Origin of the sequence: Stackebrandtia sp. (genome assembly GCF_035643755.1) — a bacterium.
GTDB lineage: Bacteria > Actinomycetota > Actinomycetes > Mycobacteriales > Micromonosporaceae > Stackebrandtia.
Window position 1 is genome coordinate 1 of sequence record NZ_DASQPW010000224.1, and the last position, 55,804, is coordinate 55,804.

At 68.9% G+C, this 55,804-nt stretch carries 57 protein-coding genes and 2 pseudogenes; 25 read left to right on the forward strand and 34 right to left on the reverse strand.

What is annotated here, in order from left to right; translation table 11 throughout:
* Together VE172_RS17335 and VE172_RS17340 are read right to left on the reverse strand one after the other, a co-directional pair.
* On the reverse strand, positions 1-700 hold a 700-nt coding region (locus VE172_RS17335; RefSeq protein WP_324803201.1), incomplete at its 3' end, for a glycosyltransferase family 2 protein.
* Entirely contained in the window at positions 693-1,745 is a 1,053-nt protein-coding gene (locus VE172_RS17340; protein ID WP_324803202.1) for a sulfotransferase, read from the reverse strand. The genes VE172_RS17340 and VE172_RS17335, both read right to left, overlap by 8 nt.
* A gap of 122 nt (positions 1,746-1,867) precedes the next feature.
* Here VE172_RS17340 and VE172_RS17345 point away from each other — a divergent pair, with 122 nt between their 5' ends.
* Positions 1,868-2,665: a WecB/TagA/CpsF family glycosyltransferase gene (locus tag VE172_RS17345; RefSeq protein ID WP_324803203.1), complete on the forward strand. Its 798-nt coding sequence runs from the start codon at positions 1,868-1,870 to the stop codon at positions 2,663-2,665.
* A gap of 43 nt (positions 2,666-2,708) precedes the next feature.
* Here the strand turns inward: VE172_RS17345 and VE172_RS17350 are convergent, their stop codons facing one another.
* Positions 2,709-3,533, reverse strand: a complete 825-nt coding sequence (locus tag VE172_RS17350) for an aminoglycoside phosphotransferase family protein (RefSeq protein WP_324803204.1) — start codon at positions 3,531-3,533, stop codon at positions 2,709-2,711.
* Between the two features lie 89 nt (positions 3,534-3,622).
* Between VE172_RS17350 and VE172_RS17355 the strand changes: the two genes are divergently transcribed.
* Positions 3,623-3,823, forward strand: coding sequence for a hypothetical protein (locus VE172_RS17355; protein WP_324803205.1), 201 nt, complete (start codon positions 3,623-3,625; stop codon positions 3,821-3,823).
* 9 nt (positions 3,824-3,832) lie between these two features.
* Here the strand turns inward: VE172_RS17355 and VE172_RS17360 are convergent, their stop codons facing one another.
* The 6 genes from VE172_RS17360 to VE172_RS17385 form a co-directional block, all read right to left on the reverse strand.
* A complete protein-coding gene (locus tag VE172_RS17360) occupies positions 3,833-4,780 on the reverse strand; it encodes an NADP-dependent oxidoreductase (RefSeq protein WP_324803206.1) in 948 nt (315 codons plus the stop codon).
* Between the two features lie 102 nt (positions 4,781-4,882).
* Entirely contained in the window at positions 4,883-5,407 is a 525-nt protein-coding gene (locus VE172_RS17365) for a hypothetical protein (RefSeq protein ID WP_324803207.1), read from the reverse strand.
* A gap of 10 nt (positions 5,408-5,417) precedes the next feature.
* Complete coding sequence (locus tag VE172_RS17370; protein ID WP_324803208.1) at positions 5,418-6,419, reverse strand: hypothetical protein; 1,002 nt, start codon at positions 6,417-6,419, stop codon at positions 5,418-5,420.
* 52 nt (positions 6,420-6,471) lie between these two features.
* Positions 6,472-6,819, reverse strand: coding sequence for a hypothetical protein (locus tag VE172_RS17375; RefSeq protein WP_324803209.1), 348 nt, complete (start codon positions 6,817-6,819; stop codon positions 6,472-6,474).
* 125 nt (positions 6,820-6,944) lie between these two features.
* Entirely contained in the window at positions 6,945-7,496 is a 552-nt protein-coding gene (locus VE172_RS17380) for an AAA family ATPase (protein ID WP_324803210.1), read from the reverse strand.
* Between the two features lie 80 nt (positions 7,497-7,576).
* Positions 7,577-7,837 (reverse strand): hypothetical protein, encoded by a 261-nt coding sequence (locus VE172_RS17385; RefSeq protein WP_324803211.1) that lies wholly within the window; start codon positions 7,835-7,837, stop codon positions 7,577-7,579.
* Between the two features lie 178 nt (positions 7,838-8,015).
* Here VE172_RS17385 and VE172_RS17390 point away from each other — a divergent pair, with 178 nt between their 5' ends.
* Together VE172_RS17390 and VE172_RS25735 are read left to right on the forward strand one after the other, a co-directional pair.
* Complete coding sequence (locus tag VE172_RS17390) at positions 8,016-8,588, forward strand: type IV toxin-antitoxin system AbiEi family antitoxin domain-containing protein (protein WP_324803212.1); 573 nt, start codon at positions 8,016-8,018, stop codon at positions 8,586-8,588.
* Positions 8,566-9,354: pseudogene (locus tag VE172_RS25735) on the forward strand (nucleotidyl transferase AbiEii/AbiGii toxin family protein); the annotation flags it as partial. The gene VE172_RS17390 and the pseudogene VE172_RS25735, both read left to right, overlap by 23 nt.
* 153 nt (positions 9,355-9,507) lie before the next feature.
* Here the strand turns inward: VE172_RS25735 and VE172_RS17400 are convergent.
* From VE172_RS17400 to VE172_RS17445, 10 genes are all read right to left on the reverse strand, one after another.
* On the reverse strand, positions 9,508-10,203 hold the full coding sequence (locus tag VE172_RS17400; RefSeq protein WP_324803214.1) for a response regulator transcription factor: 696 nt from the start codon (positions 10,201-10,203) through the stop codon (positions 9,508-9,510).
* Entirely contained in the window at positions 10,200-11,288 is a 1,089-nt protein-coding gene (locus VE172_RS17405; protein WP_324803215.1) for a sensor histidine kinase, read from the reverse strand. The genes VE172_RS17400 and VE172_RS17405 overlap by 4 nt, the downstream gene beginning before the upstream one ends.
* Positions 11,285-11,776, reverse strand: a complete 492-nt coding sequence (locus VE172_RS17410; protein ID WP_324803217.1) for a hypothetical protein — start codon at positions 11,774-11,776, stop codon at positions 11,285-11,287. Before VE172_RS17410 ends, VE172_RS17405 begins: the two co-directional genes overlap by 4 nt.
* Before the next feature lie 57 nt (positions 11,777-11,833).
* Positions 11,834-12,106: a hypothetical protein gene (locus tag VE172_RS17415; protein ID WP_324803219.1), complete on the reverse strand. Its 273-nt coding sequence runs from the start codon at positions 12,104-12,106 to the stop codon at positions 11,834-11,836.
* Positions 12,103-12,306, reverse strand: coding sequence for a hypothetical protein (locus VE172_RS17420; protein WP_324803220.1), 204 nt, complete (start codon positions 12,304-12,306; stop codon positions 12,103-12,105). The genes VE172_RS17415 and VE172_RS17420 overlap by 4 nt, the downstream gene beginning before the upstream one ends.
* Positions 12,303-13,463, reverse strand: a complete 1,161-nt coding sequence (locus VE172_RS17425; RefSeq protein ID WP_324803221.1) for an alpha/beta hydrolase — start codon at positions 13,461-13,463, stop codon at positions 12,303-12,305. Before VE172_RS17425 ends, VE172_RS17420 begins: the two co-directional genes overlap by 4 nt.
* Positions 13,464-13,511: 48 nt before the next feature.
* Positions 13,512-14,480, reverse strand: a complete 969-nt coding sequence (locus tag VE172_RS17430; RefSeq protein ID WP_324803222.1) for a LacI family DNA-binding transcriptional regulator — start codon at positions 14,478-14,480, stop codon at positions 13,512-13,514.
* Between the two features lie 125 nt (positions 14,481-14,605).
* Positions 14,606-17,341 (reverse strand): GH92 family glycosyl hydrolase, encoded by a 2,736-nt coding sequence (locus VE172_RS17435; RefSeq protein ID WP_349258435.1) that lies wholly within the window; start codon positions 17,339-17,341, stop codon positions 14,606-14,608.
* Positions 17,342-17,493: 152 nt separating this feature from the next.
* On the reverse strand, positions 17,494-19,086 hold the full coding sequence (locus VE172_RS17440; protein WP_324803224.1) for an ABC transporter permease: 1,593 nt from the start codon (positions 19,084-19,086) through the stop codon (positions 17,494-17,496).
* Positions 19,083-19,985 (reverse strand): ABC transporter ATP-binding protein, encoded by a 903-nt coding sequence (locus VE172_RS17445; protein ID WP_324803225.1) that lies wholly within the window; start codon positions 19,983-19,985, stop codon positions 19,083-19,085. The genes VE172_RS17440 and VE172_RS17445 overlap by 4 nt, the downstream gene beginning before the upstream one ends.
* Before the next feature lie 95 nt (positions 19,986-20,080).
* Between VE172_RS17445 and VE172_RS17450 the strand changes: the two genes are divergently transcribed.
* Together VE172_RS17450 and VE172_RS17455 are read left to right on the forward strand one after the other, a co-directional pair.
* On the forward strand, positions 20,081-20,611 hold the full coding sequence (locus tag VE172_RS17450; protein ID WP_324803226.1) for a GbsR/MarR family transcriptional regulator: 531 nt from the start codon (positions 20,081-20,083) through the stop codon (positions 20,609-20,611).
* Positions 20,612-20,624: 13 nt separating this feature from the next.
* Positions 20,625-21,497: a TatD family hydrolase gene (locus VE172_RS17455; protein ID WP_324803228.1), complete on the forward strand. Its 873-nt coding sequence runs from the start codon at positions 20,625-20,627 to the stop codon at positions 21,495-21,497.
* Between the two features lie 4 nt (positions 21,498-21,501).
* Here VE172_RS17455 and VE172_RS17460 read toward each other — a convergent pair whose 3' ends face one another.
* On the reverse strand, positions 21,502-23,523 hold the full coding sequence (locus VE172_RS17460) for a glycosyltransferase family 4 protein (protein WP_324803229.1): 2,022 nt from the start codon (positions 23,521-23,523) through the stop codon (positions 21,502-21,504).
* 320 nt (positions 23,524-23,843) lie between these two features.
* Positions 23,844-24,740: a TetR/AcrR family transcriptional regulator C-terminal domain-containing protein gene (locus VE172_RS17465; RefSeq protein WP_324803230.1), complete on the reverse strand. Its 897-nt coding sequence runs from the start codon at positions 24,738-24,740 to the stop codon at positions 23,844-23,846.
* 180 nt (positions 24,741-24,920) lie between these two features.
* On the opposite strand from VE172_RS17465, the gene VE172_RS17470 reads away from it, so the two are divergent.
* Entirely contained in the window at positions 24,921-26,147 is a 1,227-nt protein-coding gene (locus VE172_RS17470; protein WP_324803231.1) for an FAD-dependent monooxygenase, read from the forward strand.
* Here VE172_RS17470 and VE172_RS17475 read toward each other — a convergent pair.
* The gene (locus VE172_RS17475) at positions 26,117-26,608 is read right to left on the reverse strand and encodes a type III secretion system chaperone family protein (protein WP_324803232.1); all 492 of its coding nucleotides are present in this window, start codon (positions 26,606-26,608) and stop codon (positions 26,117-26,119) included. The genes VE172_RS17470 and VE172_RS17475 overlap by 31 nt on opposite strands.
* A 9-nt stretch (positions 26,609-26,617) precedes the next feature.
* A complete protein-coding gene (gene mshA, locus VE172_RS17480) occupies positions 26,618-27,916 on the reverse strand; it encodes a D-inositol-3-phosphate glycosyltransferase (RefSeq protein WP_349258437.1) in 1,299 nt (432 codons plus the stop codon).
* Between the two features lie 369 nt (positions 27,917-28,285).
* Between mshA and VE172_RS17485 the strand changes: the two genes are divergently transcribed.
* The 4 genes and pseudogenes from VE172_RS17485 to VE172_RS17500 all read left to right on the forward strand — a co-directional run bounded on the left by VE172_RS17485 (position 28,286) and on the right by VE172_RS17500 (position 31,953).
* Complete coding sequence (locus VE172_RS17485; protein ID WP_324803234.1) at positions 28,286-29,035, forward strand: SDR family oxidoreductase; 750 nt, start codon at positions 28,286-28,288, stop codon at positions 29,033-29,035.
* A gap of 248 nt (positions 29,036-29,283) precedes the next feature.
* A complete protein-coding gene (locus VE172_RS17490) occupies positions 29,284-30,885 on the forward strand; it encodes an ABC-F family ATP-binding cassette domain-containing protein (protein ID WP_324803235.1) in 1,602 nt (533 codons plus the stop codon).
* A 61-nt stretch (positions 30,886-30,946) separates the two neighbouring features.
* Positions 30,947-31,447: pseudogene (locus VE172_RS17495) on the forward strand (NuoI/complex I 23 kDa subunit family protein); the annotation flags it as partial.
* A gap of 2 nt (positions 31,448-31,449) precedes the next feature.
* Complete coding sequence (locus VE172_RS17500) at positions 31,450-31,953, forward strand: NADH-quinone oxidoreductase subunit J family protein (RefSeq protein ID WP_324803237.1); 504 nt, start codon at positions 31,450-31,452, stop codon at positions 31,951-31,953.
* On the opposite strand, the gene VE172_RS17505 is transcribed toward VE172_RS17500, so the two are convergent.
* Entirely contained in the window at positions 31,950-32,549 is a 600-nt protein-coding gene (locus tag VE172_RS17505; RefSeq protein ID WP_324803238.1) for a TetR/AcrR family transcriptional regulator, read from the reverse strand. The genes VE172_RS17500 and VE172_RS17505 overlap by 4 nt on opposite strands.
* A 97-nt stretch (positions 32,550-32,646) precedes the next feature.
* Here VE172_RS17505 and VE172_RS17510 point away from each other — a divergent pair, with 97 nt between their 5' ends.
* Positions 32,647-33,753, forward strand: a complete 1,107-nt coding sequence (locus VE172_RS17510; RefSeq protein ID WP_324803239.1) for a Gfo/Idh/MocA family protein — start codon at positions 32,647-32,649, stop codon at positions 33,751-33,753.
* On the opposite strand, the gene VE172_RS17515 is transcribed toward VE172_RS17510, so the two are convergent.
* Together VE172_RS17515 and VE172_RS17520 are read right to left on the reverse strand one after the other, a co-directional pair.
* Positions 33,750-34,748 (reverse strand): polyprenyl synthetase family protein, encoded by a 999-nt coding sequence (locus VE172_RS17515; protein ID WP_324803240.1) that lies wholly within the window; start codon positions 34,746-34,748, stop codon positions 33,750-33,752. The two genes, VE172_RS17510 and VE172_RS17515, sit on opposite strands and share 4 nt — an antisense overlap.
* Positions 34,749-34,797: 49 nt before the next feature.
* Positions 34,798-35,946, reverse strand: coding sequence for an MFS transporter (locus tag VE172_RS17520; RefSeq protein ID WP_324803241.1), 1,149 nt, complete (start codon positions 35,944-35,946; stop codon positions 34,798-34,800).
* A gap of 370 nt (positions 35,947-36,316) precedes the next feature.
* On the opposite strand from VE172_RS17520, the gene VE172_RS17525 reads away from it, so the two are divergent.
* Positions 36,317-37,132: an IclR family transcriptional regulator gene (locus VE172_RS17525; RefSeq protein WP_324803242.1), complete on the forward strand. Its 816-nt coding sequence runs from the start codon at positions 36,317-36,319 to the stop codon at positions 37,130-37,132.
* Here VE172_RS17525 and VE172_RS17530 read toward each other — a convergent pair.
* From VE172_RS17530 to VE172_RS17555, 6 genes are all read right to left on the reverse strand, one after another.
* Positions 37,115-37,837: a hypothetical protein gene (locus VE172_RS17530; RefSeq protein WP_324803243.1), complete on the reverse strand. Its 723-nt coding sequence runs from the start codon at positions 37,835-37,837 to the stop codon at positions 37,115-37,117. The genes VE172_RS17525 and VE172_RS17530 overlap by 18 nt on opposite strands.
* A 4-nt stretch (positions 37,838-37,841) precedes the next feature.
* Positions 37,842-38,879, reverse strand: a complete 1,038-nt coding sequence (locus tag VE172_RS17535; protein ID WP_324803244.1) for a hypothetical protein — start codon at positions 38,877-38,879, stop codon at positions 37,842-37,844.
* Positions 38,880-38,915: 36 nt separating this feature from the next.
* On the reverse strand, positions 38,916-39,935 hold the full coding sequence (locus tag VE172_RS17540) for a hypothetical protein (RefSeq protein ID WP_324803245.1): 1,020 nt from the start codon (positions 39,933-39,935) through the stop codon (positions 38,916-38,918).
* Between the two features lie 77 nt (positions 39,936-40,012).
* Positions 40,013-42,091, reverse strand: a complete 2,079-nt coding sequence (locus VE172_RS17545) for a PhoX family protein (RefSeq protein WP_324803246.1) — start codon at positions 42,089-42,091, stop codon at positions 40,013-40,015.
* A 149-nt stretch (positions 42,092-42,240) separates the two neighbouring features.
* On the reverse strand, positions 42,241-42,654 hold the full coding sequence (locus VE172_RS17550) for a phage holin family protein (protein ID WP_324803247.1): 414 nt from the start codon (positions 42,652-42,654) through the stop codon (positions 42,241-42,243).
* A 98-nt stretch (positions 42,655-42,752) separates the two neighbouring features.
* Positions 42,753-43,313 carry a hypothetical protein gene (locus tag VE172_RS17555; protein ID WP_324803248.1) on the reverse strand — a complete coding sequence of 187 codons (561 nt, stop codon included), beginning with the start codon at positions 43,311-43,313 and terminating at the stop codon, positions 42,753-42,755.
* A gap of 401 nt (positions 43,314-43,714) precedes the next feature.
* Between VE172_RS17555 and VE172_RS17560 the strand changes: the two genes are divergently transcribed.
* The 8 genes from VE172_RS17560 (at position 43,715) to nuoH (ending at position 50,729) form a co-directional block, all read left to right on the forward strand.
* Positions 43,715-44,239 (forward strand): RNA polymerase sigma factor, encoded by a 525-nt coding sequence (locus tag VE172_RS17560; RefSeq protein ID WP_324803249.1) that lies wholly within the window; start codon positions 43,715-43,717, stop codon positions 44,237-44,239.
* On the forward strand, positions 44,232-45,209 hold the full coding sequence (locus VE172_RS17565; RefSeq protein ID WP_324803250.1) for a hypothetical protein: 978 nt from the start codon (positions 44,232-44,234) through the stop codon (positions 45,207-45,209). Before VE172_RS17560 ends, VE172_RS17565 begins: the two co-directional genes overlap by 8 nt.
* Before the next feature lie 164 nt (positions 45,210-45,373).
* Positions 45,374-47,227 (forward strand): 2-oxoacid:acceptor oxidoreductase subunit alpha, encoded by a 1,854-nt coding sequence (locus VE172_RS17570; protein WP_324803251.1) that lies wholly within the window; start codon positions 45,374-45,376, stop codon positions 47,225-47,227.
* Positions 47,220-48,245, forward strand: a complete 1,026-nt coding sequence (locus VE172_RS17575; RefSeq protein ID WP_324803252.1) for a 2-oxoacid:ferredoxin oxidoreductase subunit beta — start codon at positions 47,220-47,222, stop codon at positions 48,243-48,245. Before VE172_RS17570 ends, VE172_RS17575 begins: the two co-directional genes overlap by 8 nt.
* Before the next feature lie 48 nt (positions 48,246-48,293).
* Complete coding sequence (locus VE172_RS17580; protein ID WP_324803253.1) at positions 48,294-48,668, forward strand: NADH-quinone oxidoreductase subunit A; 375 nt, start codon at positions 48,294-48,296, stop codon at positions 48,666-48,668.
* Positions 48,669-48,676: 8 nt separating this feature from the next.
* Positions 48,677-49,225 carry an NADH-quinone oxidoreductase subunit B gene (locus tag VE172_RS17585; RefSeq protein WP_349258438.1) on the forward strand — a complete coding sequence of 183 codons (549 nt, stop codon included), beginning with the start codon at positions 48,677-48,679 and terminating at the stop codon, positions 49,223-49,225.
* The gene (locus VE172_RS17590; protein ID WP_324803255.1) at positions 49,215-49,763 is read left to right on the forward strand and encodes an NADH-quinone oxidoreductase subunit C; all 549 of its coding nucleotides are present in this window, start codon (positions 49,215-49,217) and stop codon (positions 49,761-49,763) included. The genes VE172_RS17585 and VE172_RS17590 overlap by 11 nt, the downstream gene beginning before the upstream one ends.
* Before the next feature lie 3 nt (positions 49,764-49,766).
* Positions 49,767-50,729 carry an NADH-quinone oxidoreductase subunit NuoH gene (nuoH, locus tag VE172_RS17595; protein ID WP_324803256.1) on the forward strand — a complete coding sequence of 321 codons (963 nt, stop codon included), beginning with the start codon at positions 49,767-49,769 and terminating at the stop codon, positions 50,727-50,729.
* On the opposite strand, the gene VE172_RS17600 is transcribed toward nuoH, so the two are convergent.
* Positions 50,713-51,459 (reverse strand): TetR/AcrR family transcriptional regulator, encoded by a 747-nt coding sequence (locus VE172_RS17600; protein WP_324803257.1) that lies wholly within the window; start codon positions 51,457-51,459, stop codon positions 50,713-50,715. The two genes, nuoH and VE172_RS17600, sit on opposite strands and share 17 nt — an antisense overlap.
* Before the next feature lie 94 nt (positions 51,460-51,553).
* Between VE172_RS17600 and VE172_RS17605 the strand changes: the two genes are divergently transcribed.
* On the forward strand, positions 51,554-52,996 hold the full coding sequence (locus VE172_RS17605; RefSeq protein ID WP_324803259.1) for a DHA2 family efflux MFS transporter permease subunit: 1,443 nt from the start codon (positions 51,554-51,556) through the stop codon (positions 52,994-52,996).
* 65 nt (positions 52,997-53,061) lie between these two features.
* On the opposite strand, the gene VE172_RS17610 is transcribed toward VE172_RS17605, so the two are convergent.
* Complete coding sequence (locus VE172_RS17610; RefSeq protein WP_324803260.1) at positions 53,062-53,580, reverse strand: hypothetical protein; 519 nt, start codon at positions 53,578-53,580, stop codon at positions 53,062-53,064.
* Positions 53,581-53,920: 340 nt separating this feature from the next.
* On the opposite strand from VE172_RS17610, the gene secE reads away from it, so the two are divergent.
* The 3 genes from secE (at position 53,921) to rplK (ending at position 55,802) form a co-directional block, all read left to right on the forward strand.
* Complete coding sequence (secE, locus tag VE172_RS17615) at positions 53,921-54,376, forward strand: preprotein translocase subunit SecE (protein ID WP_324803261.1); 456 nt, start codon at positions 53,921-53,923, stop codon at positions 54,374-54,376.
* Positions 54,377-54,530: 154 nt separating this feature from the next.
* Positions 54,531-55,250: a transcription termination/antitermination protein NusG gene (gene nusG, locus VE172_RS17620; protein WP_324803270.1), complete on the forward strand. Its 720-nt coding sequence runs from the start codon at positions 54,531-54,533 to the stop codon at positions 55,248-55,250.
* Between the two features lie 120 nt (positions 55,251-55,370).
* A complete protein-coding gene (gene rplK / locus VE172_RS17625) occupies positions 55,371-55,802 on the forward strand; it encodes a 50S ribosomal protein L11 (protein WP_324803262.1) in 432 nt (143 codons plus the stop codon).
* Positions 55,803-55,804: the final 2 nt, after the last annotated feature.

Sequence of the window (55,804 nt, forward strand, 5' to 3'; positions counted from 1 at the left end):
GGCTGCCGTGCAGCTCGGGGTGGCGGGCCAGCATCCACCGCAGCGACGAGATCTTGGTGTCGTAGCGGGTCTCGAAGTGGGACTCCCCCCACAGGATGTTCACGTACGGCGTGTCCACATGGGTGATCGGGCCGCGCCTTGCCGCGCGCAGCAACAGATCCCAGTCCTCGTTCTGGCTGCCGGGGGCGTCCTCGGCGACCATGCCGAGCCCGCCCAGCATCGCCGAGCGCCGCAGCAGGAACGTCGACGAGTGCAGCATCATCATGCGCGAGCGCAGCAGGTCCGCCTGCTTCACCAGCGACGTGCCCGCCTGGCGCGGGGTGGAGGCGCCGCGGTACACCACGTTGATGGCGCACGTCGCCATCTCGGTGCGCGGCTCCATGGCCGAGACCTGCGCGGTGAGCTTGCCGGGCAGCCAAGCGTCGTCGTCGTCGCAAAACGCCACCAGATCGGTGTCCAGAGCGGAGATCCCCGTGTTGCGGGCCCCCGACAGCCCCGGGGTGCGGCTGTTCTTCATGACCCGCACGGGACGGTCGCCGTCCTGCTCAAGGGACTCGTCGGGCTTGGCGCGGTCGAAGACCACGACGGCGCCGAGCCGTCCCGGATACCGTTGCGCCAGAACCGAGGCCAGGGCGCGGCGCATCAGCTCCGGTCGGGCGTGGGTGGGGATGACGACCCCAATGGACGGCCAATCACTCATCGGAGGCTCCCGCCGTGACGCTCTCGGTTGCGGTCTCGTCGGCGTCGCTGGGACGCCGTGGTTGCACGGTCACCGTGCCCGTGGGCTGCGGCGCGGGCTCGGTGTAGCCGTAGCGGCTCAGCAGCGGCCGGGTCAAAGTGGACACCAGCGTCTTGCGGGTGGGCGACAGCCCGACCGTCCACGCGTCGTCGTAGCGCAGCGGCACCCGCCCCACGGTGAACCGCATCGGGTTGCCCGCCGCCGAATGGCTCGGGCCCAGATCGGCGTAGTCGCCGCCGATGTAGCGCAGCTGGTGCTCGGTGACGGGGATCTCGGCCCACTCCGCCAGCCGCCGCACCACGCCGCGCGGGTCGGCCATCAGCTTCTCGTACCGCACCCGCCGCACGGGAACCCCGCGCCGCCGCAGCAGGCCGAACGCGGCGTTCTGCGCGTTCCACAGCATGGCCGCGCGCGTGGGGGAGTAGCGGGTCATCTCGTCGCCGCGCGGCGATTCGGGCCGCGACACCTCCTTGGCCCACGAATAGGCCACCCCGCGCGAATCCCGCACCACGTGCAGCACCCGCAGGTCGATGCCCTCGCACCAGCGCAGGCAGTACGCCAGAGAGGCATGTTTCGATGAATCGATGATGACCCTGGCGCGCGAGTCCGACCGCGCCGCGTCGTAGATCTTGCGATAGTGCGACACGTACTCCGACACCAGCTCCAGCTGCGGCCCCTTCAGCCGCCGCGAGGCCAGCGTCGGAATGTGCCGGGTGCGGTCCACGGTGTTCTTCAACGCCACCACCCGATCCACGTCGACCGAGTGCCAACCCCCGAACGCGGCCTCGCCCACCCGCTGCCAGAACTCGCATGCCGAAAACGCCGACCCGCACGCGCAGGCCTCGTCGTCCCTGACGTCCCGCTCCCACACGTGCGCCACCTCGCCCAGGGGCAGAGTGTCGGGGAGTTGCCCCAGCAGTCTCTCCAACAGCGTGGTGCCGCTGCGCCCCAAACCTCCGATGAACAACACCTTGGTCGGTTGGTTGTCGTCGGTCTTCGCGTCCATTTCGCCCCCGATGGTCCGATACAAGGGATTAACCGCACGAGGTACCCCAAAGGACACGCCCTGGGCCGAAAAAACCCGCCGCGACTTCGTGACCTGCGAAGGCTCAGGCTCGTTTACTCTGTGTGAGCACGCCTGAGACCCGCCCGCGCTACGTCCACCTCGGTGAGATCCGCTTCGACGCCCTGCAGGCCGACGAGGTGGTGGAGCGCGTCCGCGAATCCGCCGTCCTCGGCCGCGGCGGCCGCATCGTGACGCCCAACGTGGACATCGTCCGCCAGATCCGCCGCGACCCCGACGCCCACCAGCACCTGCGCGCCGCCGACCTGGTGGTCGCCGACGGCGCCCCCCTGGTGTGGGCCTCCCGCCTGTCGGGCGATCCGCTGCCCGAGCGCGTCGCCGGCAGCGACCTGGTGTGGAGCCTGAGCCGCACCGCCGCCGAGCACGGCCTGCGGCTCTTCCTGCTCGGCGGTTCCCCACTGGCCGTGGAGAACACCGCCTCGGTGGCCGCCGATCGCCTGCGCGAGGCGTACCCCACCCTCACGGTGGCGGGAACCTGCTGCCCACCCATCGGCTTCGACACCAACCCCGACCTGCTGGAGGAGCTCAGCTCCCGCCTGAACGCCTGCCGCCCCGACATCGTCTTCGTCGGGCTCGGCTTCCCCAAACAGGAACAGGTGATCTCCTACCTCGCCGACCGCCACCCCACCGCCTGGTACCTGGGCTGCGGCGCGGGCATCGACTTCGTGGCGGGCCTGCGCAGGCGCGCACCGCACTGGATGCGGCGGACGGGCCTGGAATGGCTGCACCGCTTGGCATCCGAGCCGCGCCGCCTGTTCGTCAGGTACGTGGTGCACGACGTCCCCGCCGCCTGTGGACTGCTGTGGCGCAGCGCGGCGCGGCGCTGGAAGCGGGGGTTGTGATCCGCTGGCCGCCACCACGTGGTGGCGCATGGGTAAGAGCCGGTCAGGCGGACTCCGCGGTGCGGATGAGGTCCTGCGCGGTGGGCGTGGCGTCGACGCCGTGCGACTCCAGCCACCACAGGGTGCCGAGCTGCCGTGTCACACGGTGTGCCGTGTGCGTGCGCTCCACGTAGGAGCGAAACGCGCTGTCAGCGCCGTAACCGTCCAGCACCACGGGCAGCCGATCGCGGTTCCATTCGGTCAACACCGCCAGATCGACGACGGGGTCGCCCACGCCCGCGTTGGCCAGGTCGATGACCGCGCCGACGTGGCCGTGACGCAGCAGCCAATGGTAGGTCGCGTTGTCCCCGTGGATCACCGTTCGCCGTGGCTCGTCGGGCAGGCCGGACTCCACAATGTCTATCAGGATCGGGCGCACCCGATCGGGCAGCATCCGCCGCGATATCTCGTTGTCGATCTCACGTGCCACGTCGTGGCGCATGGTGGGCCAAAACGGCTCGAAGCCGTCGGCGGGAACCTTGTCGTGAATCTCCCGCACCGCCGCGGCCACCGCCCGCCAGTGCGCGTCGGGCGAAGTGCCGGACAGCTCCTCGCCGACCTCCAGCGTCATGACGGTGATGTCGTCGAAGCAGTCCAGGAGCTGGGGCACGGGGATGCCATGTGCGGCGAAGGCGCGCATCGCGTGACGCTCGTTCGCGGTCTGGGGCGCGTTGAGGTCCGCCTTCACCACGATCGGGGTGTCGTCCCCGCGTTCCCGCCGCGCGGAGAACACCAGTCGATCGAAGTGGTCGTCGAACACCCGATCCACCAGAATCGGGCAGCCCCAACGCTTCTCCAGGCTCGCGCTCACGTCATCGAGTGTCCACACGGGCTCCATTGTGCCCCACATGGGCCCCGTTATCGCGACGTGATCCCCGCGACCCGTCCGTCGGGGCCGAAAGCTGACAGGATGAGGTCATGAACATGAAATCGTTGTGGTTCATCGTTCCTGGCGTGTTGCTTGCCGGGTTCGGGACCGTATTCACGTTGCAGGGCCTCGGCTACGTCACGGGCAGCCCGATGACGAGCGTGACGCTGTGGGCGATCGTGGGCCCGATCATCGCGCTGATCGGCCTGGCGTTGATCGTCGTCGGCGGGCGGCGCCTGAGGGCCAAGTAGCCCGCGGCCTCAGTCCACGATCCCGATCACCATCTTGCCGACGGTGCGCCGCGTCGCGATCGCCTCGTGGGCCGCGACGAAGTCCTCCAGCCCGAACACCCGCGACACGTGCGCCTTGAGCCGCCCCTCGCCGACCAGCCGCGACAACGCCCGCATGCCACCCAGATCGGGCTCCACCAGCATGAACGGGACGCGAATGCCCCGCGCCGCCGCCTCGGGGCGCGCGACGCCCGCGTTGCCGATGTACAGCTCGACCAGGACCCCGCCGTCGCGGATCACCGACACCGAGCGGGCCGCGATGTCGCCGGGCATCGCGTTGAGCGCCACGTCGACGTCGGCGACCACCGTGGTGAAGTCGACACTGGAGTAGTCGATCACCTCGTCGGCGCCGAGGCCGCGGACGAACGCGTGATTCACCGCCCGCGTCGTCCCGATGACATACGCCCCAAGGGATTTGGCGATCTGAACGGCCAGGTGACCGATACCGCCCGCCGCCGCGTGGATCAGCACCGACTGCCCCGCCTCCACCCGCGCGATGTCCACCAGCGCCTGCCACGCCGTCAACCCCGTCAACGGCAGCGCCGCCGCCTCCACATGCGACAGCCCCGCGGGCTTCAGGTCGAGGTGCCGCGACGGCGCGACCAGGTACTCCGCGTGCGCGCCCGCCTCGTGCGGGAAGCACGGCATCCCGTACACCTCGTCCCCGACTGACAGCCGAGCCACGCCCGTCCCGACGGCCTCCACCACGCCCGACACGTCCCAGCCCACGGTGAACGGCGGCTGCCCAATGTAGAGCCCGCTGCGGCGGGCGGCGGCGTCCACGGGGTTCACCCCCGCCGCGTGCACCCGCACCAGCACCTCCCCGTACCCGGGTTCGGGCCGCGCGGTCTCCACCAGCCGCAACACCTCTGGCCCACCGAACTCCGATTGGGTAACGGCACGCATCCTCGCCGACATGGCGACCCTCCTTCTCGCGGGCAACGCCGTAGAGTGTCCCCTCCACACCCCACGGCGCCCAGCCGCCAGCGCGCCAACATCCACACGATTCGGGCCAGGTGCCTACAGCTCGACCCGATCCAGGCGGTCGGGATAGGCGGCGCGCAGCTTGTCGAGCTTGACGCGGTTGGCCCGAATGACGGCGCGGAAGGCGTCGGCCAGCTCCCGGGTGAAACGGTCCTCGTCCACCTGATCGGGGACCACCTCGTGAACCCGCGCCCTCCAGCGCATCATTCCTTTGGCGCCCAACCTGATCCACCCGTTCGGCGATTCGGCGTCGGCGGTGATGTTCTGCCGCAGCTCGCCGAACTTGATGCGATCGGGATCGGTCGTGGGGACGAACCTGGCGCCGTTGCCCTCCATCGATTCGCGGTAGACGCGCGAGTGGGCTCGGTCGTAACCCGTCCACATCAACGTGCCCAAGCCTTCGATCTGGCGGCCAAGGGAATCGGCGTGGTAGTTGTCGTACGCGTTGTCGCGGAACGAGAAGTCCATCTCGAGTCCATGGTGGATGCGCACCATGATGTTCTTATCGGGGGAGACCACCCGAATCACCAGGTCGGCCACGGTGTCTACGTAGTCGGTCATGTCAACCTCGCTAGTGGTAAGGCTTGTCGAAGTTGTCGAGGTAGTTCTTGTCGACCGTGGTGGTCCCGTTGGCGTCGGTGTGGGTCGGGGACTTTCCGTCGAAGGTCACGGCGGGCCCCGTGATCAGCTTCCACGCGGCGGCCCCGGTCACCTGGGCGACGTTGTGGTGGATGACCGACTTGACGTCCTTCTCCTTGGTCGTGATGGTGGAGCCGAGCGTGGAGATGAAGCTCAGCGCGGAGGTGTAGATCGAGTACGCGCCGGAGTCGTCGACCGCGACGTCGGGGTTGTCGCCCGAGGGCTTGAAGAATTTTTCGAGCTTGGTGCCCTCGGCGGCGCCCGTGGCGGCCTCGCCGATCGCCGCGATCCCCTTCAGCGGAATCGATTCGATGCCGAGACCATCGGCGATACCGCTGACCGCGGTGAGGATCGTGATGGTGGCGGCCAGATTCTCGCCGAAGTGCGGGCACCAGTCGTCCTGGGCGTTGGCCGCGTTGATCGCGGAGTCCAGGAACTTGTTGGCGTCCTTTCGTGCCGTCTCGTGGATCGCCTTGTGCGCGCCCGCCGCCAGCTTCAACGTGTTGACGAACCAGCGCTGGGCCAGCAAGGTCTCGGTGTTGCGTCCCTTGCTGGTGTCGAGCGCGTACGCGTTGGCGAAGTTGTACCGGAAGCTGTGAGCGGCCTTGCCGTTCCACCCAGGCAGCCCGCCGCCCGCCTGGCCGCCGATGATGGTGTTGATGACGTCGTTCATCGAGTCGCTGACGGTGGGGCTGGCGCTGCCGTCGGAGTGCCAGTCGTTTTCGTCGAAGCCGCTGCCGCCCAGGCTTTGAATGATCGTGTCGTAGGTCTGGATCACGGGATCGAACTTGTCGGGTTCGGGATCGAGCACCTTGACGAAGCGTTGTTTCAGGGTGCCGCCCGAGTTACCCATGGAGGCGAGGTAATCCTCTTGGTCCTTGATAACGGACTCCCTGCCGTCCTCCTTGGCCTCGAACTTGTACAGCAACTTCATGAGTTTATCCACTTTGGATGAAAGCTCGTGCGATATGGCCATGACCGCTCCCTCACACCCACTTGCCGTTTTTTAGGGACGGCAGGTGATCGAGATGGTCGTCCTTTTTCAGGGCCGTCGCCGCCGCCTGATCATGCTCGGCGTAGGAGTAAGCGATCAGCAGCAGCAGGTTCCCCGCGTCGGTCATGTGTTGGGAGGACGCGTCAAACAGACGCTTGAGCGTCGAGTTCGCCGACGACCAGAACGCGACGTGCCCCGACTCGGAGCTGACCGCGCCGAGTTCGGTTTGGGCCGTCGACCCGTCCGCCGCGAGCTTGCCGTAAGTCTTGGCCGCTTCGGGAAGCAGGTTCTTGCCGGCGTTGTGGAGTTGCATGAGGTCGGCTACCAGTGGATCGGGCATGGGCTCTCCGTGAGTCGATCGAGTTTCCCCAAGACTCGCCGCCGCTGGTTGGCAACCGGTTTGCTATCGGTTGGCTCGGAGTCGGTCTCGGTCAACAAACCCGACACCGCCGTGCGAAAGGGGCATCACGCGGCGGAATCCAACCGCAACACACCCGCCGAGAACAACCGCGCCACCTCGTCCACGGTGTTGTCCGCGTCCAGCCGACTCGAATCCAGCACGTGCGACTCGTAGCAGTCCAGGTCCGCGAACTCCGCGTACATCGACCGTAGAGGCTCGGGATCGGTCAACGCCTCGGGTCCGCGCGCCGTGGCCCGCGCCAGCGTCGTGGGCTCGTCGGGCCGCAACACCACGTAATGCAGCGGAACCCCGGCGGCATGGGCGCCGTCGACAAAGCGATCGATGAACCACGGCCCCACCACGCCGTCCACGACGACCTCATACCCGCCCCTCGCATACCCCAACGCCGCCCCCACGAGCACGTCCACCACGATCTCGTTCTGGCGATGCGACTGCGGCAGGTACGGCGGGATCACCCCGCGGCGGATGTTGGCCCAGAAATCGTCGGTGTGCAGGTGAACGCTCAGCGACAGGCGATCGGCATACATGCGCGCCACCGTCGACTTCCCCGCCCCAGGCGGGCCGGAAACGACCAATACGGGGGCGGGCTGCGTCATGACGTCCTTCGGGAATACTCGGTGGGCCTTGTCGTGAGGCAATAATGCCTCAAGCCCCGAGATTGTGAAGGACGCGCCGATCACGCCGGGCGAACGCCCACGGCGTCCTTGATCTGAGCCCCCGCGGCCACATCGGAGGAGCGGGCACAGTGCCCGCAACAGAAGAAGCTGCCCGACGCCTCGACCCCGTGCCCCACGACCTTGCACCCGCAGTGCTCGCACACGGGAGCCAACTTCTGGATCGCGCACTCGAACGAGTCGAACGTGTGGGTCTCGCCGCCGATGGTGCGCACCTCAAAGGACAACCAGTAGTCGTTGCCGCAGGTGTCACAGATCGCCATGGTCCTACCTCCGATTCGGGTCCCACGCATCATGACGGGCGCGGGCGGCGATGGCGTCCGAATCGGGAAAATCGGATTTGCGGTGTTGCTATTCGTAGCATACGCTTCACTCACCGCGATCGAGTGTCACAAGTAAGCCAAATTGGTATACTTGTGACAGTCGATGGGGGTATGGAACATGGCGAAGTACTGGAGAAAGCTCCTCGACACGGCACTGGATCAGCATGGGTACGTCACTTCGCGCGACGCGCGACAGCTTGACATACCGGTGGCAGAGCTCGGGAGGCTGGCTCGCCGCGATCAACTCGTCAAGGTCGGCCACGGGATTTATCGCTTTGAGGAACTCGTAGGGGATTCCTTGAGCGACTACATGCTCGCGACCCTGTGGCCCGATGGCCGCGGAGTGCTCAGTCACGACACCATGCTCGACTTGTACCAGTTGTGCGACGTGAATCCCGACAAGATCCACATAACTGTCCCTAATGGATATCGTGCGCGTGCCACGGGAGGTGAGATGTTCACCGTGCATCACGCCAATCTGAGCGACATGCAGCTCGGGTGGTTTGAGGGGATACGCGCGGTAACTCCACGAACTGCGATTTATCAATGTGTTGCGGGTGGTACCCCCAACTATTTGCTGAGGCAGGCGATTGAGTCTGCCCGAAACCTTGGCCACATTACGGCCGCTGACAAGGCCGAGCTTGAAGCTCGGCTCGAGGGGGATTCTCATGAACGACCGCTTGTTGAGTGACCTTCGACCGCGGGGAAAAGAACCACGATCGAAGCGCCATTTGGATGTCTGGATAGTCCAGGCCGCGGAGCGGAACAACATCGCGCAAGGAAGGTTGGCGTGGCTAGTCGCGTCGAGCGTCCTGATTGCCGTGTTGCAGCGGGCGCGCCATGACGATGGCGCACCCAAACTGTTGTTGAAGGGTGGGACCTATCTGGAGCTGTGCCTTGGCTTTCGCTCGCGGTCCACCGCGGATGTCGACATGCTGTTTCGTGGCGAGTTCGAGCGCTTCGCCGACGAACTCGACGCGGCCATCGCGGAACCGTGGGGCGTCATCTCGTTGGCACGCACCGAGATTCGAGAGATCGCGGGCGTTCCGCGACGCGTCAAGCCCCGCCGTTTCGACTTGAAGCTTCAGGTGGCGGGTGCCACGTGGCGCAGCATTCAGGTTGAGGTGTCCGCCGACGAGGCGGGCGCGGGGGACAAGGCGAGGATGATCGTTGCCCCAGTCCTGGACCATTTCGGACTTCCCTCGCCCGTGGAGTTCGCGGGGATCGCGATGGACTACCAAGTCGCCCAGAAGATCCACGCCTGTACCGCCCCGCACGACCCGCCCCTGCACGTCAACGAGCGGGTGCGCGACATTGTGGATCTTCTGCTGATTCGCGACGCCTTCTACCGCGATGCCGATGACCTTGGCGATCTACGCGAGGCGTGCCGCAGACTGTTCGCCTCGCGCGCCGCCGAAGCCGAGGCGCTGCGACGCTTGGCCCGACCCTGGCCGCCCGAGTTTCGGATCCCCTCTCCCTGGAGGAAGGGCTGGGACGATCTGGCCGCTTCCGTTTCGCTTGACCTCGGGATCGAGGAGGCCGTGGGCCAGGTGCGAGCCTGGGTCGCCGATGTCGCCGCGAGTTTACCAATGTGGTGTAGTCGTGACAGGCTACTGTGGACGCGCCAGGCCGTGGCGGTAGGCGTAGGTGACCGCCTGGGTGCGGCTGCGCAGGCCCGCCTTGGTGTAGGCGTTGTTGATGTGGGTCTTGACCGTGGCCTCGCTGACGAAGAGCTTCGCGGCTATGTCCGCATTGGACATTCCCGAGGCGATGAGGCGCAACACCTCCGCCTCGCGGGCGGTGAGGCCGTCGGGGAGCCTGCGCGGCGGGGACGGGTCGGCGCCGACGGGGGAGCGCGGCGCGGCGGGCGCGGGCTCGGGCGGGGGAGCGGTGACGCTTTCCAGCAACCGCCGCTGCACCGACGGGTCGAGCTGGGCCTCCCCCTCCATCACCGTGGCGATCGCCGCCGCGATCTCCTCGGCGCCAGCGCTCTTGGTGAGGAAGCCGCGGGCCCCCGCGCGCAGCGCGCCGAACACGGACTTGTCGTCGGCGTAGGTCGTCAGGACGATGACCTGGGTGTCGGGGAAGTCGGCGCGGACGCGGCGGGTGGCGTTGACGCCGTCCATGCGCGGCATCCGCAGATCCATCAGCACCACGTCGGGGCGGTGCTCGGCCACCATGGCGATCGCGGCCTCGCCGTCGCCCGCCGAACCCACCACCTCGATGTCGGGCATCAGACCCAGCAACAGGACCATGCCGTCGCGCACCACCGCCTGGTCGTCGACCACCAGCACCCGGACACTCACGTCGGAATCCTCACATGCACCCGAAAACCATCCTCCACGGCACCCGCCTCCAGGCTGCCGCCCAGCAGCTCGGCCCGCTCTCGCATCCCCATCAGCCCGTAGCCGCCGCCCGGGGCGGCGGGCGCGTCGGAGGCGGGGTTGGAGATGTCCAGTTCCACCGCGTCGGGCATGAAGCCGACGTGCAGCTTCGCGCCCACGCCCGCGGCGTGCCTGCGGACATTGGTGAGCGCCTCCTGGGCGGTGCGGATCAGGGTCAGGGTGATCTCGGGCGACAGAAAGCGCTCGTTGCCGAAGGCGTCCAGGGCGCAGGGCTGCTCGGTGTCGGCGGCGAACTCCTCGACCAGCTCCTTCAGCGCCACCAGCAGCGGCGGCTGGTCCTCCCGCAGGGCCGACACCGCGCGCCGCGCCTCCTCCAGGCCCCGCTTGGCCATCTCGCGGGCCAGATCGACGCGCTGCTCGGCCTCTTCGGCCCTCTCGTTGCGCAGCAACAGCTTCGCCGACTCCAGGTGGACGATCTGGGCCGACAGCGAGTGGGCCAGGACGTCGTGGATCTCGCGGGCGATGCGGGTGCGTTCGGCCAGCACCGCCTCGTGGGTGGCGGCGGTGCGGGCGAGCTTGCGCTGCCGCCCCGCGTACCCGGCCAGGAACACCCCGCACACCGCCAGGCACAGGCCCGCCCCCCGATTCAGGTCGCCCTCGACGCGACCCGACACCACCAGGCTGAGCAGCGCCACGAACCCCACGGGCAGCGACTGCTGGATCGGGTGTCGGATGGCGATCATCGCGACCGACCACAGCACCGCCCCCAGCGCGGGCCCGGCCGGCGAGTACCCGTCCAGCATCACCCCCAGGATGATGGTGACGATCGCGACCGCGAGCCGCAGCCGCGCCTTGTCCTTCGGTCTCGAATCGGGGTACAGGAAGCCGCCCACGTTGATCGCGGCCATGGCGACGGTCAACGCCGCCACCACCAGATGAGCGCCGTGCCAACCGAACCGCGGCGGCGAGAGGTACTGGGCCACCACGAAAACGGCGACCGCCCCCAGGCGAAGCGCCTTGGGGGCGGAGGTGCGCCAGGAGATCACGCAACCACGCTATAGGGCGACGCGGGCTCGCGCGAGGCCAAGGCGGAACGACGGGCGACCACCAGGCCCTGGACGCCGATGGTGAGGCCCACGAAGATCAACACCGACTGGCTGGAGGTGTGCACGTGCCACACGAACTCGCCCGTCAGCAGCATCACGATCCGCGTGGCCATCGACACCAGCCACATCACCGCGGTGCGCCAGGTGCCGCGGCTCCACGCCACGCCCTTGTCGTCGGTCCACAGCTTCACGCTGGCGGCGCGCGCCATACCCAGGGCCGCGGCCATCACCAGTTCGATGACCAACAGGACGATGCTGAGCCCCAGGTGGTGAGGGTCGACGAGGCCGCCGCTGGTGATGCCGAGCAGGATCATGAAGCCCGCGATGTAGTACATGGTGGGGTTGTTGACGCGGCGCGGCTGCAACTGGCGGTAGATGATGAGGCCGACGACGATGAGTCCGATGAGTCCGTACTGGATTTCTGTCATGCCAACGACATTAGGAAGCGGACGACGAATCCGTATCGGCGTCAAGATGGAGAAGCGTCAATCTCCACCCTGAGGTGGAGGACGCTGTTCGTCGGCGATTCCCGTCGTGTTGTACTCCAGGTCGCGGTCCATCCGGACGTAGAAGATCGATTGGGCGGCCACGCCGAGCACGCCGCTGACCAGCAGCACCACCCCGGCGATCCAGGACATGTGCCAAAAGGACGCCACCACGCCGATGATCGCCGCACCCACCGCGACGCCCTTGGCGACGGTGACGTACGTCGGCACACCCATGTACTCGTGCGCCGCCGCCAGGCGGTTGATCGTCATGAGGAAGCCCAGCAGCGGCAGGGCGAGCGCGAACGCGACGATGGCGACCGTCGAGGCGAGGTCGCGGTGAGCTGGGGCTGCGCCAGCACCACGCTGATGCCGATGAGCCCGGCGTAGATCAGGTTGTCCTGTTCCAGCCAGCCGTGCTTCTGACGGGAGTCCATCTTGTCGAAGAAGTCGCGTTTCTCGCCGTCGCTCACGACTCCGCCGGGAGGAACTCCTCCAGCGCGGCGGCGACCGTGTCGGGGGATTGCAGGGACATCATGTGCGGGGCACCCGCGAGTTCCTTGTAGACGGACCCGGGGATGCGCTCGGCGATGGCGCGCATCAGTTCGGGCGGGCAGGAGACGTCGTTTTCGCCCGCCGCCACCAGGACGGGGACGGCGAGGTCGGCGAGCCTGTCGCGCACGTCGAGGGTCTGGAAGGCCCGCCAGGCACCAGCGAAGTCGGTCGGCAGGGCGCGGCGGAGGTGTTCGCGGGCGTAGCGGACGGGGAATTCGTTGAGCGCCAGCGCGTCGGTCGTGAACCAGCGGGGGAGGGTGGTGGCGACGCGGGTGTCGGTGGTCTCGGTCTCGGCCGCCGCCGCGCGGGCGGCGAAGGCGTCGAAGACGGTGTCGGTGGTGCCCAACAGGGCCAGCGAGGCGAGGCGGTCGCGGTGGCCGACGGCCAGCGCCTGGGCGATGCCGCCCCCGTAGGACAGCCCGACGACGTGCGCGGTGTCGATGTCAAGGGCGTCAAGGATTCGCGTCGCGTCATCGGCGAGTTCGTCCATGGTGGATACCTTGGTGTCGGACGCGGCGCCGTGGCCGCGCACGTCGTAGGCGTACACCCGCCGCCCGCGCGACAGCGGCTCCATCACCGCGTCCCACATCCGCCAGTCCAGGCCGATGGCGTGGATCAACAGCACGGGAGGGCCCGACTCCCCGCGCGAGGCCACCTGCGTGTCGTGGGTGGGCAGGCGGACGGCGCGTCGCCCGGCGGGGGCGGGGAGGTCGGCGGCCGTGATGGCCTCGTCGATGACCCGCAGCGCGTTGAGGCCTCGGGGGAAGCCCGCGTAGCCCGTGACGTGTTCGGCGAGGGCGCGCAGCTCGTCGGGGGAGACGCCATTGCGCAGCGCCGCGTGGACGTGGGTGGCCAGCTGGGGTTCGGCGCCGCCGATGGCCGCCAGCATCGCCACGGTGGCCAGCTCGCGCCACTGGCGGCTCAGCTCGGCGCGGGTCATCTGGCCCGCGAAGCCCGTCTCGATCAGGGTCTGGAACATCTCGGGCGACTGCCGCCGGATCGCGGCCAGGGCCGTGGCGGGGTCGCCGCCCACCAGCTCGCGAAACTCGTGGCTGCCGCGCGCGTAACGATCCATTGAGAACTCCTGAGACTCGGTGTCGACCCTGGCGACGATAGCCCGCGATCAGCGCAGCCCGCGCCGCTCCAGCCGAGTCGGCAGTGTGATGATGTGCGGAGCCGAGCGGTCACCACCGATGCGGTCGAACAGCAGCTCGACCGCCCGCCGGGCCAGCTCGCGGGCGTCGTACGCCACCACCTTGAACTCGCGCGGCATCAGGTTCGACAGCTCGAAGTCGTCGAAGCCGCTGAGTGCCGCGTCGTTTCCCATCCGCCACAACTGATGCACGGCGCCGACCGTGATGCGGTTGTTGACCGCGAAAAACGCCGTGGGCGGGCGCGGCGACTCCAGCAGCTCGGCGACCGCCGCCGCGGCGGTCGCGGGGTCGCGGACGCCGCCGCGCACGCTGAGGCCATCGCCCAGCCCGGCCTCGACGGCCGCCTGGCGGGCGCCGCGCAGCCGCTCGCGCATCGTGTAGACGTCGGTGCGATCCAGCAGCACCGCGGTGTCGCGATGGCCGCGCGCGATCAGGTCCGACACCGCGCGGTGGGCGCCGCCGTAGTTGTCCAGCAGGACCGTGTCGGCCTCCACGCCGCCCGCCGGGCGGTCCAGGAACACCACGGGCAGGCCCAGCTCCACCTCCTCGCGCAGGAACGCGTGGTCGCGGCTGGCGGGCACCACCACCAGGCCGTCCACCCGCCGCGAACACAGATCCCGCAGCAGGCGCTGCTCGTCGTTCGGGTTCTCCTCGGGGCTGGCGGTGATCAGCAGGGTGTCGCGGGCGGCGGCGTAGTCGGCGATCACCGCGGTGATCGAGGCATAGAAGGGGTTGGCTATCTCCTCAATGGTCAGCCCGATGGTGGCGGTGCTGCGGCCCGAGCGCAGCGAGCTGGCCAGCCGATTGTGCCGGTACCCCAGCTCCTTCACGGCATCGCGCACGCGCGTCGCCAGCTCGGGGGCCACGGAGGGTTCCTGGTTGACTACGCGCGAAACGGTTTTCAGGCTCACCCCGGCGCGCCCGGCGACATCGTTCATCGTGGGACGTTTGGGGCGCTGGGCCGTCACGGGCTGACACTCCTGTCTAGACGGTGGGGGCAAGTGTAATGCCCGGTGGCAAGCCGGTCGGGGTAGCTCGCCACCGGGCGTGGGGATGGGAAAGGCTAGCCGTACACCTCGAACTCGTAGATCCGCGCCGCCGCGTCGCCGTTGTTGCTCGGCCCGGAGATGTCGAGGCGGACGTAACGCGCCGAGGTGGCGTCGATCTTGTGATAGGTGCGGCTGGCGTTGTTGCCCGCCACCTTGACCGCCTGCGACCAGTTCTGGCCGTCGGTGCTGGTCGAGATCGTGAAGTCGCCGGTGTTCCAGCCGGTGGTCTCGCCGCCGAGACCGGCGTGCTTCACCACGAAGGACGTCACGTCGTGCTCGGCGCCCAGATCCAGCTGCAACCACTTGTCGGACTCCTTGGAGCACCACTTCGAGTTGTCCGCCAGGCTCCCGTCGATCGCCTTGTCGGCGCTCTCGGCGTCGGCGCAGGGCGCCGAGCCGGTGGCCTTGGCGTCGCGGGCCAGGTTGTCGCCCAGCTCCGGCGCGGCCGGGGGCTGGTCGGCGCCGTCGGTGAAGGACGGCGGCACCTTGTCGGGGTTGGTGCCCCAGTCGCCGGCCTCGCCGCCCATCGTGTAGTCCAATGTGCCACCGTCGGCGATGTCGCGGTAGGTCAACCAGGACTGATCGGTGCTGGTTCCGTTGACGGACAAGGACTGCACGTACGGGCTGTCGTCGCCCACGCCGGAGCCGTTGATGGTGAGCTTGCCGCCGGGGCGATCGATCGCGATCGAGGCGAACGACGGGCCGTGCAGCGCCAGCGTGTCGGCGCCCGGCGTCGGGGGGTACATCCCGAGCGCCGCCCACACGTACCACGCCGAGGTGGCGCCCAGATCGTCGTTGCCGGGCAGGCCGCCGGGACCGGTGGTGAAGGACTCGGACATGATCCGGTCCACCGCCTTCATGGTCCCCTGTGGATGCGCTGCGAAGTGGTACGCCCACGGCACGCCGTGCTCGGGCTCGTTTCCAATGTAGAAGTACGGGTGCGACAGGCCGCCGTTCAGCTCCGAGAAGTGGTGATCCAGTCGCTGGACCGCGGTCTGGCGCCCGCCCATCAGGTCGATGAGTCCCTGGTAGTCGTACGGGATCATCCACGTGTACTGCGAGGCGTTGCCCTCGGTGTAACCGTCCGGATTGGCCGGATCCAGCGGCCACGGCCAGGAACCGTCGGCGTTGTGCGGGTGCACGTAACCGGAGGTGGAGTTGAAGACGTTCTGCCACCACTGGGCCCGCTCCATGTGCGTGTTGTAGGAGTCGTTGTCGCCCAGCGATTTGGCGAAGGTCGCCACCGCGAAATCGGAGGCGTTGTACTCCAAGGAGTCCGATGGGTCCTCGGCGATGTACTTGTTCTTCTCGTACTCGTCCTGGCGGCCCCGGATCGGGTCGCCCTGTGTGGTGCCGCCGTCGGAGGCCTTCTCCATCAGCTTCAACGCCGCGTCGGTGTCGAAGTCCTTGGCGCCGAACGCATACGCCTCCGACACGATGATCGGTCCCGGGTCGCCGTTCATGACGAAGTGCTCGTTGTAGTTGTGCGACCACTTGGGAAGCAGGCCGCCCTGCTGACCGTCCAGCACCATCGACTTCATGATGTCGCTGGCGGTGTCGTGGTCCAGCAGCGCGATCAGCGCCGACCAGGATCGGTAGATGTCCCAACCGGAGTAGTTCTGGTACACCGGGCGGTCCGAGCCGTGGTCCTGGCCGTCGAAGCCGTGATACCTGCCGTCGACGTCGCTGGCGACGTTCGGGTTCTGCATCACGTGGTACAGCGCGGTGTAGAACTTCTGCCTGTCGTCGTCGCTGCCGCCGGTCACCGCCACCTTGCCGAGCCGGTCGTTCCAGGCGGCGTCGGCGCCCGAGCGCACCGCGTCGAAGTCGAAGCCGCTCTGCTCCTTGTCCAGGTTGGCCTTCGCGCCGTCGGTGCTGACAAAGGACAGGCCGATCTTGGCCTGCACCTTCTGATCGCCGGAGGTATCGAAGCTGACGTATCCGCCGGACTGCTTGCCGCTGGTGGACGCCGAACCGGCGTTGACGCTCCCGCCGCTCCAGGTGCCGAAGTCGCTGGGCGCGCGGTCGAACTCGATGACGTAGTGGATCGCGTAGTTCTTCGACGAGCCGCAGAAACCGCCGCCCGAGAAGGTGCCGGTCACGGTCTTGCCGTCGATGGACAGCTTGCCGTCGCGCTCGCCCGTGGCGGACTTGCTGCCGTTGATCAGCAGCCGCGCGGGTTGGCCCGACGGGTAGGTCAGGCGCATCGCGCCGGTGCGGGTGGTGGCCGACAGCTCCACGTCGGTGCCGCCGTAGGTGTCCAATTTGGTGTGGTAGTAACCGGGCTTGGCGCTCTCGTTGTCCTTTGAGTACTTGGACTTGTAGTCGGTCCAATTAGTGCCGGGGGAGGACTTGATGTCGCCGGTGATCGGGAGCAGGCCGATGTCCTCGTTGTTGGGACAGCCGGCGCCGTTGAAGTGGGTGAGGCTGAACTCCTCGATGGAGTCGTCGCTGTAGCGGTACCCCGAGGGGGAACCGGTGGGGGTGTCGGGGCTGAACTGCGTCATTCCGAAGGGGATGGTGGCGCCGGGGTAGGTGCTACCGCCGGCACCGCCGGGAACCGGGTTGGGGGAGTTGCTGTCGTCGGTGCCGATGAAGGGATTGACGTATTGCGTGACGTCGCTGGCCTGTTCAGCGAAGGCGGGTGCCGCCAGCGCGGCGCCGCCGAGCGCGGCGCAGGCCACCGTCACCGACAGGGTTCTCCATATGGGACGTCGGACGGGAATGTGATCGGGGGGAGGGGCATTCATAGACGTTGCCCTTTCGGGTCGGGGCGTGTGACAACGTTGTCCAGAGCTGGCTGGGGGGATCGTATCGATACCGATACATCCCAGTCAATACGTCGATACAAAAAACCTCGGCGCCACCGCGACGCGGCGACGCCGAGGCCGGCGAATGTTCCTTATGCGGTGATGTCGCGGCGCCGGAAGGCGCCCAGCCCCACCACCGTGGCCACGATGGCGATCGCCCCCAGCCACAGAAGCGGTTGGGCCGTGATGTCGTGGCCCGGCACCTTGGGCAGGTGCGTGAACGGCGAGATGTCAAGCGCCCACTGCGGAAGCTGGAACGCCGATCCCAGCTGCCCGAACACCAGGCACAGCACCAGCGCCACCCACACCAGGCTCAACACCCGGGGCAGCACGCCGTACAGCAGCACCGCCAGCGCGGTCAGCACCCACACGGCGGGCAGCTGCACCGCGGCCCCGCGCATCACGTCGCCGAAGGCGCCGCTGGGGTCGTCGATCACCGCGGCGTACGACGCCACCATGGCCAGCCCCCCCAGGGCCAGCACCACGGCCGGCCCGATGAACGCGAAAACCAGGTGGCTGAGCTGCCAGGACAGACGCGAAACCCCGGTGGCCAGGAGGTTCTCGGCGTGGGTGGCGTTCTCCTCGGCGCGCGGCTTCACCGCGGCCTGGAGGCTGTAACCGGTGACGGCCAGGCCCATCAGCCCGATCATCGAGGCGATGAACGCGCTGGTCAGCTGGTGCGATCCGCCCATCTGCGCGACGATCTGCGTCATCATCTTGTTGTCCCGCAACATGTCCTGCACGCCCTTGCCCATCGAGCCCAGCATGTATCCGATGAGGATGAACGCGATCGCCCAGCCGATGAAGGCGCCGCGCTGCAGCCGCCAGGCCAGCCCGAAGGAGTTGCTCAACATGGGCGACGCCTGCGGCCGACCCAGCCGGGTGGGCAGCACGCCCGCCTCGATGTCGCGGTGCGATTGCAGGACGAAGGCCAGTGCCACCAGGACGACGCACACGGCGGCCACGATCCACAGCACCCACCACTTGTTGTCGGCGAAGGGCCTGAGCTCCTGGGCCCAGCCCGCCGGCGAGATCCACAGCATCCACTTCATGTCCTTGTTCAGGTTGCCGCCCATGCGAAGCAGGAACGACGCGCCCAGCACCACGAACATGATGGCCCGCGCGCTGCCCGCGCCGCGGGTGAGCTGGGCGCACACCGCCGCCACGCAGGCGAACACCACTCCGGTGGCTCCATACTGGAGTCCCAGTGCGAGGGAGTCGGCGCCGTCGAGGTTCTGGGAGATCAGCCCGGCGGTGAGCAGTCCGGTTCCCACGGCGGTGGCCGCGATCGTGACGATCAAGGTGGACGCCAGGTTGGCGTGCCGCCCGACCACGGCCGAGCCGATCAGCTCGCGGCGCCCGGCCTCCTCGTCGGTGCGGGTGTGCCGGATGACGGTCAGGCCCGTGATGATGCCCAGGATGAGCGTCACCAGGCTGCCGCGCCAGGCCACCAGCCCGCCCAGGCTCGGGTCGTACACCGGCCCCATCAGCGCGGTGAACGCCGGCGTGGCGCCGATCGAGTGCGCGATCTGTTCGCGCGCCGCCTGGGTGGGGTACAGCTCCTTGATTCCCGGAACCAGCCCGGCGGGCACGTAGGCGAAGACGAGCACCCACACGGGCAGCAGCACCCGGTCGCGCCGCAGCATGAACCGGATGAGCTTTCCGGTGCCGGTCAGGGTGTTCATGACGCCGCCTTGCTGATGTCGTCGGAGTAGTGGCGCATGAACAGCTCCTCCAGCGTGGGCGGCTGGCTCACCAGGCTCTCCACGCCGGACTTCGTCAGCTGGGTCAGCACCTCGTTGACCCGGTGGGAATCCACCTCGCACTTGACCGTGTTGCCCTCGATGGCCAGGTCGTGGACGCCCTCGATGGCCGACAGCCCGTTGGGCGGGCCGGACAGCTCGGCGCGGATCGTGGTGCGCGTCAGGTGCCGCATCTCGGCCAGGGTCCCCGACTCCACGACGCGCCCGCCGCGGATGATGCTGACCCGGTCGCACAGGGCCTCCACCTCGGACAGGATGTGGCTGGACAGCAGGACGGTGCGTCCGTCGTGGTGTTCCTCGGCGATGCATTCGCGGAAGACCTGCTCCATCAACGGATCCAGCCCGGAGGTCGGCTCGTCCAGCAGCAGCAGCTCCACATCGGAGGCCAGCGCGGCGATCAGCGCGACCTTCTGCCGGTTCCCCTTGGAGTAGGTGCGGCCCTTCTTGCGCGGGTCGAGATCGAAGCGCTCCAGCAGATCGGCCCGGCGCTTGGGGTCGAGGCCGCCGCGCAGCCGCCCCATCAGGTCGATGACCTCGCCTCCCGACAGGCTGGGCCACAGGTTGACGTCGCCGGGCACGTAGGCGAGGCGGCGGTGCAGCTTGGTGGCGTCCTTCCAGGGGTCGCCGCCCAGCAGCGAGGCGGTGCCGCTGTCGGCCCGCAGCAGGCCCAGCAGGACCCGGATGGTGGTGGATTTCCCGGCGCCGTTGGGGCCAAGGAAACCGTGGACTTCGCCGGTGCGAACCGAAAGGTCCAGGCCGTCGAGGGCACGAGTCTGACCAAAGGTCTTGGTGAGGCTCTCGGTGTTTATGGCGTTTTCCATGTTTCAGACACTACACTAGCTTCACAACCTTGTGAAGACTCATAACCAAGTACACTCGCGCCGTTGGGGCGTATTGGAAACCAGGAGGTGGGAGCGTGTACCGCGACATCGAGCCCAAGCGGGACGAGCTCACGATCAGGGCATTTGTCGAGAATTATTCGCTGATGCTCTCCGAGCGCGGCGTGCCGCGCATGGCCGGACGCGTGGTGATGACGATCATGACCGCCGAGGAGGAATCGCTCACCGCCGCCGATCTGGCCGACAGACTCGGCGTCAGCGCCGCCGCCGTGTCGGGAGCGCTGAAATTCCTGTTGCACACCGGTCTGATCTTCCGGGACTCCATCCCCAACTCCCGCCGCGACCGTTACCGGCTCACCAACGACAACTGGCTCACCGCCTCGGCCATCAAGATGGACTTCCTCGGCGGCCTCATCGAGGAGGTGGACAAGGTGATGGACGCCCTGGGCGGCACCGGGACCATCGCGGGCGCCCGGATGTTCGAGGTCCGCGAGTTCTACAAGTTCGTGGTGGCGGAGATGGATCGCCTCGGCGAACGCTGGGACGCCTACCGCGCCGAGCACGGCATCGGCAACGAATATCTCGGTGATCGCGCCGCGGACCTGTGACATTCTTGCCGTGATGTCGAAACGCAGCAACTACGAGGACCGCCCGGCCGCCCCCGAACCGCTGCCGGTTCCGGTCCCCGACAACCACACCCACCTGGACTTCGTGGCCGGTTGGAACCCCGGGACCGGCGCGTACACCGCCACCGACCCGGCCTCCGCCGCCGTGACGTCCGAACTGGACGCCGCCGCGGCCGTCGGCGTCGACCGCGTCGTCCAGGTCGGCACCGACGTGGCGTCCTCGCGCTGGGCCGTGGAACTGGCCGAGTCCGACGACCGGGTGCGGGCCGCGGTAGCCCTGCACCCCAACGAGGCCCCGAAGCTCGACGACCTGGACGCCCAGCTCGCCGAGATCGACAAGCTGGCCCAGCACCCGCTGGTGGTGGCGCTCGGCGAGACCGGCATGGACTCCTTCCGCACCGGCCCCGAGGGCACGCGCGCGCAGGAACACTCGCTGCGGCAACACATCGCGCTGGCCAAGACCCACCGTCGGGCCCTGATGATCCACGACCGCGAGTCCCACGACGACGTGCTGCGGGTCCTGGACGACGAGGGCGCGCCCGACACCGTCGTGATGCACTGCTTCTCCGGCGACGCCGCCTTCGCCGCCGAATGCGCCCGCCGCGGTTACCACATGAGCTTCGCCGGCAACGTCAGCTTCAAGAACGCCCCCGGGCTGCGCGAGGCGGCCGCGGCCTGCCCGCCGGATCTGATGCTGGTCGAGACCGACGCGCCGTTCATGGCGCCGGTGCCCCACCGGGGCCGCCGCAACGGCCCGTACCTGATGCCGACCACGGTGCGCTTCCTGGCCGCGCATCTGGAGCGCGACCTCGAGGCGTTCTGCTCGGTGATCGCCGCCAACACCCGCAGGGTCTACGGCTCCTGGTGAGCGCCTACTTCGGCGGCACCGGATCCACCATGACGGACAGTTCGTTGTCGATGGTGAAGTAGGGCCGCACCCGCAGGGTGGCGCCGAGGTGGTCCCGGTCCAGGACGCTGAAGCGCTGCACCGCCTTGCGCTGCGCGATGTCGTCGAAGAACCGCGCCAGCCGCACCGGGCTGCCGCCCGCGGCGTCCTCCAGCCACAGGTCCCACAGGTCGCGGGGCCGGGGGAGCTCGTCGCGCAGCAGCACGTCGGCGGCGATCCGCGCGGTGAAGCGACCCGCCGCGTCCGTCTCGACGGGGAAGTGGCGCGCCACGTCGTGATGCCGCAGCCGGGCCGCCAGTCGGGTGAGCCGCTCGGGCACGCAGGCGCCGTGCAGCCGCCCGGTGACCACGACGGCGTCGGCCTCCCAGGTCACGGAGCCGACCTCGGCGTAGCGGTCGCGCCGCCACACCCGCAGGTGCAGTCTGCCCTCGGCGGCGTACGGCACCACCACGGTGGACGGCAGCGTCTCGGGCGCCCGCAGCAGCGCGCGCGAGTCGACGCGGCCGGCGCGGGCGGGGGTGCCGTCGTGGTGCAGGGTCCAGATGCCCTCCGACAGCCCCCGCACCATGGTGGCGTCGAGCCGGACGGCCGATCCGTTGCCCAGCGGCAGGTTCACGGCGTCGCCGTTCTCGTTGACCAGGCTCATTCGCGAGGTCCGGTTGTCGTGCACGTCCAGCATTACGTCCTCAAAGGACAGCGGGCGGCAGTCGACGCTCTCCTCCACCAGCGGCGAGGCGGCCGTGGCCAGGTGACCGGCCGAGGCCCTCACGGTGGAAAGCCCCCGCCACCGCGAGACGGTGCGCCCGGCGGGGACCGGTAGGCCCTGCGGCGGCGTCGCCTCCTTGGTGGCGACCAGCCTCGTGAACAGCTCCGCGTACTGGGTGGCCACCGCGGCGGGGAAGTAGCGGCGCGACTTGTCCAGCGCGGCGGCGGCCATCCGCCGCCGCTTCGGCTCGTCCTCGATGAGCTCGCACAGGGCGTCGGCGAAGCGCTTCACGGAGTTCAGGGGGGTGAGCAGGCCGTCCACGCCGTCGTCGATGATCTCCGGCGGGCCGTAGTCGCAGGCGGTCGACACCACGGGAAGCCCGCAGTTCATCGCCTCCACGATGGTGAGCCCGAACGACTCGAACTTCGACGTCATCGCCGCGATCGAGCCCTTCACCCACTCCGTGTCCAGCGGGGTCGCCCGGCCCATCAGCGACACCGAGTCGTCCAGCCCCAGCTTGATGACCAGATTGCGGATCTGCGCGGCCTTCTTGCCGCCGCCGTAGATCCGCAGCGCCCAGTCCGGGTGACGGCGCCGCACCTCGACGAACGCCTTCACCATCATGTCGAAGCGCTTCGACCCGGCCATCCGCCCGGCCGCGATGACGATCTTGTTGTCCCCGTTCGACGGCTCCAGCGGCGTCGGCACGATCGAGTTGGGGATGAAGTGCACCCGGTCGCCCAGCTGCGGCAGGTTGCGCCGGTAGTCCTCGGCGTCGGCGGCGCTCACGGTCACCAACGCGTCGAGCCGCCCGTAGTCGCGGCGCAGCGCGTCCTTCAGCTCCGGCTTGTGCTTGGCGAGGAAGAGGTGCTCCTGGCCGACGGTGACGGCGCGGCGCGGCGCGAACCGCGACACGTAGACGTTCAGCCCGGGCCGGGTGCCGACGATCACGTCGGCGTCGCAGTCGCGCAGGAACTCCGCGACCTTGCGGTCGGTGAGCCGGTTGAACTCGGCCGAGCGGCTGTCGGCGGCGGGGTAGACCTGCGAGGACATCCGTCGCCGGACCCGGTCGCCGATGCCCATGGTCGGCCGCTTCCGGTTGACAAGGTAGGTGACGCGGATCCGGGGATCCACGCTGAACTGCGGCACCTCGCGGAAGCGGAAGACCGCGGCGATCTCGACGTCGTGCCCCTGATTGACCAGGGCCTGGGCGGTGTTGAGCGTCGCCCTAATGGTCCCGCCGACATGGCAGATGTCGTGCGCCAGAAACGTGATTCTCATGCCTTGCCTTCGTTTTTGGGCAGCATCAATTTCCGCCACTGCGTCCGGTGACGGAAAAGGCTGGTGCTCACCGTTGTGGTCGGCTGTCGAAGGGCGGCCCCCAATGGCCGTCGCAGCCGACCCTACTACTTGTAGGGTGGAATTGTCTATCCAACCCATACGACGTTTCACCCACCGGGTCCGGTTGCCCAATTTTCACTGCGGTTTCTGGCGCGTAAACGTCACGACGGTGACGCATACGTGAACTTGTGCGAATTCACGGTAGGTACCTGCCCCGTTGATGCGCGGTAAGTCGGGCCTCACGCTCCGTGAGATGTATATCACAAGCCGAAATGAGCGGCGACGCCGTCCAAAAGCCTCGCCAGGCCGTACTCGAAGACCGCGTCCAGGTCGTAGTCGAACTCCCGCGTGATGACGTGCTCGAAGGTCGGGTAACGGCCGTCGGCGATCAGCTCGAGCAGCGCGTCCTCCTGGGTCTCGATCCACTCGTCGGCGGACAGACCGGTGTCCTGCTCGGCCTGGGCCTCGGGCTGGAGATTCATGGCCATCCCGCGGACGTGGCCGAACAGGCTGAGGTGGACGAACATCAGGTCGTTGTCGTCGAGGCCCATGGACGTCAGGGTCGCCAGGGACCACTCGGCGTAGGCCATCTGGTTGGGGATCACCCGGGGGCGGGTCATCGAGACCTGGTCGGCGACCCACGGGTGACGGCGCATCACCGTCCACATGAGGCGGGCGGCCAGCTCCAGGCGGGGGCGCCAGCCGGTGGGGCCCGGGTCGGGGAAGCCGACCTCGCCGAAGACCCGGTCGGACATCTCGGCGACGAGCTCGTCCTTGCTGGACACGTGGCGGTACAGCGACATCGTCGCGGCGCCGAGGTCGGTGGCGATGCGGCGCATCGACAGCTGGGCCAGGCCCTCGGCGTCGGCCAGGGCGACGGCGGCGGCGACGACGCGGTCGCGGCTCAGCTCGGGCTCGCGGGCGCGACCGGCGGGGCGCGCCGGGTCGCGGACGATCGTGCCCGCCCCCGGCCGGGTCTCCACCAGGCCCTCGTCGCGCAGGACGGCGATCACCTTGGTGGCGGTGGCCATGGCCACGCCGAAGTCGCGGGTGATGCCGCGGGTGGAGGGGACGCGGTCGCCCGGGCGCAGGCGGCCGGAGGTGATGTGGCCGCGGATGACGGCGGCGATCTCGAGATAGGGCGGGCGGCGGGGCATCGGTGCTCCTAGTGCACTAGTGCGCTCTGATCTTTATCTCTCGAAGGCTCGAAAGGAATCCCTGTGTAGCAAGAACACTCATCATAGAGCGCTTCACAATGGACGGGCTAAGCGCGCAGCGTACACCGCACTGTCCTACCGTGTACGAGGCATAGACATTCATCGTTGGAAGGACCCCTCATGTCACACCGACACATCCTGATCTCGGGCGCCGGAATCGCCGGACTGGGACTGGCCCACTGGTTGCGCCGTTACGGCATCAACGTCACCGTGGTGGAACGGGCGCCAGGCCTGCGCGGCGGCGGCCAGGCCATCGACATCCGCGGCACCGCCCGCGAGGTGATCACCCGCATGGGCCTCATGGACGCGATCCGCGCCCACCACACCGGAACCCGCGGCATCGCCATCGTCGACACCGACAACCGGCGCCGCGCCGCCATGGACGCCGAGTCCTTCGGCGACTCGGGCGGGATCGTCGCCGACATCGAGATCCTGCGGGGCGACCTGGTGCGCATCCTGCACGACAGCGCCGGGGACTCCGTCGAGTACCTCTTCGACGACCTCATCACCGCGATGAGCCACACCGGCGCAGGCGTCGAGGTGGACTTCGCGCGATCGCCGACGCGGCGCTTCGACGCGGTGGTGGGCGCCGACGGGCTGCGCTCGGGGGTGCGGCGGTTGGCGTTCGGCGACGACGCCAACGTCGTCCACGACCTCGGCCACTACATGTCCTATTTCCCCGCGCACAGCGAGCTGGACTTCGACGGCTGGGAACTGATGTGCAACATTCCCGCCGGCAACGGGGTGAACGGGCGCGTCGGCGTCCTCTACCCGATCCGCGACACCGGAGAGGTGCGGGCGCTGCTGGGTTTCGTCTGCCCGCCAATGGATCCCGAGCCGCGCGACGTCGCGTCCCAGAAGGAGCTGCTGCTGCGGGTGTTCGCGGGGGCGGGCTGGGAGTTCCCGTCGCTCATGGAGCAGCTGCGGCACACCGACGACGTGTACTTCGCCCGGGTCGGCGAGGTGAGGGTCGACGGCTGGTCCCGGGGCCGCGCGGTGTTGTTGGGGGACGCCTGCTGCGGCGGCTCGCTGGGGATGGGCACCAGCATGGCGCTGGTGGGCGCCTACGTGCTGGCCGGCGAGATCGCCATCCGCGGCGACCTGCCGGCGGCGTTCGCGTCCTATCAGGAGGAAATGCGGGAGTACGCCGCCGCCAACATGAAGCGGCCGCCCGGCGGGGCCAACGGCTTCGCTCCCCGTACCCGGCGCGGGATCTGGGCGCGCACCACGTTCATGCGCGTGCTGCCCCACCTGCCGGGCGCGGCCAGGATGTTCGGCAGCATCCAGAAGAACGCGAACCTCATCACCTTGAAGGACTACGAATCCCGCTCCACCGTGGCGTCCTGAGCATCGGGCCGCAGGTGCTCGAAGGCGGCCAGGTTGCGGGTCGACTCGCCGCGATCCAGCCGCCAGGCCCACTCGCGGCGGATCGCCGACGCGAAGCCGATCTCCAGGGCCAGGTCGAAGATCTCGTCGGAGTACGTCAGGACGGAACCCAGCAGGCGATCCAGCTCCTCGGCGTCCACACCGGACAGCGGCACCCGCCCGGTGAGGTAGACGTCGCCGTTGTCGTCGACGCTGAACGCCACACCGTACAGGGAGGCGTTGCGGTGCAACAACAAGCGCCACAGGCGTTCGTGGTTTTCCTCGGGGCAGCGCACCACGAACGCCTCCAGTCGCAGCGCGTGCTTCTCCACGATCAGATTGCACAGCGTCTTGAGCTTGTGGACGCCCGGCAGGATCACCACAAAGGACGATTCCGAGGTGGCCTCCCACTCGACGCCGAGGCCGTCCAACAGCTGCTTCATGCCGCGAGGTTACCGACCCGAGGCCGCCGCGCGCATCCGCGACACCTGGCGGCGCCGCGCGGCGCCGCCGTAGGTGTCCAGCAGGCTGGCGGCGGTGCGCTGCCACGTGAAGGACTCGGCGTGGCGCAGGGCCCCGCGCGCCAACGCCTCCCGGCGCGGCGCGTCGGTGAGCAGGCGGTCCAGGGCGTGCGCCCAGTCGGTCTCGTCGTGCCCGTTGACCAGGATGCCGCTGTAGCCGTCGCGCACCGCCGTCTTCAGCCCGCCGACGTCGGCGGCCACCACGGGGGTGCCGCACGCCTGGGCCTCCAGCGCCACCAGGCCGAAGGTCTCGTTGTGGCTCGGGACGCACACCACGTCGCTGGCCCGAAACACCCGGGCCAGGCCGACGCCGGCGCGCGGCGGCAGGAACCGGACGCTGTCGCCGACGCCCTCGCTGGCCGCCAGCTCCTTGAGCCAGTGGGGCCGGGCGACGCCGTTGCCGGACAGCCCGCCCACGATGAGCAGCTTCACCTTGTCGGCGATGCCGGGATTGAGGCGGCGCAGCCGCGCCACCGCGCGCACCAGCACGTCGGGGGCCTTCAGGGGCTGGATGCGGCCGACGAAGCCCAGCACCAGATCGTCGGCCGCCAGACCCAGCTCGGCGCGGGCGGCGGCGACGTCGCCGGGGCGGAAGATCTCGGGGTCGACGCCGGGCGGCGCCACCGCCACCTTCTTCGGGTCGGCGTCGTACAGGTCCACCAGGTCGGCGGCCTCGGCGGCGGTGTTGGTGATCAGGGCGTCGGACTCGGCGACCACGAGCTCCTCGCCCAGCACCCGGTTCACCGGCTCCGGCGCGTCGCCGACCGCCAGGTCGCGGTTCTTCACCTTGGCCAGCGTGTGGGCCGAATGCACCAGCGGCACCCCCCAGCGCTCGCTGGCCAGCCAGCCCGCCTGGCCGGACAGCCAGTAGTGCGAGTGGACGATGTCGTACCAGCCCGGCGGGTGCGCGGCCTCGGCGCGCAGCACGCCGTTGGTGAAGGCGCACAACTGACCCGGAAGGTCGTTTTTGGACAGCCCCTCGAAGGGACCGGCGGGCACCTGGTGCACGGTGATGCCGTCCGACACCCGCACCGTGGGCGGCTGCTCGCTGGAGGTGGCGCGGGTGAAGATCTCCACGGCCACGTTGACGTCGGCCAGCCGCCGCGCCGTCTGCATAATGTAGACGTTCATCCCCCCGGCGTCCCCGATGCCCGGCTGCGCCAGCGGCGAGGTGTGCATCGACAGCATCGCCACCCTGCGGGGCCGCGACTGATCGGTACAGGAGCGAATCGTGCGATCCAGATGGTGCTGGCAATCTCTTCGCATGGCAGAGGCTCTTCTCTCGCGGGATGTGACCGGGGCGACCGCCACGTTGTAACCGTCTATCCGGTTGGCATCTTCCCGACATGACGTTCGCGCAGGCAAGCCACGTTGCCCAAACGTGAGGCGATATACAGTCGAGCCGACCGCCCGCGACCCTAAAGGTCGTCTCGTTGCCCAGCAACTTGGCTGCGACGGACTGATGACGGCGTCTGCGGCGTTGTCGGCACGCCCGCATCCAACACCGGGATGCGGCCGCACCTCCGCCTTGCATCCACTCGCCATCAGCCTCGTCTCGCCTAACCTGAGACAACGAGACAACCTTTAGGAGCCAGCAGCATGAGCCGACCGCTCGCCGTCGTCACCGGCGCCTCGTCCGGCATCGGACACGCCACCGCGCGCCGCCTCGCCGCCGAGGGCTTCCACGTGGTGGCCGCCGCCCGCCGCGCCGAGCGGCTGGCCGGCCTCGTCGCCGACATCGACGGCACCGCCGTGGCCTGCGACATCACCGACCAGGCAGACGTCGACGAGCTGGTCGAACAGGCGGGGCGGATCGGCGAGGTGCGGCTGCTGGTCAACAACGCCGGTGGCGCCTTCGGCTTCGAGACCGTCGCGAAGTCCGACCCCGCCGACTGGCAGCGGATGTACGAGGTCAACGTGATCGGCACGCTGCGCGTCACCAAGGGGCTCTTGCCATCCCTGATCGCCTCGGGCGCGGGGACCGTCGTGGTGATGTCGTCCACGGCGGGGCTCGTCACGTACGAGGGCGGCGGCGGATACACCGCGGCCAAGCACGGCGAGACCGCCCTGGCCGAGACGCTGCGGCTCGAGCTGTGCGGCGAACCGGTGCGGGTCGTCGAGATCGACCCGGGCATGGTGCGCACCGAGGAGTTCGCGCTGGTGCGCAACCGCGGCGACGCCGCCGCGGCCGCCAAGACGTACGCGGGCGTGGCCGAACCGCTGGTGGCCGACGACATCGCCGAGTGCGTGGCCTGGGCGGTCACCCTGCCGCATCACATCAATGTGGACCGTCTGGTGGTGCGCCCGCTGGCCCAGGCCGCCCAGCACAAGGTGCACCGGGTGCTGTGAGCCGCGTCCCCGGCGCTTGCGCGCGTCGGCGGATCATGCTTATAATTTCGGCCGTCTTATTCGCCGTCGGAAGGCCGCCATGTACATCTCCTAGTTCGCGAGATACCGCGCGCGACGCTGTGCCGTCCGCCTGCGCGAGCGACCTGGGAGAGGGCCTGTGTACGGCACCTCAATTCTTCGCTTTGCCGCGACAGCGCGGTGTCTCCATTCGCAACCAACGTCAACCGTGATTGTGAAGGAGCCGCCCTATGTCTACATTTCTTACCGTCAACGACCTCGCCTTCGCCTGGCCGGACGGCACACCCGTGTTCGACGGACTGGAGTTCGTCGCCTCCGACGGGCACACCGCCCTGGTCGGCGACAACGGCGCGGGAAAGTCCACTCTGCTGCGCCTGGTCGTCGGCGAGCTGACGCCCTCCCGAGGATCGATCACCGTGGAGGGACACCTGGAGTACCTGCCCCAGGAGCTGCCGCTGCGCCTCGACGATCGGGTCGACGGCCTGCTGGGCATCGCGAAACAACGCGAAGCCTTGCGCGCCATCGAATCGGGAGACGCGTCCGAGGCCAACTTCGCCGTCGTCGGCGAGGACTGGGATCTGGAGGAGCGCGCCCGCGCCCATCTGGACCGCCTCGGGCTGTCCACCCTGGATCTCGACCGCACGGTGGGCAGCCTGTCGGGCGGAGAGTCCATGCTGGTCGGTCTGGCGGGTCGGCTGCTGCGGCAGCCGAAGGTGCTGGTGCTGGACGAGCCCACCAACAACCTGGACATCGACGCGCGAGCGTCGCTGTACCGGGCGGTGGACGAGTTCGGCGGGACCCTGCTGATCATCAGCCACGACCGCCAACTGCTGGAGCGGGTCGGCGCCGTCGCCGAACTGCGCGGCGGCAGGATCCGCACCTTCGAGGGCAACTATTCGTCCTATGAGGAGGCGATCGCCGTCGAGCAGGAGGCCGCGCAGCGGATGGTGCGGGTCGCCAAGGCCGACATGAACAAGCAGAAACAGGAGCTGATCGAAACTCAGGTGAAGCTGGCGCGACGCAAGCGCTACGCGCAGAAGATGTGGGACAACACCCGCGAGCCACGCGCGGTGATGAAACTTCGGAAGCGCTCGGCGCAGGTGAGCGCGGGCAAGTTGAAGATCGACAAACAGACGGACCTGGCCGACGCCAAGGACCGCCTGGACGAGGCCGAGGACAGGTTGCGCGATGACGCCGAGATTCGCGTCGACCTGCCCGAGACCGAGGTGCCCGCGGGACGCGACGTCCTGTCGGCCCGTGGTCTCGGCTTCGGCGACATCATTCGCGATGTCGATCTGTTGGTGCGCGGCCCCGAACGCATCGCGATCACGGGCCCCAACGGCGCGGGCAAGACCACGCTGTTGCGGCTGATCGCGGGGCAATTGGGACCGGACGCGGGAATCATGAAACTCACGGTGCCCGCGCACTACCTGCCGCAGCGCCTGGAGATCCTGAAGCCCGAGCTCAGTGTGTTCGACAACGTGCGCCGCTTCGCGCCCGAGGCCGACGACACGCTGATCCGCACCCGACTGGCGCGGTTCCTGTTTCGCACCACCAAGGTCCACCAGGTGGTGTCCACCTTGTCCGGTGGGGAACGCCTGCGGGCGGCGCTGGCGGCGGTGCTGTCGGCCGAACCCGCGCCACAACTGCTCATGCTGGACGAACCGACGAACAACCTGGACATGACCAGCGTTCGGCAGCTGCGGCAGGCCCTGTCGGGCTATCGCGGTGCGCTCATCGTGGTCAGCCACGACACCGCGTTCCTGGACGCCATCGGCGTCACCCGCCGCCTGCGGGTGGAGCGGGGTCGGGGCGTCGTCGAGACGCCGTGAGTGTGCGGTGGTGGGGCGGACGGATCGCCGTCCCGCCACCGTTTCATGCCAAGATGGCCACATGAGCATTCCGGGCAGTGGGCTGGCCAAGGGGCTGGCGGTCACGTTGCGGACCATGACCAAGCGGTCGCACACCCACCAGTACCCGGACGAGTCCCCCGAGCTTCCGCCGCGTTCGCGGGGCGTGATCGCGTTGCAGGAAGCCAATTGCACGGTGTGCATGCTGTGCGCCCGCGAGTGTCCCGACTGGTGCATCTACATCGACTCGCACAAGGAGACCGTCGAGGTGCCCGGGGCGGCCCGCGCGCGCCAGCGCAACGTGCTGGACCGCTTCGACATCGACTTCTCGCTGTGCATGTACTGCGGGATCTGCATCGAGGTGTGCCCGTTCGACGCGCTGTTCTGGTCGCCCGAGTTCGAGTACGCCGAGTACGACATTCGGGACATGTTGCACGACAAGGAGAGGCTGGGGGAGTGGATGCCGACGGTGCCCGCCCCTCCCGCCCACGATCCGATGGGTGAACCGTCCAAAGAGGAGACGACGGTGGCGAGGAAGGCGGCGACATGACCGTCACCGACGTCCTTGTCGTCGTCTTCGGCGCCGCGACCCTGGCCGCGGCGGTGCGGGTGGTGACCACGGGCCACCTGGTGCGCGCGGGCCTGTGGCTGGTCGTCGCGCTGGGTGGGCTGGCGGCCTGCTTCCTGGTGCTGACGGCCGAGCTCGTCGCCTGGGTGCAGGTGCTGATCTACGTGGGGGCGGTGGTCGTGCTGCTGCTGTTCGCGGTGATGCTCACCCGCGCCCCGATCGGGGCCGTGCCCGACCTGGACCGCAACCGCTGGCCGGGCGCCGTCGTCGGCGGGCTGTTCGGGGTGGGGCTGGCGGTGCTGCTGGCCGACGCCTTCGGGTGGCGCGCCATCGACATGACCAGGGTGGACGTCGGCACCCCCAAGAGCCTCGGCTCGGAGATCTTCGCCTCGTGGGTGCTGCCGTTCGAGCTGCTGTCCGTCCTGCTGCTGGCCGCGCTGATCGGCGCGATCGTCGCGTCGTCCAAGGGCGCGAAGAGCTAGCCGAGGTCCGCGTCGGTGACGCGTGGCTTTCCGTTGGGGCGCAGGCCGTCCAGCAATATTCTCAGGTTGTGGCGCCACTGTCGCTTGTCGGCGGTGAGCCCGATGGTGTGGTCGACCGACACCACGGCGGCCAGGGCGAAGGCGACGTCGGTCCAGTCGAGGTCGGCGCGCAGTTCCCCCGCGTCCCGGGCGCGGCGGGTCAGGGTCTGGATGGCGTCGCGCAGCCGCGACAGCTCGGGGGAGATGTCGAGGCCGGTCTTGTCCGCGATCACCGCGTTGACGCCGCAGATCACCGCCCGCAACCGCACATAGGAGCGCGCGAAGCGCAGGAAGCCAGCCCAGGGATCGTCGTCGTCGGTCGCCTCGGCGGCCAGGGCCAGCACCTCGTCGAGCAGCTGCCGCAGCGCCAGGGACAGCAGCTCGTCGAGCGAGCCGACGCGGCGGTAGAAGGTGCCGATGCCGACGCCCGCGCGGCGGGCCAGGTCGTGGGCGGTGATGGGGCCGTCGTTGTCGATCACGGCGGCCTTGGCCGCGGCCACCAGGAGCTCGGTGTTGCGGCGGGCGTCGGCGCGCGGGGGCTTGACGGTGGTGCTCATGTGTGAAGCCTAACAGCAAGTGGACGCGACGCGTCCGTTTACGTAGGCTGCGAGAAAACGGACCACTCGCGTCCGCTTAATCTCGAGGAGAGAACCCATGTCGGACAACACCATCGGCGTCGGCATCGTCGGCGGCAGCCTCGGCGCGGGCTGGGCCAACCGCGCCCACGTGCCCGCGCTGCGCGCCCTCGGCGACCGCTACCGCATCACCGCCGTGTCCACCACGAAGGAGGAATCGGCGCGGGCCGCCGCGCGGGAATGGGGTGTGCCGCATCACTTCGCCGACGCCGCGGAGCTGGCCGCGCATCCCGACGTCGACCTGGTCGTGGTGACCGTCAAGGTGCCCGCACACGACGTCCTGGTGCGCGCCGCCGTCGAGGCGGGAAAGCACGTGTACTGCGAATGGCCGCTGGCGCGGAACACCGAGGAGGCCACCAGGCTGCGGGACCTCGCCGCCGACGCCGACGTGCGGCACGCGGTCGGGCTCCAGGCGCGCTTCGCGCCGCCGATCCGACGGGCGCGGGAGCTGATCGCCGAGGGATACGTCGGCGAGGTGGACTCGGTGACGGTGAACTCCTCGCTCGCCAAGGGCGCGGGCGGCCGCACCCCCGTCCACAATGCCTACACGTACGACTCCTCCAGCGGCGCGGGCATCCTCGAGGTGGCGGGCGGGCACACGCTCGACGCCCTGGAATTCATTCTGGGCGAGCTGTCCGAGATCTCGGCGCGCACCGCCGTGCGCCACGGCGACGTCGTCGTCAACGAGACGGGGCGGCACCTCGTCGTGACCAGCCCCGACCACTTCCAGGCGCACGCGCGCTTCGCCTCGGGCGCCCTGGCCTCGGTGCACCTCGCCGCGGCGAAGGCGTCGCGTCCCCGCGTCCGCATCGAGATCTCGGGCAGCCGAGGCGATCTGGCCATCGAGTCGATCGCGGGGGAGCTGTCGGGATACGGCGTCCAGATCAGCCCGCTGCGGCTGCGCGGCACCGATCGCGTCGGCGGCGACTGGAGGATTTTGTCCACAAGCGAGGGCGAGGGCCTGCCGGGGCAGGCGCTGCACGTCGCGGAGTTCTACCGCCGACTCGCCGAGCACATCGACGGCGGGCACCCCGACATCCCCGACTTCGCCGCGGCGGTGCGCACCCACCGCGTCCTCGACGCCGCCCGCGCCTCCGCCGCGAGCGGCACGACGCGCCCGATCTAGCTGCCGCGCTCCATCATGTAGTCGCACATGCCCGCCAGGGCGTCGCGCGGCGAACCCTTCGGCAGGCGGGCGGCGACCTCCTTGGCGCGCTTGGCATAGGAGCCCAGGGTCTGGCGCGCCTTGTCCATCGCGGAAGATTCACGCAGCAGCCGCAGGGTCTCGGCCAGGTCCTCGGGCGCCACGGGCTTCGACACCAGCTCGCGCAGCCGCGGCGAGGTGTCGTCGCTGGTCTGGGCGTACAGCACGGGAAGCGTGGGCACGCCCTCCAACAGGTCGGTCCCCGGGGTCTTGCCCGAGGTCTTGGGGTCGGAGTCGATGTCCAGGAGGTCGTCCGACAGCTGGAACGCCACGCCGACGATTTCGCCGAACTCGGCCGCCGCCTCCACCACCTCGGGCGACGCGCCCGCGAACTGCGACCCCAGTCGGGCCGCGGTGGCGATCAGGGAGCCCGTCTTCTCGGCCAGAACGCCCAGGTACCAGTCGATCGGCTCAGTGCCGGCGGGCGGGCCGACCGTCTCGGAGATCTGGCCATGCACCAGGCGCGAGAAGGTCCTGGCCTGGGTGCGCACGGTGTCGGAGCCGAGGCCCGCGACCAGCTCGGACGCGACCGAGAACAGGTAGTCGCCCGCGAGGATCGCGATCGAGTTGGACCACCGCGAGTTGGCGCTGGGCGCGCCGTGCCTGGTGGGCGCCTCGTCCATGACGTCGTCGTGATACAGCGTCGCCAGGTGGGTCAGCTCCACCACCAGCGCCGAATCCAGCACCCCCGGCGCCCCGGGGTCGCCGAAGTGCGCCGCCGTCAGGGTCAACATGGGACGGAAACGCTTGCCCCCCGACCTGAACACGTGCGAGGCGGTCTCGGTCAGGAAGGAGTCCCCCGAGTCCACCACGGCGTGCAGTCGGTCCTCGATGACGGCCAGCTTCTCAACGACCGAGGCCTCGAGCTTCGGGTCGACGAATACCACTGGCGTCGCGCGCTGCGCCAAACTCACCACGAGACCACGATACTTTCTCGACCATCGATGCCTTACACGCAGGTAACGCCTATGACGTTGCCCGCAGCAGCATGCGACGCCCCCACACCATCGTGACCGCGCCCGCGGCCATCAGAATCGCCATGATCCACCAGGCCGTGGCGTAGCTCCAGCCGTCGACCATCGCGCCGAAAGCCAAGGGCCCCAAGGCTCCCCCGAGATACACCCCGATCTGGGTGACGCCCGTGGCGGCGGCGGGGGCCTCGGCGAACTTCAGGGTCACCGCGAAGTTCAACAGACCCGGCCACGCCCAGCCCAGCGCGAAGCCCGCCACCGTGCCGATCGGGATCGCCCACACCGTGGGCGCGTTCAACAGCGCCAGGCCCGCCGCGCCGACGCCCAGCATGATCGACACCATGGTGAGCCGCCCGCCGTCGCGGCGGTCGGCCAGCCAACCCACGCCGACCCGCGCCGTCAGGCCCGCGAAGCCGCCCAGGGTGAGGTTCAGGCCCGCCGCCGACTCCGACATGCCTTGGTGCACCGCGTAATCCGCGATGAACGAGCCGATCGGGTTGGCCGCGGTGGCTCCCAGCGCGGCGGCGATCGTCACCACGACCAGCGCCGCCTGTGGGCGCCGCGCCACGGGCCGGGGGCGGGGCGCCGCGTCCTCGGGGCCGGGCAGCACGAACCACGCCAGCGCGGCCAGCACCGCCGCGGCCACGAATCCCCAGCGCCACCCGACGGTCAGGGCGATCACGGGCACCGCGAGCCCCGCCAGCGTCGTCGACAGTGGAATCGCGGCCTGCTTCACCCCGAACATCAGGCCCTGGCGCCGCGCGGGCACCTTCCTGGCCAACAGCGCGTTGGACGACAGCTGCCCGAGGCTGTTGGCGGGCCCCGCGATCGCCATCAGCAGCACCAGGGACCAGTAGCTGTGGGCGGCGATCGCGATCATCGCCAGCGACCCCGCGGCCAGGCCGATCGCGATCCGCCCGACGAAGCGCGAGCCCACCCGCTCCACCAGCAGACCGCTCGAGAAACTCGCCAGCGCGCTGGCCGTGAAGTACGCGGCCACCGCCAGTCCCAGTCCCGAGGTGGAGAAGCGCAGCTCGTGTTCGATCTGGACACTCAGCCCGCCCACCAGGAACACGGGGCAGACCGTCGCCACGGTGGTGATGACGGCGGCGGTACCCGCGCGCAGGGGAGTGGAGGAACGCACGGGCGCGACGCTACAGGCCAGGCCGCGAGCGGTAAGGAGGGGAAGCCTTCGTTGTGAGGCAATGATTTAAGCCGCGGTGGAGAGACTGGTGGGGTCAGGGTGCCCCTCCACCGCGGCCGTGAAGCGAATCGTTGGTGGGAACAATTCGCAAGCGGCGCGATAACTGCAGGTGGGGCAGTGCCCGCACCGCTCTGAGTCCGCATCACATGGACAAGCACTACCTTCCCTCGCAACCACCCGTCGCTGCCAGGCGTGAAATTTCAAATGACGAAAGCTCCTGAAACATGGACATGCCCTATGCGCATGCGGTAAGACAGTCTCGAAGAGCATGCATCGCGCAGCGGGGGGTGAGGACGGAAGGTGGGATCGAATGACCGAGCGTGGCCGTCGGGATTCGGTACAGGATCCAAGCCCCGAACCGAGAAGTAGACCCGAACCGACGGATCTGATTCGCAGTGTCCAAAGAGCCCTACGCGTCATGGAGACCGTCGGTAGCACCCCGGACGGCATGACCGCCAAGCAGATCGCGCGGCGCTGCCAACTCAACCTGCCCACCGCGTACCACCTGGTTCGCACCCTGGTCTACGAGGGCTACCTGATCCGCGGCGACGCGGGCCGCTACCAGGTGGGTCTGGCGGTGTCGGACCGCTACGCCGACCTGGCCAACACCATGCGGGGACCGTCCACGGTGGCCGAGGTGCTGCGGCGCACGGTGGGCGACACGGGATACAGCCACTTCCTGGGCCGCATCGTCGACGGCCGCGCCGCCGTCACCGCCGTGTCGGAGGGCGCCCGCTCGCCCCACGTGGAGGACCTGATCGTCGGCTTCGACGACGGCGCCCACGCCCACGCGCTCGGCAAGGCCCTGCTGGCCACCATGTCCCCGCAGGAGCGCAGCGGCTACATCAGGGAATCGGGGATGCGCCGCTACACCGACTTCACCGTGACCGAGCTGGACGCGCTGGAACACGACCTGGCGAACCTCACCACCCGCGGCGTCTACACCGAGGTGGGCCAGTTCTATCCCGGGGTCGGCTGCGCGGCGACGGTGGTGCGCGACGACCCCGATCCGCGCCACCGCACCGTGATCGCCTGCACCATGCCGATCCACGAGCTGCGCTGGAACGGCAAACTCATGAAGACCCGCCTGCGTCGCGCCGCCGAGGAGCTAAAGGCCCTGCTGTGACTCGACCGCCTGTCCCGCCTCGATCGACGCGAGAACGTCGCGGCGGGCCAGGGCGACGATGACGCCCGCGGCGACGATGCCCTGGACCAGGGACAGCCCGACCTCGACGTAAACGGTGTCGTGCGTCCACAGCCCGACGTTCGACAGTGGAGCGCCGAGGCGGAGGAGCGCGGAGAGGCAGAAGAATCCACAAAGGCCGATCGACGCGGCGCGGCCCACCTCGCCGCCCAGCATGGTGGCCACCGCCGTGAGCACCGTCACGCCGATCACGGCCACCTGGCTGACCGCGTCGGGGACGATCCACCGCGCGGGATCCCCGCCCGCCGACGCGGCCAGACCGTCCAGCACGCCCAGGCCCGTTCGCGCGGCCTCGGCGATGGACAGGCCGAGCAGCGCCAGGCCCGCGACCAGCACCTGACGGTCGGGCTTCGCCGCCTCGGCGTCGTCGGGGGACGGCGGCGGCCCCGCGTTGAAGGCCCCGCGCCAGGCCGCCCACCCGAGCGGGACGGCCGCGAACGCCAGCATGACCAGTCCCACGGCCAGCCCGGCGACGGCATGAGGATTGATCTGACCGGGTTGGGGGAAGGCGATCAGGTCGGTGGCGGACGCGGCGAACATCGACAGGCCGTTGACGCCGATGGCTCCCACCACCGCGGCGACGGCGATGAGCGCGACGGTCGCGGCGACGGAGCGGGTACGGAACATGGCCCTAGGGTATGCGGTTCGGGCCAGTCGGCGGTGTCGACAACTGTTGGGGCGGAGGCGGTGCGGGGACGCCCACGCGGCGATGGTGGTACCAGTCGGCGGTGGTGCGCCCCGACAGCATCAGGATCACGCCGACGCCGATGACGCCCTGGACGACGGAGATCGACAGGGAGATGAGCTGGTACATGTTGACGTACTCGGGAAAGCGCAGCGCGACGTAGACGAAGCTGATGAACGTGAAGATCGTGGATCCGATGAAGAAGCCGCCCAGACCGACGCCGACATGGCGGCCGACGTCGCTGCCGATGCCGACCATGACGGCGGCGGCCGTCACGACGACGATCGTGATCAGGTCGGCGACCCCGGTGGGGAGGAGGTAGCTCATGCGGCTCCCCGGTGCCGCCAGGACCACGGCGACCACGAAGTAGAGGATCGTCGTGAGCACCAGGGTTCCCAGCAGGACCGCCACGACGATGGAGGTGGCCGGCCGCTGGTACGGCGGGGCGGACGCCCGGGGACGGCGCGAGGCGCGCCGCTCATGGAACCACACGGATGCCTTGGTGCCCATGAGGAGTGCCATGGTGACGGCGCCGAAGGCCCCCAGCACCAACGGGATGAGCGTGGCGATGATGGTGCCGCCGTCCAACGGGGACTCGTACGGGCCGTCGTAGACGACGGCGGCCAGGATGGTTCGCACCGCCGTCAGCAGGCCGTACATGGTGAGCGCGCCGAACAGCGCGAAGGCGGTGACGCGGGCGCCGTCGAAGCCGCCGCGGATGAACGGCATGAGGACGACCGAGGCGATGGCGAACAGCGGGGCGAGCACGGTCGGCGTGACCGCGTACGAACCCGAGCTGAGCTGGTTCGCCATGTTGATGAACGTGAACACGGCGACGGCGAGGGCCAGGACCATCGCGGCGAGCAGCATCCAGCTGGCGGCGGTCACCGTGGCGGGGCGGGCGGAGGCGGGAGGCAGCGCGCGCGGATCGACCGTGAACCCCGACATCGGTTCGGATGGCGGGTGGGGCGGGGTGTCGGACATGGGCGCCACCTTACTGGGAACCGCCCGCCGATGCGGCTATGTCGCCGCGCCTTCGGGTGTCGGGAAGCGTCGCGAGTGGAACCAGTGCGCGGCGGCGGGGCGCGACAGCAGGACGGCGGCGATGGCGCCGAGGACGCCGAGGGCGGTGTACACCAGGCAGATCAGCACACCGGCGAAGGTCAGCGTGATGTGGTACTTGACGGCGACATCCAACAAGGTGACCAGATTGAGGACCCCGAAGAACACGAAGTATCCCCCGAAAGCCACGGCGCAGTAGCGTGCGATGTCGTTGCCGAAGAGGAGCAGCACACAGGCGACGGCGAAGATCAGCAGAATGATGCCCGAACTGACCAAGGCGGGAGCGATGAGTCCCAGGGCTTGAGGGCGGTAGCTCGGGATGTGCTGGACCCTGCGGATCGCCCACCAAACCTCGAAACCGCCGTTCGTCAATAGGATGACCACCGACAGGAACCATGCTGCCGTCGCGCTACCAGGTCGGCGCGGGCTGGTGCTCGACGAAGACCAACGTGGACGATCGCTGCGGTGAAACCAGCCTGAGGCCGTGGGCCCAACCAGCAGGCCGATGGTCGCCACGAGGAACGCCACCGCGAGCGCTTGCAGCCCCGTTCCCGCGAGGTCCACACGGGACGAGGGATTCGCGGAGCTGTGGCCAAATGGAAGTCGAGCCACGGCATAGATCGCGTCGTGGGCCACCTTCAGGGCGCTGCCACCGAGGTACGCCAGTGTCAGGAGTCGGATGCCCCTGTGCCCTCGACGGATCAAGGGGATCGCCAGGATGCTGACCGTCAGCAGGCCGAGCATCCACAGTAGGTTGACGACGGCGTCAGGGGGAAGCCTGAGAGCGTAGACGGAGTAGCGCTCGTGCAGCAGATCCCTGATGGCCCTGACGGCGAACAGGCCCAACACCACAGCGCTGACGATCGCCACGACCAGCAGCATCCAGCTCGCCGCCGTCACCGTGTCGGGGCGCTTCGATGGCCGTGTATCGGCGATCGGTCCCTCGGGCGCCGCGAATTCGGAGTCTGGCTCGGTCACGGTGCCATCGTATCCACTACGCACAAACGGGTCGGGCCAGCGCGAACTGGCCCGACCCTACCCTCCAATATGGTGGATTACTTGCCCACGTCCTCGCCGTCGGGGCGCCACACGCAGATCACGGCGGGCTTGCCGTAATCGCCGTGGGGCCAACGAGAGGCGGGCTTGTCTACCGTGGCGCCGTCGACCTCGCCGGGGTGCTGCACCGCGGCGAAGACGGTCTTGTTGTCCTCCGCGACGAAGGGTCCGCAGGTCTCGGCGCCCACGGGGAGGCTGAGGAACTGGCGGAGGTAGCCGCGCTCGGGGCCCGACAGCGGGACGACGTGCATGGCGTCGTTGGAGCCGATCACCTCGGGCGCGCCGTCGGTGGAGATCCACAGGTTCTTGCCGCTGGAGTCGAAGGCGACGTTGTCGGGGCACGAGATCGGCGAGACCTTGGACTTGTCGAAGCCCGCGAAGAACGTCGAGGCGTCGTCGGGGTCGCCGCACACCAGCAGCAGGTCCCAGCCGAACCTGGTGGAACAGTGGTCGCCGCCGCGCTCGGTGATCTCGATGACGTGGCCGCTCTTGTTGGTGTTGCGCGGGTTGGCCTCGTCGGCGGCGAAGCCGCTGGTGCCTCGGGTGACGTTGTTGGTGAGGGCGGCGTAGATCTTGCCCGTCACCTTGTTGGGCTCGATGTCCTCGGGACGGTCCATCTTGGTGGCGCCCACCTTGTCCGCGGCGAAGCGGGTGTGCACCAGCACCTCGGCGACGCTCATGCCGTCCACGAGCGACTCGTCGCCCCGCACCAGCGGAATCCACTCGCCCTTGCCGTTGAACTCGCCGTCGGACGGCAGCTTGCCCGAGCCGTCGATCTCGTCGGCGGACGTGAACGACAGCTTCGACACGTACAGCGTCCCCGACTCCAGCAGCCGCAGGTTGTGCCTGCGGTCGCCCTCGCGGTACTTGCGGTCGCTGACGAACTTGTAGATGTACTCGAACGCGGTGTCGTCTCCCATGTAGACGACGGCGTGTCCGTTGTCGGCGATGATCGGGTTGGCCGATTCGTGCTTGAAGCGCCCCAGCGCGGTGTGCTTGCGCGGCGTGGAGTGCGGGTCCTGCGGGTCGACCTCGATGACCCAGCCGAAGCGGTTGGCCTCGTTGTTGTGCTTGGTCAGGTCGAAGCGCTCGTCGGCGCGGTCGAAGCGGCGGTTCTCGGGCTTGTGGTGTTCCTTGACGTCGATGCCGTAGCGCGACAGGAACGGCTTCTGGTCCTCGGGAACCCCGTCGCCGCCGGTGAAGTACTGGTCGATGTTCTCCTCGCCCGACAGCACGGTGCCCCACGGGGTGAGGCCGCCCGAGCAGTTGTTCATGGTGCCGATCGGGGTGGTGCCGTGCGGGTCGGCCTCGGTGACCAGCAGCTTGTCGCCCTTGGCGGGGCCCGTGAAGGCGAACTCGGTGCGCAGGTGGACGCGGCGGTTGTGCCCGCTGAAGCGCCTCTTGGCGTCCATGATGGTGCGCCATTGCCCGCTGTGCTTGTCGCGCACCACCTCCACGACGGTCATGCCGTGCGCGGCCATCGCGATCTCGAGCTGCTCGATGGTGGCGTGGTCGCCGTCGGTGTAGTCGCGGAACATCAGGACTTCGTCGGTGTACTCGTGGTTGACGACCATGAGCGCCCGGTGTCCGGAGTGGTCCAGCGGGATCAGGCCCACGTAGTCGTTGTTGTAACCGAACTGGCCCCGTTGCGCCTTGGCGGTCTGCTTGTCGATGTCGAAGTCGGGGACGCCGGGCAGCAGCGGGGTGCCCCACTCGATGACGACGGACTGCTTGTACCCGTGCGGAACCGTCACCTTGTCGTCGTTGTTGGGCGTGACGGGCGTGAACGACAGCTCGCCCGAGGGCCGGTGTCCGTGATGGTGGGTGCCGTCGGCGAGGGCGGTCTGGGCGGTGGCGACCCCGGCGACACCCGCGCCGATCACCAGCGCGCCGACGCCGCCGGCGCGCAGCAGCCCGCGGCGGGAGGCGACGAGGTCGCCGAAGTACGTGTTGTCGGAGGGGTTTTCCACGGGGTGGTCGCAGGCGTTTCCGCACTTGTAGCGACAGGTCATATAGCTGCGGTTGCCGTGCCGCTTGCCGGTGTTCAGCAACGGCAACAAACGGCGGGAAGACTTCACGTTCATCGCTCCTGGTCAGAAGAGAACTGCGATTTCTGACCAGGACGCTAAGGTCCGCCGGGAAGCATCCGGCGGACCTTAGATGACGTATTGGTTAACTCGCGGTCTCGATGCTTCGCGATCACCGCGGAGTCATCGGGCGGTGACGGTCAGTTCTTCTGCTTCTCATCGTACTTGTCGGGGATGACCAGGTGCAGAACCCAGCTCACGACGGTGATGACGATGGCGGCCAGGAACGCGATCCAGAACTGGTGCAGGCCGTCGCCCTTGATGGCGAACGGGATGTTCAGCTTGTCGGCGACGAACAGCACCAACAGGAACAGCACCGCGTTGAGGACCAGACCCAGCAGACCCAGCGAGAGGTAGTAGACGCACCCGACCTTCAGGATGCCCTTGACGATCGGTTTGATGATCGCGTTGACCAGGCCGAAGATCAGGGCGATCAGCACGATGGTGCCGATCTTGCCCGCGGTGGTGTCGGCGTTGACCTGGATGTCATGGAACAGCAGGGTGGTGACCCACAACGCCACGGCGGTGACGGCGATTTTGAGGATGTGTCTCATCGGCGACATCGTGCCAGATCTTCACCGCAAACGCCAAACGCGGCTTTCCTTGTCCCCCAAGGAAAGCCGCGAAAGCCGCAAATAGGACTATTCGTCCGCTAACTGCTGGCGATGAGCGCGATGCAGCAGATGAGAACCAGCAGCACCAGCGGCGCCGCCAGCAGGCCGATCATCACGCCGAGGCCGTTGTACTTCTGCGGCGGCGGGCCCAGCGAGCCCGGCACGAACAGCGCGAACAGCGGGCTCTTGTACTCCAGCGGCAGATTCTGCCCCGGGGACACGTTGACCTGCATTTCCGCGGGCCCGAACTCCCACAGATACGGCGAGACGACCTTGACGTGGTGCACCCCGGGGACCACCGGGAAGGTGTTGGGCTTCCACTCGGTGTTGGGCATCAGCTGCCCGTCGATGAAGATCTTCGGCTTGAAGAAGAACAGAATCCAGTTCAGGACGAAGAACTGCGCGTCGACCGTGATCCACGCCTGTCCGCCGCCGCCCGGCTGCTGCGGGGGCTGCCCGTAGTCCGGCGACGAGTAGCCCTGCTGGCCGTAGTTGGTCTGGTCGTACCCGGGCTGCTGGCCATAACCCGGCTGCTGTTGGCCGTAGCCCTGCTGCCCGTAGTTGGGCTGGCCGTAGCCCGGCTGCTGTGGGTAAGTCATGCTCGTCCATGTGTACTCGGTTTCGCGAGGTCGCCCTCGCTCAGGAAAGTACATGTTGACGTATTCTCGATCGCTCGATGACGGCAGGGGCGTTCGCGGGCGCGTCGCGCCACACCGGCAGTTGGGTAAATCACGTGGATCTCGCCGCGTGGCGCGGGCAATGATCGCCCCACGGATGCAACCCGTCGCTCGGCGGGGGCGTGTCCATTGCGAGGAAGGCGCGTTAGGCACACTGTGAGGAGTAATCGATGGCGAGCTCGATGGCGCTCGGCGCTCGGCCGCTCGGCATCGGCCACCCCCCGGGTCAGGGCATGAACCGGCCAACCGGAAAGATGGCGCTTATCGCCGTGCGTGAAACGGAGCGCGGTGACCTGGAAGTCTCGGAACGTGACGGAGTGCGCGTGCGGTCAGAAAGCGAGTTCATCGCGCTCTATGAGTCGCGATTCTCGGAGCTGGCTGCCCAGGTGTATGCGTACACATCGGACTCCGCCGAGGCCCAGGACCTGGTCCAGGAGGCGTTTCTGCGGGCCTGGCAGCGCTGGGACACCATCGGCGGCTACGACGACCCGCTGGCGTGGGTGCGCCGCGTGGCCTGGAACCTGGCCACCAGCCGGCACCGCCGCAACGCCGTGGCCCGCCGCTTCCTGCAGCGTTCCTCCCCGCCCGAGCCCCACCCGGGGATGAGCCCCGACCACGTCGCCCTGGTGGAGGCGCTGCGCAAGGTCCCCGAGAAGCAACGCCGCGCCGTGGTGCTGCACTATCTGGGGGACATGTCGGTGTCCGACATCGCCACGCAGACCGGCGCCAAGGAAGGCACCGTGAAGTCCTGGCTGCACCGCGGCCGGGCCGAGCTGGCGCGCTACCTCAACGAATTCGAAGCCACCGGTGAATTTCGTCGATCCGGGGAGGTGACCCCACGTGGCTGAACCCCGTGTCCCGCGCGCTCGTGACGGCGCGACCGAGGACGACATCGTCGCCGCGGCGTTCGCGTCCTACCGCGCCAGCGCCCCCGAGAACTTCTCGGCCCCCTCCACCACGGCCCTGATGGCCAAGGCGTCGGGCAGCCGATCCCGCAAGCGCGCCCTGACCGTGTCGGTGGCCGCCCTGGCCTGCACCGGCCTGATGGCGGCCGGCGTCGCCGTGGCCCAGACCGTCGTCGACCCGGGCAACACCGGCCCCGACGCCAAGGGCTCCGGCCACCACAGCTCCGACACCGGCAAGGGCGACGGGTCCCACGGCGACGGATCGTCCAACGGCGGTTCCTCGTCCGAGTCCGACCTGCACACCATGCTGATCACGCTTCCGGCTTTCACCGGCCTGGACTCGCGCTGCCCGGCCGGTACCTACAAGTTCCCGACGGACGACACCTCCGACCCCTCCGACCTGCCCACCGGCAAGCCGGACGAGTCGACCGACTCGGCCGTGCCCACCCAGGATCCGGGCGACTGGACGCTGCTGCCGCACGGCAGCGAGGCGCATTTCGCCGATGTGGACGGTGACGGCAGCCAGGATGCCATCGTGCCCGTCGCCTGCGGCGACACACCCGGCGTGATCGCGCTGTCCCAGACCTCCAAGGCCTTCGACTCGATCGGCTTCGTGTTCGCCGCCGACAAGCCCGGCCCGGCCATCACCGTGGTGAAGGCCAAGGGCGACACGGTGACCCTCGACATCGACGCGTCGCTGACCGAGCGCCAGGGCCCGCAGTCCTTCGTCTACCGGGACGGCAAGTTCGTGCCCGGCAGCGGCGACAACCCGTCGACCGACCCGACCGACCCCGGCTCCGACCCCGAGACCACACCCCCGGGGGACGGCGAAACCTCGACAAAACCGGATGACCCGGCCTCGACGACCTCCAACGACGAGGTCGGGTCGCGGCGTGTGTCCACAGTCGATTAGTCGGCTGCCGGACAGCGCGTCGACATCATCGGCAGGACACTTTGTGTCGCCCGTCGCACATGCGAAGGTCCCCCCGCCATCGACGTACGATCGCGAGGGTAAGAAAGGTGTCCCATGGCAAGGCTCGGCGGAGCCTCGCGTCGCGCTAGGAGTGTGCTTCAAAGGTGAATACCGTCCGGCAATTGGACCGGGTCGTGATCCGTTTCGCGGGGGACTCCGGAGACGGCATGCAACTCACCGGCGATCGGTTCACCGCCGAGACCGCCCGGCTCGGCAATGACCTCTCCACCCTGCCGAACTTCCCCGCCGAGATTCGGGCGCCCGCGGGCACCCTGCCCGGCGTCTCCAGCTTCCAGATCCACTTCGCCGACACCGACATCCTCACCCCCGGCGACGCGCCCGGCGTCCTGGTGGCGATGAACCCGGCGGCGCTCAAGGCCAACGTGGGTGACCTGCCGCGCGGGGCCACCATCGTCGTCAACTCCGACGAGTTCACGCCCCGCAACCTCAAGAAGGTCGGCTACGTCTCCAACCCGCTGGAGGACGGCTCGCTGGAGTCGTACCAGGTGCAGGCGGTGGCGCTGACCCACCTCACGATCGAGGCGCTGTCCGACTTCGACATCGGCAAGAACGAGGCCGCCCGGGCCAAGAACATGTTCGCCCTCGGTTTGGTGTCGTGGCTGTATTCCCGTCCCACCGACACCACCGAGAAGTTCATCGAGCGCAAGTTCGCCGCCCGCCCCGAACTGGCCGCCGCCAACGTCGCCGCGCTGCGCGCCGGACACGCCTACGGCGAGACCACCGAGACCTTCGCGGTGCGCTTCGAGGTGCCGCCGGCCGCGCTGCCCGCCGGCACCTACCGCAACATCACCGGAAACCTGGCCCTGGCCTACGGGATCGTGGCCGCCGGGGTTCGCTCGAGGCTGCCGGTTTTCGTTGGGGCGTACCCGATCACGCCCGCCTCGGACATCCTGCACGAGCTCAGCAAGCACAAGCGGCTGGGCGTCACCACGGTGCAGGCCGAGGACGAGATCGCCGCCGCGGGCGTCGCCCTGGGCGCCGCCTACGGTGGCGCGCTGGCGGTGACCACCAGCTCCGGGCCCGGCGTGGCGCTGAAGTCGGAGACGGTGTCGCTGGCGGTGGCCCTGGAGCTGCCGCTGGTGATCGTGGACGTCCAGCGGGCGGGCCCGTCCACGGGCATGCCCACCAAGACCGAGCAGGCCGACCTGTTGATGGCGCTGTACGGGCGCCACGGCGAGGCGCCGGTCGCGGTGATCGCGCCGAAGTCGCCGTCGGACTGCTTCCACGCCGCGATCGAGGCCGCCCGGATCGCCCTGACGTACCGCACCCCGGTGATGCTGCTGTCCGATGGCTACCTGGCCAACGGTTCCGAGCCCTGGTCGCTGCCCGACGTGAGCGAGCTGCCGGACCTGGGTGTCGAGTTCGCCACCGCGCCCAACCACACCAACGACGACGGCACCGAGGCGTTCTGGCCGTACAAGCGCGACCCGAAGACCCTGGCGCGCCCGTGGGCGGTGCCCGGCACCCCCGGCCTCCAGCACCGCATCGGCGGCCTGGAGAAGCAGGACGGCACCGGGAACATCTCCTACGATCCGTCCAATCACGACCTGATGGTGCGCACCCGGGCCGCCCGGATCGCCGGCATCGACGTGCCGGACGTGGAGGTCGAGGACCCCGACGGCAACGCGCGGGTGCTGGTGCTGGGCTGGGGATCGACCTGGGGCCCGATCGGCGCCGCCTGCCGGGCGCTGCGCGGCCGCGGCGTCCACATCGCCCAGGCCCACCTGCGCCACCTCAACCCGATGCCCGCCAACCTGGCCGAGGTGCTGGGTCGCTACGACAAGGTGGTCGTCCCGGAGATGAACCTCGGGCAGCTGTCGATGCTGCTGCGCGCCAAGTTCGGCGCCGATGTCGTTCCCTACAACCAGGTGCGGGGCCTTCCCTTCACGTCACACGAGCTGGAATCGATGCTCGAGGAGGTCGTCAAGAATGTCTGAACCCGTCGCGCTCACCTTGAAGCCCAAGGACTTCAAGAGCGACCAGGAGGTGCGCTGGTGCCCCGGCTGCGGCGACTACGCCGTGCTGGCCGCCGTGCAGTCCTTCCTGCCGAGCCTGGGCCTGGAGCGCGAGAAGATCGCGTTCGTGTCGGGTATCGGCTGCTCCTCGCGCTTCCCGTACTACCTCAACACCTACGGGATGCACTCGATCCACGGCCGCGCCCCGGCCATCGCCACCGGCCTGGCCACCACGCGGCCCGACCTGTCGGTGTGGGTGGTCACCGGCGACGGCGACGCGTTGTCCATCGGGGGCAACCACCTGATCCACGCGCTGCGCCGCAACGTGAACTTCAAGATCCTGCTGTTCAACAACCGGATCTACGGGCTCACCAAGGGCCAGTACTCGCCGACGTCGGAGGTCGGCAAGGTCACCAAGTCCACGCCGATGGGTTCGGCGGACGCCCCGTTCAACCCGCTGTCGCTGGCGCTGGGCGCCGAGGCGTCCTTTGTGGCCCGTACCCTGGACTCCGACCGCAAGCACCTCCAGGAGGTGCTGCGCGCCGCCGCCGAGCATGAGGGCAGCGCCTTCGTCGAGATCTACCAGAACTGCCCGATCTTCAACGACGACGCCTTCGAGGTGCTGAAGAACCCGGACACCCGCGACGAGTCCCTGATCCGCCTGGAGCACGGCAAGCCGATCGTCTTTGGGCCCGAAGGGAAGCACTGCGTGGTGCGCGCGGGCTGGGGCATCGAGGTGGCCGAGACCGCGAAGGTGTCCGAATCGGACATCGTGGTGCACGACCAGACGGTGACCGACCCGGCCTACGCCTTCGCGCTGTCGCGGCTGTCGGGCACGAACCTCGACCACACCCCGATCGGGGTGCTGCGTTCGGTCCAGCGCGACACCTACGACTCGGTGGTGCGCCACCAGGTCGCCGCCGCGAAGGAGGGGGTCGGTGAGCCCGAGCGCGAACTCGAGAAATTGTTGCAGGGCCCCGACACCTGGACCATCCTGTAACGATTGGCGGCGCACTGACGTCGGCGCCAAACCGCTAGGCTGATGCGCATGAGCACCGGCTATCTCGCCTCGTACAGCACACTGGGCCTGCTACTGGTGTTGGGCGTGTTGGTGTTCGTCGCCGCGTTCACCGCGAGCCGTCTGCTGCGCACCACCGACCCCACCGAGGCCAAGTCGACCACGTACGAATGTGGACTCGATCCCGTCGGCGGCGACTGGGCCCAGATGCAGATCCGCTACTACGTCTACGCGTTCCTGTACGCGCTGTTCGCGGTGGAGAGCGTGTTCGTGTTCCCGTGGGCCGTGGTGTTCGACCGCCCGGGTTACGGGTTGACCAGCGTGGTCGAGATGGGGGTGTTCGTCGCGGTGCTGGCGCTGGGTCTGGCGTACGCGTGGCGCAAGGGGGTGCTGACGTGGGCGTAGAGCTCGGGATGCCGTCGAGGCGCGGCATCGGCGGGGTGCTCGGCGAGCCGATCCGCTTCATCCTCAACTGGGGGCGGAAGTATTCGCTGTGGGTGTTCAACTTCGGGCTGGCCTGCTGCGCGATCGAGTTCATCGCCACCTCGATGGGGCGCCACGACTTCATTCGGCTCGGCGTGATCCCGTTCGCGCACGGCCCGCGCCAGGCGGACCTCATGGTGGTGTCGGGGACGGTGACCGACAAGATGGCGCCGGCGATCAAGCGGCTGTACGACCAGATGCCCGAGCCGAAGTACGTGATTTCCTTTGGGGCGTGCAGCAACTGCGGCGGTCCATATTGGGACTCGTATTCGGTCACCAAGGGCGTCGACCAGATCATCCCGGTGGACGTGTACGTGCCGGGCTGCCCGCCGCGGCCGGAGGCGCTGTTGCACGGCATCCTGCGGCTCCAGGAGAAGATCGCGGGCGAGGCGTCGGGAATCGGTGGCGTGAAACGCGACGCCGCGTCGCTGCGCGCCCCGCTGGTGACCCCGCCCCAGGGACAATCCGATGTGGAGTGATGAGGTGGCCGACGCGCTCGGCGTCGAGGTGACCATGGCCGAGTCGCGCCCCGTGGCCGACGTGGCGCCCGGCGAGTGGCGCTCCGCCGTCACCGCCGCCCGCGACCGGCTGGGCTGCGACTTCTTCGACTGGTTGTCGGCGGTGGACGAGGGCGACGACGGCATGCGGATCGTGGCGCACCTGTGGTCGCTGGCGGACAAGCGCGGGCTGTTGTTGCGCACCCTGGCGACCGACGGCCTCCTGGCGTCCATTGTCGATGTCTACCCCGGCGCGGCCTGGCACGAGCGCGAGACCCACGAGATGTTCGGCCTCGACTTTCCCGGCCACCCCCACCTGGCGCCGCTGCTGCTGGCCCCGGAGTTCTCCGGCCACCCGCTGCGCAAGGACTTCGTGCTGGCGTCGCGGGTCGCCAAGCCCTGGCCCGGCGAGAAGGAGCCGGGCGGCGACCACGGCGGCCCCCGCAAGCGCCAGCCCATGCGCCCGCCCGGCGTGCCCGCCGCCGGCGAATGGGGACCATCCGAACAGGACGGAGCCTGAGCCGTGCCCGTCTGGCTTGACCTCGCCATCCGCCTGGTCGCGGTGGTGGTCGCCTTCCTCACGCTGCCGCTGATCGTCGGTCAGACCGAGCACAAGGTGATGGCGCACATGCAGGGCCGCCTCGGCCCGATGTACGCCGGGGCCTTCCACGGCTGGGCGCAGCTGATCGCCGACGGCGTCAAGTTCGTCCAGAAGGAACAGGTGACGCCCCGCGAGGCGGACGCGCCGGTGTTCAAGCTGGCGCCGCTGGTGGCCCTGCTGCCGTACCTGGTGACGCTGCTGGTGATACCGCTGGGCCCCGGCGACCTGGTGGCCCAGCCCCTGGACATCGGCCTGTTCCTGGTGTTGGCGGTCGTGGGCGTCGGCATCGTGGCGGTTCTGATGGCGGGCTGGGCCAGCGCCAACAAGTACACGCTGATCGGGGCGCTGCGCGCCGCCGCCCAGCTGCTGGGCTACGAGCTGCCGTTCGTGCTGGCCGCCGCCAGCGTCGCCATGGCCGCGGGATCGCTGTCCCTTGTCGACATCGTGGATGCCTGGAGCCCCTGGTGGCTGCTGTGGCAGGCCCCGGCGGGGATCGTGTTCTTCGTGGCGGGCCTGGCCGAGATCCGCCGCCCGCCCTTCGACGCCCCGATCGCCGACACCGAGCTGGTCTTCGGCTACATGACCGAGTACACCGGGCTGCGGTTCGCTTTCTTCCTGCTGGCCGAGTACGTCGGCATCGTCGTCATCGCCGCGCTCACCACCGTGCTGTTCCTGGGCGGCTGGCACGGCCCCTTCGCCAACGACCAGCTGGGCTGGCTGTGGACGCTGCTGAAGGTCGGCGCGGTGTCCTTTGTGGTGATCTGGGTGCGGGTGGCCTATCCGCGGCTGCGGGTGGACCAGATCCAGCAGCTGTGCTGGAAGGTGCTGGTGCCCGTCGCCCTGGCGCAGCTGGTGCTGACCGCCGCGGTCAAGGTCGCGACCTAGCCGCCAGCCCGTCCAGCATCACGCCGAGGGTGAAGTCGAAGCGGTCGTGCCCGCCGCCGGCGGTGATCTCGGCGGCGTAGCGCCTGGTCTGCGGGTAGCCGTCGGGCAGCGCGGCGAAGCGGCGCATCAGCTCGTCGCGGCTCACCACCCACGCGTCGTCGGCGTCGCCGGCGGCCCGCCGCCGCGCCAGGGACGCCTCGAGGCTGTAGGCGTTGACGTACAACGACAGCGAGTCGATGGCCCAGGCGGCGTCCTGCGGCGCGACGCCCCCGGCCAGGAGGACCGCGAGCATTCCCTCGGTGAGCCGCAGGGTGTCGAGATTGGACAGACCGGCGGCGAAGGCGGCCCGGGAGATGCCCGGGTAACGCAGGTACTGGTCGCGCAGCTGCGCGCACACGTCGATGATCTGGCCGCGCCAGTTCGCCGGGTCGGGCTCGGGCAGCTCGATCTCGGCGCACAGCCGTCCGATGAGCAGCTCGTCGAGGTCCTGCTTGTTGACGACGTGCGCGTACAGCGAGGACGGACCGGTCTCCAGCGCGGTGGCCACCCGCCGCATGGTCAGCGCCTCGTATCCCTCGTTCTCCACGATCGCGAACGCGGTGTCGACGATGGCGTCGACGGTGATCGGCCGCTTGCGTCCGCCGGACGGCCCCCGCCGGTTCGCGGCGGGTTTCGCGCCCGAGCCGAGCCGGTGGCGTTCGGCTCGTCGTTGCTGGGGAGTCGGTGACATGCGGGCAGTCTAACGAACCGACGAACGGTGTTCTAGCTAACGAAAAACAGCGTTCGTGTTGACAGGAACACCGTTCGAGAGTAGAACAGTGTTCGTGACTCTGACACGTTCCCCCGAAACCACCACCACGCTGCCGCCGCGGCTGGCCCGCCTGGTCCTCGTCGTCGTGGTCGGCGCCGACCTGATGGACCTCGTCGACTCCAGCATCGCCAACCTCGCCGGGCCGTCGATCCGCGCCGACCTCGGCGGCGGGCCGCAGACCATCCAATGGGTCCTGAGCGCCTACACCGCCGCCTTCGCGCTCGGCCTGGTCACCTCGGGCCGCCTCGGCGACCTGCTGGGGCGCCGCCGGCTCTTCCTGCTCGGCATGACCGGCTTCACCCTGACCTCGCTGGCCTGCGGCCTCGCCCCGAACCCGGCCTTCCTCATCGTCGCCCGCACCCTCCAGGGGCTGTTCGGATCGGTGATGATCCCGCAGGGCCTGGCCCTGGTGAAGGTCGTGTTCCCGCCGGACCGGCTGCGCAAGGCGCTGGCCCCGATGGGCCCGATCATGGGCCTGGCCACGGTCGCCGGGCCGATCCTGGCCGGATGGCTGCTCCACCTCGACCTGTTCGGCAGCCAGTGGCGCTCCATCTTCCTGATCAACGTGCCGCTGGGCGTCGCCGCCGCCGCGCTGGCCTGGCGCGTGCTGCCCCGCGACGGCGGCGAGGACCGCGCCGCCCGCCTCGACCTCACCGGCGTCGGCCTGCTCACCGCCGCCTCGGCGCTGCTCATCGTCCCGCTCATCCAGGGCCGCGACCTCGGCTGGCCCGCCTGGACCTGGGCCGCCATGGCCGCCGCGATCGTCCTGTTGGGACTGTTCGCCGTCTCGCAGCGCCGCAGCCCGCACCCCGTCATCGCGCCGAGCCTGTTCCGCAAGCGCAGCTTCGTCGTCGGCCTGGTGATCGTCGCCGGGTTCTACTCGGCGCTGGGCGGCTTCGTCCTCATCATGAACCTGTTGCTGCAACAGGGATTGCGGTGGACGCCGCTGCACACCGGCCTGGCCCTGATCCCCTGGGCGCTGGGCACCTCCGCGGCCGTGCTGCTGGCCGGCGCCGTGCTGGCCGACAAGCTCGGCCGCGCCACCCTCCACCTGGGACTCGGCATCGCCGTCGTCGGCACCGCCGCGGTGTGGTGGACCGTCGCCCACTTCGGCGCCGACCTCACCACCGCGACCCTGGCGCCCGCCCTGCTCGTCACCGGCTTCGGCTCGGGTCTGGTGTTCGTCCCGCTGGTCGACTTCATCATCGGCGACGCCACGGCCGCCGAGGTCGGGACCGGCGCGGGCCTGCTCAACGCCGTCCAGCAGTTCGCCGGCGCCATCGGCGTGGCCGCCCTCGGCACCGTCTTCTTCGCCCGCGTCGGCCGACCGACCGTCGGCTCCCACCTGGCCGCCGCCGAACTGGTCCTCGGCATCGTCGCCGCCCTCGACCTGGCGACGCTGCTGCTGGTGGGCCTGCTGCCCGCGCGACGACGGGCCGCCACCCGGCAGGAGTGACGGCCCGAACGGGCCCGCTCAGTTCGCGGTCTCGATGATTGGCCCGGTTCGCGTTGTCAACGCGCTCAGCCGATGCCGGTGACCTCCAGCGCGGTGGTCCAGTCGGTCTGGATGGCGGTGCGCGCGGCCGACAGGGTGACCCGGCCGTCGCACACGGCGTTCTTCAGCTTCGTCTCGACGCCGTCCTTTGTGTATGCGGTGGGCGAGCCGTAATGGGGTTCCGGCCAGAGGTTTTCGGGATCGCGCGGCGCCCCGCCGAGCTCGAGGGGAATGAGGTGGTCCTCCTCGTAGTCGGCGAGGTCGGTGTCGGAGTAGCCGTAGTCGGCGATTCCCTGCACCTTGAGCGGGTTGGTGTAGGAGGTCGGGGGGCGAATGGTGGAGGTCCACCCCGAGACACAGATGGTGGTGTCGATAGTGGATTGCGTGACATCGGGGTTGTACGTCCCCGGGGTGCAGGAAGAATCCGGCAGCGGCAGATTGGCCTGGGAACAGGTACTGGCCTGCGCGGGGCCGGCGGTGACGCCGAGCACGATACCGCCGACCGTCAGGGTGAGAACCGTTGCCGCCATACCGGATGTAGCCACACGAAGAAATCGCCTGGACATTGTGGAGTGCTCCTTTGGGGTGGTGAAGGGGATAACTCAATGATCGCCAGGCGTAATCAGGAAAGTCAATAGAGCTATGTATCGATACGTCGAAGCTTGGGCGAATTTTCCATAATCGACGCATGCTCGCCGCCGTCGTGGGCGGCGTCACGGGGCCGCGCGCCCGCCCGACGTGGCGATCGACGCTCCGCCCGCGGCCGCCCGTGCCGCCGATCTGGTAGCCGTTCGAGGGCTGGGGTATGCTGTGCCCGCTGCCACCAATGGCAGATCACACGCGCAGGACAATCGACCCAAACCCCACCCATGGAGGACAGCCGACGTGGCCGACGACGACAGCCGCGCCGAGGACGCCGAGAAGCGCCCCGGCAAGTCCTCCAAGCGCGACGACGACGCCAAGCCCAAGGGCAAGGCCAAGGCCGATCGCAAGGGTGGCAAGGCCGACGACGCCAAGAAGGACGACAAGTCCGAGGGCAAGGCCGCCGAGAAGTCGTCCAAGGCCGTCAAGACGGAGAAGAAGGCCGACAAGGCCGACTCCAAGAGCGACAAGGCCGACAAGAAGCCCGCCAAGGCCAAGCGCCGCGGGCTGGGCACCTTCCTGCGCGAGGTCATCGAGCAACTGCGCAAGGTCGTCTACCCGACCCGCAAGCAGCTGCTGACCTACACCGCCGTGGTGCTGGTGTTCGTCGCGATCATGATCGCCATCGTCGGCGGCCTCGACGTCGCCTTCGCCAAGGGCGTCGGATGGATCTTCGGTAACGGCGGCAAGAGCAAATAGCCCCCGCCGACCGCGGCGTCGCCGACCACATACCGCTAAAGCGCGGCCAACTGACCGGGTGCTGTAAGTCACCCGGTAAACTCGCATTGCACAGCATCCCGACCAGGCACGTGGCCTGGCACCAATCGCACCAAAGAGAATGTGAGCCTTGAGCGTGTCCGAAAACGACGAGACCGCGACTCCGACCACCACCGAGGACGTCGATGTCACCGACGCCGCGGTTGTGGAAGAGGAGGAAAAGGTCGACCCGGTGGAAGAGCTCCGCCAGGCGCTGCGTTTCGCGCCCGGCGAGTGGTACGTCGTGCACTCCTACCAGGGCTTCGAGAACCGCGTCAAGAGCAACCTCGAGGGGCGCATCGCCAGCTTCGACATGGAGGACTACATCTTCCAGATCGAGGTTCCCACCCAGATGCAGGTGGAGGTCAAGAACGGCAAGCGCTCCAAGGTGCAGGCGAAGGTCTTCCCCAGCTACGTGCTGGTCCGCATGGAGCTGACGCCGGAGTCGTACTCGGTCGTGCGCAACACGCCCGGCGTCACCGGCTTCGTCGGCGCCACCAACCAGACCGACCGCCCGACGCCCCTGATGCTGGACGACGTCCTGAAGTGGCTGACCCCCGCGATCGAGCAGGAGGAGGCCGCCGCCGCGGGCTCCGGCGCGGACGCGGGCTCCGAGGGAGGCGCCACCGCCAAGCCCGAGGTCAAGCTGGACTTCGCCGTCGGCGACTCGGTCACCGTGATCGACGGCGCCTTCGCGTCGCTGCCGGCCACCATCTCCGAGATCAACGCCGACCAGCAGAAGCTCAAGGTGCTGGTGTCGATCTTCGGCCGCGAGACCCCGGTGGAACTGAACTTCAACCAGGTCTCGACCCTGTAACCGCCGTCTCGCCACCGCGCCGCAGGGCGCCGGGTGACCAGCGGATAGACTCGACCAGTTGTCCGGCGCGCGGCAGGCTCGCGCGCCGGTGTCATGAACTAGACAAGCCCAGGAAGAAGAATGGCTCCGAAAAAGAAGATCCAGGTGACGTTCAAGCTGGAGCTGACCGCGGGCCAGGCCACCCCGGCCCCGCCGGTGGGTCCCGCGCTCGGTCAGCACGGCGTGAACATCATGGAGTTCTGCAAGGCGTACAACGCCGCGACCGAAGGCCAGCGCGGCGAGATCGTGCCGGCCGAGATCAGCGTGTACGAGGACCGCTCGTTCACCTTCGTCCTCAAGACCCCTCCGGCGGCCAAGCTGCTGCTGAAGGCGGCCGGCGTGGACAAGGGTTCCGGTGAGCCGCACCGCGAGAAGGTCGGCAAGGTCACCGGCGCGCAGGTGCGCGAGATCGCCGAGAAGAAGATGGCCGACCTCAACGCCAACGACCTCGACGCCGCCAGCAAGATCATCGCCGGCACCGCCCGGTCGATGGGCATCACGGTCGACGGTTAAGA

Excerpts from the sequence above, each read along its gene's own strand:
- VE172_RS17505 (WP_324803238.1), bottom strand. The coding sequence starts at position 32,549 with ATGAGCACCACCGTCAAGCCCCCGCGCGCCGACGCCCGCCGCAACACC.
- VE172_RS17555 (WP_324803248.1), bottom strand. The coding sequence starts at position 43,313 with ATGACTTACCCACAGCAGCCGGGCTACGGCCAGCCCAACTACGGGCAG.
- VE172_RS17355 (WP_324803205.1), top strand. The coding sequence starts at position 3,623 with ATGAACATGAAATCGTTGTGGTTCATCGTTCCTGGCGTGTTGCTTGCC.
- VE172_RS17590 (WP_324803255.1), top strand. The coding sequence starts at position 49,215 with ATGTGGAGTGATGAGGTGGCCGACGCGCTCGGCGTCGAGGTGACCATG.
- VE172_RS17415 (WP_324803219.1), bottom strand. The coding sequence starts at position 12,106 with ATGACGATCAACCGCCTGGCGGCGGCGCACGAGTACATGGGTGTGCCG.
- VE172_RS17580 (WP_324803253.1), top strand. The coding sequence starts at position 48,294 with ATGAGCACCGGCTATCTCGCCTCGTACAGCACACTGGGCCTGCTACTG.
- VE172_RS17575 (WP_324803252.1), top strand. The coding sequence starts at position 47,220 with ATGTCTGAACCCGTCGCGCTCACCTTGAAGCCCAAGGACTTCAAGAGC.
- VE172_RS17375 (WP_324803209.1), bottom strand. The coding sequence starts at position 6,819 with ATGCCCGATCCACTGGTAGCCGACCTCATGCAACTCCACAACGCCGGC.
- VE172_RS17470 (WP_324803231.1), top strand. The coding sequence starts at position 24,921 with ATGTCACACCGACACATCCTGATCTCGGGCGCCGGAATCGCCGGACTG.
- VE172_RS17370 (WP_324803208.1), bottom strand. The coding sequence starts at position 6,419 with ATGAAGTTGCTGTACAAGTTCGAGGCCAAGGAGGACGGCAGGGAGTCC.
- VE172_RS17550 (WP_324803247.1), bottom strand. The coding sequence starts at position 42,654 with ATGAGACACATCCTCAAAATCGCCGTCACCGCCGTGGCGTTGTGGGTC.
- VE172_RS17485 (WP_324803234.1), top strand. The coding sequence starts at position 28,286 with ATGAGCCGACCGCTCGCCGTCGTCACCGGCGCCTCGTCCGGCATCGGA.
- VE172_RS17475 (WP_324803232.1), bottom strand. The coding sequence starts at position 26,608 with ATGAAGCAGCTGTTGGACGGCCTCGGCGTCGAGTGGGAGGCCACCTCG.
- VE172_RS17380 (WP_324803210.1), bottom strand. The coding sequence starts at position 7,496 with ATGACGCAGCCCGCCCCCGTATTGGTCGTTTCCGGCCCGCCTGGGGCG.
- VE172_RS17425 (WP_324803221.1), bottom strand. The coding sequence starts at position 13,463 with ATGGATCGTTACGCGCGCGGCAGCCACGAGTTTCGCGAGCTGGTGGGC.
- VE172_RS17365 (WP_324803207.1), bottom strand. The coding sequence starts at position 5,407 with ATGACCGACTACGTAGACACCGTGGCCGACCTGGTGATTCGGGTGGTC.
- VE172_RS17440 (WP_324803224.1), bottom strand. The coding sequence starts at position 19,086 with ATGAACACCCTGACCGGCACCGGAAAGCTCATCCGGTTCATGCTGCGG.
- VE172_RS17530 (WP_324803243.1), bottom strand. The coding sequence starts at position 37,837 with ATGTTCCGTACCCGCTCCGTCGCCGCGACCGTCGCGCTCATCGCCGTC.
- rplK (WP_324803262.1), top strand. The coding sequence starts at position 55,371 with ATGGCTCCGAAAAAGAAGATCCAGGTGACGTTCAAGCTGGAGCTGACC.
- VE172_RS17435 (WP_349258435.1), bottom strand. The coding sequence starts at position 17,341 with ATGAATGCCCCTCCCCCCGATCACATTCCCGTCCGACGTCCCATATGG.
- VE172_RS17385 (WP_324803211.1), bottom strand. The coding sequence starts at position 7,837 with ATGGCGATCTGTGACACCTGCGGCAACGACTACTGGTTGTCCTTTGAG.
- VE172_RS17445 (WP_324803225.1), bottom strand. The coding sequence starts at position 19,985 with ATGGAAAACGCCATAAACACCGAGAGCCTCACCAAGACCTTTGGTCAG.
- VE172_RS17360 (WP_324803206.1), bottom strand. The coding sequence starts at position 4,780 with ATGTCGGCGAGGATGCGTGCCGTTACCCAATCGGAGTTCGGTGGGCCA.
- VE172_RS17535 (WP_324803244.1), bottom strand. The coding sequence starts at position 38,879 with ATGTCCGACACCCCGCCCCACCCGCCATCCGAACCGATGTCGGGGTTC.
- VE172_RS17510 (WP_324803239.1), top strand. The coding sequence starts at position 32,647 with ATGTCGGACAACACCATCGGCGTCGGCATCGTCGGCGGCAGCCTCGGC.
- VE172_RS17600 (WP_324803257.1), bottom strand. The coding sequence starts at position 51,459 with ATGTCACCGACTCCCCAGCAACGACGAGCCGAACGCCACCGGCTCGGC.
- VE172_RS17430 (WP_324803222.1), bottom strand. The coding sequence starts at position 14,480 with ATGAACGATGTCGCCGGGCGCGCCGGGGTGAGCCTGAAAACCGTTTCG.
- VE172_RS17585 (WP_349258438.1), top strand. The coding sequence starts at position 48,677 with ATGCCGTCGAGGCGCGGCATCGGCGGGGTGCTCGGCGAGCCGATCCGC.
- VE172_RS17390 (WP_324803212.1), top strand. The coding sequence starts at position 8,016 with ATGGCGAAGTACTGGAGAAAGCTCCTCGACACGGCACTGGATCAGCAT.
- VE172_RS17465 (WP_324803230.1), bottom strand. The coding sequence starts at position 24,740 with ATGCCCCGCCGCCCGCCCTATCTCGAGATCGCCGCCGTCATCCGCGGC.
- VE172_RS17410 (WP_324803217.1), bottom strand. The coding sequence starts at position 11,776 with ATGACAGAAATCCAGTACGGACTCATCGGACTCATCGTCGTCGGCCTC.
- VE172_RS17460 (WP_324803229.1), bottom strand. The coding sequence starts at position 23,523 with ATGAGAATCACGTTTCTGGCGCACGACATCTGCCATGTCGGCGGGACC.
- VE172_RS17490 (WP_324803235.1), top strand. The coding sequence starts at position 29,284 with ATGTCTACATTTCTTACCGTCAACGACCTCGCCTTCGCCTGGCCGGAC.
- VE172_RS17340 (WP_324803202.1), bottom strand. The coding sequence starts at position 1,745 with ATGGACGCGAAGACCGACGACAACCAACCGACCAAGGTGTTGTTCATC.
- VE172_RS17500 (WP_324803237.1), top strand. The coding sequence starts at position 31,450 with ATGACCGTCACCGACGTCCTTGTCGTCGTCTTCGGCGCCGCGACCCTG.
- VE172_RS17455 (WP_324803228.1), top strand. The coding sequence starts at position 20,625 with ATGTCGAAACGCAGCAACTACGAGGACCGCCCGGCCGCCCCCGAACCG.
- VE172_RS17525 (WP_324803242.1), top strand. The coding sequence starts at position 36,317 with ATGACCGAGCGTGGCCGTCGGGATTCGGTACAGGATCCAAGCCCCGAA.